Here is a 55,993-nt window from a genome sequence, read left to right as displayed (position 1 = left end):
CGTCGGGCACGTAGAACGTCTTATCTTCCGGCCAGCCGTACGCTCGCTTCGCAAGCGCCACTTCCTCCTCGCCGAGCGCCTCGCCGTGCGCGGCAGCCGTATCCTGCTTGTTCGGCGCGCCCCAAGCGATCACGCTCTTTACGACGATGAGCGTGGGCGCGTCCCGCACCGCCTTCGCCTCGTCCAGCGCGGCATCGAGCGCGGCGGTATCGTTCGCGTCGTCGACGTGCAGCGTATGCCATCCGTACCCGCGAAAACGGATCTCGACGTCGTCGCTGTAGGCGAGATCGGTACGGCCTTCGATCGTGATGCGATTGCTGTCGTAGATCCACGTGAGATTGCCCAACCGCAGATGCCCCGCGAGCGATCCCGCCTCGTGCGATACGCCCTCCATCAGATCGCCGTCGCCGCATAGTGCGTAGACGCGATAGTCGAAGAGCGCCGCATCGTCGCGGTTGAAATGCGCGGCGTACCAACAGGCCGCAATCGCCATCCCGACGCTGTTGCCGAGCCCTTGGCCAAGCGGCCCCGTCGTCGTTTCGACGCCGGTCGTGAGACGGTACTCGGGGTGTCCGGGCGTCTTGCTGTCGAGTTGGCGAAAGCGCTTGATGTCGTCGAGCGACACAGCGGGCTCTCGCGTCGCCCGGCCTTCGTCGTCGACCGCTTTCACCCCCGCGAGATGGAGCGTTGCGTAGAGCAGCATCGACGCGTGGCCGACTGAAAGCACGAAGCGGTCGCGATTCGGCCACAGCGGCTCTTCAGGGTCGAAGCGCAGATGCTTCTGCCACAACTGATAGATGACGGGCGCCAGCGCCATCGGCGTTCCGGGATGGCCCGAATGGGCCTTTTGAACCGCGTCCATCGAGAGCGTGCGAATCGTATCGATGGCGAGTTGATCGAGGGCAAAATCGGGACGCATGCGGGCTCCTGTCCGGTCGGCGTACAACGAACGATAAATGGCGCAACGTCCGTACCCGCACCCGCGCGCGGCCGCCCGCCGAAGGATAGAAAACGGCAATCCATTCAGCGATCTCAGCAGTTTTTGCAAACGACGCGGCGACAACCCGTCAGGGCAGCCGAGCGCGAATTGGAACGGCCGTTGCTCCGATGACGATGTGTTCAACCCAGCGGCCGCGCGGAGCGCGCACGATGCGCGGACAACACCGCGCCCCGAGGCGCCAAGCGCCGTTCGCCGCGCGATAAGGAGGCATCCATGGCCCAACACCCGGCTCATTCGCAAGACCATCGACGGTCGGGGCACCCCTCGCCCGTCGCGATTCAGAAAGCGCTCGCCGGCGTCGACTACCCGACGACGCGCGAGCACCTTGCCGAGACCGCGCGCGCCCATCATGCCGACCAGGATATCGTCGATATGATCGATCGCCTGCCCGACAAGGATTACGACAGCCCCGCCGCCGTATCGAAGGCGATCGGGCAAATGGAATAGCGGGATGCGGGGCGAAGACCGCTCCGGAGACACGGAAACGTTAGGAGAACAGCATGAGCACGACACCCGATCCGATCGGCAGTAAAGGCGAGACGCGTATCGTTGGCAAAGGCAGCGCGGGCGCCGAAGGCCCGGGGCCGTATGTGATGGCGGCCAGCACCCTCGAGGGCGACAAGGTCATGTGCTCGGACGGCAATGAGGTCGGCAAGATCAAGGAGATCATGCTCGACGTCTACACCGGACGCATCGCATATGCAGTCATGTCCGTAGGCGGTTTCCTCGGTATCGGCGACAAACTGCTCGCCATCCCGTGGAACGCGCTGACGCTCGACACCGATCGCAAATGCTTCCAGCTCGGGGTGACGTCCGACACGGTCAAAAACGCACCGGGGTTCGATAAGAATCACTGGCCGGCGATGGCTGACGTGGCATGGGCGAACGAACTCCACGACTATTACGGCAGCGCGCCGTACTGGCGTGGCGCAGCGCAAACCAGAGGCGGCGATGAAGCGGGAGCGCCGCTCGGCGACACGCCGCTCGGCGACGACTTGCCCCACTGACCCGGTGTAAGCCCGAACGACGCCTGGCCGGAGTGCCGCCGGCGTCGCAACGACAACGCTTGCACATAAAAGAAGGGGCGGCTCAGCCGCCCCTTTGCACGCGTCGCGAGCGATGCAAAGCGTTCGAGTCTCAACCGCCGCCTATTCCCTGCAACACTCTGCCTGTCCCCCCGCATACGGTACATGGCTGGCCTTCCACCATTCCCGTGCCGCGGCACACATGACATGGGCTTTCGCCAACTCCTGGCGCATCGGGCGGCCCTTCATCTCCTGGGTTCTGCGGCTCGTTGGATTCTTGCATAAGGTCCTCCGTGAAAGTCGGCGCGAGCGCCTTCAGGGTACTCGGAGCAACCGGCGGACCGGCGACACATCGGTCGCAGACATTGCCGGCACCGGTGCGATTCAGGAGTGAATGGACAATTCAGATGTGCACGTCTTCGGGTTTCTGTCCAAACGAGCGTATAAATCGATTCGCGATCTCTTTTAACCGCGGCATAAAGCCTTTTGAATATGCACTTCAATGTTACGAGAAAATGACCGGGCCGCGGCCCGAGCCGGATTCGAGCGCCAGGAAACCGTTTTCAATCATCGTATTCCTCATAACGTAAGTAGGTCGCGATGGAAACGTGGTCATTCCGTATTGCGAACCGCGCCCATCGGTATTAGTATGTGGCCAACGTCGAATCGCCAATGATGGCTCGCCGGAAAGCGAGAATCCGAAACAATTACCCATCACCCGATCGGCAGAGTGGTTATCGTCTGCAATAAATTCCTTCCCGATGTCTTCGAGGAAGGGCGTGAAACGACTAATTCGTAACATATACACGAGAGGGCCTCATGCATTGGTTGGGCAGCTTGACGGAATATTTGCCGGTTTTCGTCGCCACTTTTCTCCGACTATGTAAATGATGCGCGATCCTCGGGTTGCGCTCAGGTAGTTGTGCCCGCAACTACCTCGATTAAAACAACTGAGGCCTTTGGAAATCAGGAGTTGAGCATGTTGAGTCCTCATGAAATCGCAACGTTGATTCTGGTTCGGGATGCCCCCGACCAGATAGAGGCCGACCGTGCCGAACTCAGCACGTTGCTCGAGCGCGAGCTTGTCGCGCTCGAACGAGCGGAGCGTGGCCTTTCGCGCCCACGCATCACACAGAACGGTAATTCCATTCTGGAAGCCTGCTCGCGCATCCGCTGACGAAGGGGGGTTCACGGTCCGCGCCGGATGCCCCAAAAAACCCACGCTATTCAGCTCACATAGATAGGAGTACTAAGGAAATGACTCGCAAGGTCGCCCTCGTGACGGGAGGGATGGGTGGAATCGGTGAAGCAATCAGCGTCCGGCTGAACGATGCCGGGCATAGGGTGCTCGTCACCTACTCTCCGAGCAACACGAATGCGGACAACTGGCTGTCGAAGATGGAAGCTGAAGGCAAACAGTTCCGCGCCTACGCTGTCGACGTAGCCGACTATGCTTCGTGCGAACGCTGCGCCGCGCAGATCCGCGAGGAAGTCGGGGCGGTCGACATATTGGTCAACAACGCCGGCATTACGCGCGACGCGAGCTTCAAGAAGCTCGACAAGAGCGCTTGGGACGCCGTGCTGCGTACCAACCTCGACTCCGTGTTCAACATGACGAAGCAATGGTACGAAGGCATGACGGCGCGCGGTTGGGGACGAATCATCAACATTTCGTCCGTGATCGGCTCCAAGGGCGGCTTCGGGCAGTCGAACTATGCGGCCGCGAAAGCTGGCATGCACGGCTTCACGAAATCGCTGGCGCTCGAGCTCGCACGCAAGGGCGTGACCGTCAACACCGTCTCGCCCGGCTTCATCGCCACGCGCATGGTCATGGCCGTGCCCGAGGAAGTGCTCAAAACGAAGATCCTCCCGGAAATACCGGTCGGACGGCTCGGCAAACCCGAGGAAGTCGCGGCGCTCATCGCCTACCTCTGCTCCGACGAAGCAGGCTTCGTCACCGGAGCCAACATTGCGATCAACGGCGGGCAGCATCTGCAGTGATCGAAGCCGGCTGGCGGCCCGTCGTTCGACGAGCCGCGGCCGCGCAACTGGAAATGGAGCGGTAGGAGGAGACAGCGCAGCGAGAACTCCACGGACGATCGCGCCCTGGGCCGTTCACACCAATTCGAGGCCCTAACTTTCCGCCCCCGTTCGTCATGCCCGTGCGTCGCGCATCGGGCGCGGCCGAACGGAATTCGCCGCGCGCTGCCTGAGTCGCATCAGACAGCGCGCGGCTTTTTTACGCCCCCTGCTCTGGCCCATTCTTGCAGTGCTCCGCGCATTTGGGCTCGGGCACCGTTTTTGCAGCAGGCGTCGAAGGCTGACGGCATCATCGCCCGCGTGCGCGCTCGGCAACGATGTCCACGGCCCGGAGACTCGGAGCCGCAGCCCTTCCAACGCATCGGGATGACTGCCTATGTCTCTTTCCGTCGCGCGACGCCTCGCCATCGCCGTCTTTCTGCTTGCCGGCGTCTGTCATGGCGCCGAGCCGATCCAGACGTTCGACGTGCCGCGAAGCGCCGTTCGTTCCCCGCCGGCCGCGCAAGGCAATCCGCACGCGGAGCCCTCCCCCGTCGAGCCGGTGCCGCCATCCGACCTGTATGGCGATCTCTATCGCGCCGTCGAACTCGGCGGCGTCTTTCCAGACAGCAAAACCTTCGCCGATATGATCCCGAACGCGCCGCCGCCGCAGATCGTTTCGGACTACCAAGCATCCCGTGGCCAGCCCGGCTTCGATCTACGGGGCTTCGTCGATAGTCATTTCAGCGGGCCGCCGCGTTCCGACAGCAACTATGTATCCGATCCCAATCAGAACGTCGTCGAGCATATCGATACGCTGTGGAATGTTTTACGGCGCGGGCCCGACGCCGTCGTGAGCCGCTGGTCGTCGCTGCTGCCGCTGCCCAAGCCCTACCTCGTTCCGGGCGGGCGCTTCGACGAGGTCTACTACTGGGATTCGTATTTCATCATGCTTGGGCTCGAACAAAGCGGGCGCCACGATCTCGCCGTCGACGAGCTCGACGACTTCGCGACGCTGATCGATCGCTACGGCCACATTCCGAACGGCAACCGGACTTACTACCTGAGCCGCTCACAACCGCCCTTTTTCGCGCAGATGGTCGGCCTCATCGCGAACGAGGACGGCGATAAGGTTTATCTGCGCTATCTGCCCGAATTGAAAGCCGAATACACGTATTGGATGGATGGCTCCGATACGCTCGCGCCTGGGCACGCGTTTCGCCACCTCGTGAGGCTACCGGACGGCACGCTGCTGAACCGATACTGGGACGATCGCGACACGCCGCGCGACGAGTCGTATCGCGAAGACGTCGCAACGGCGCAGCGAGTACCGCAGCGAAACGCGGGCGACCTTTGGCGCAACTTGCGCGCGGGCGGAGAAACGGGATGGGATTTCAGCTCGCGCTGGTTCGCCGACGATCGGACGCTATCCTCGATCGACGTTACGTCTCTTATTCCGGTCGATCTCAACGCACTGCTCTACGGGCTCGAGACGACGCTCGCCAAGGCGTACCGCGTGAGGGGCGATGCGGCGCACGCCGAAAATATGCAAACACGCGCACGCTCGCGCGCCGATGCCATCCGTCGGGTGCTGTGGGATCCCAAGCTTCAGGCGTTCGGCGACTACAACTTCGTCGAGCGCACGCTCACTCATCGGCTCACCGCCGCCACGGTCTATCCGCTGTTCGCCGGCGTGGCGACGCGCGATCAGGCGCGCAAGGTCGCCAGTGCCGTCAGGCGCGGTCTGCTGAGACCGGGCGGGATGGCCACGACGCAAGCGCGCACCGGCCAGCAATGGGACGAGCCCGACGGCTGGGCTCCGCTGCAATACCTCGCCGTCACGGGCCTGCGTCGCTATGGCGAGAGCGACCTCGCGCGCGAGATCGCGACACGCTGGATCCGGACCACCGTCGAGTACTACGTCCGTACGGGCAAGCTGGTGGAGAAATACGACATTGACACGCGCTCGAGCGCAGTGTCGGCGGGCGGTGGCGAGTATCCGCTGCAGGACGGGTTCGGCTGGACCAACGGCACCTTGCGCGTGCTGATCGCGCTTTATCCGGATGCAGTCGATGTCAAGGCGGCGCGCCCCGCGGCGGCTTCAGCCTCCTTCGCTGGGGCTGCCCCGGCCAAGCCGCCACCGCCGCAAAAATGACCGATCGTCAGGACTGCTTTAGATCCGGAGGCATCTTTCCTTCGCGTTCCCCTTCGTATTCGCGTTCGGACTCCTCCCCCGCCCCATAGGGAGTCTCGATCCGGTCTGGCCGAATATCGGCATCGTCCGTCAGGGTCGAATCGCCGTCGGCCGATGACCGCTCGCCGGTCCCCCTGCTGTCCGTGTCGCTCGAAAGCTCGCTTTCACCTGTCTCGAGAGCATGCTCGTCCAGTTCGGTGTCGCGATCGAAATCGTGCCGCTTCGCGCCCGCTATGTCGCTGCCCGAATCCGAGGTGTCGCTCGGCCCGAGCGCGCCCGTGTCGCGACCCTCGTCGGACGGTTCCGGCAGAGCGTTGTCGGGATCCAATGTGCTGCCCATGGCGTCATCTCCTCGTTGAACTGATGAACGAATGTGAACTATCGAGGACTGTTCATCCCCACCATCATTGCCAGCAACGTGCGCGCCTATCTGCGGCGGACGGTTGCGCGAGTCGGGCCCTCGCCGACCTCGCGTGGGCCGCTGGGCCGCGTGGGCACGCCCGATGCGCCACACTCCTTGAGTGTCTATGTCGAAGGAGTGCCTATGAATCCGCATGCAGGTCGATCGCAAGACGAGCGCGTCTCCGCGCGCAAACAAAAAAAACTGCCTTCGCTGGAGCAGCCCGGCGGGCGGATGGCCGCCGACCAGACCGAGGCGGATCCGACGCATAGCTGCGGCGAGCTCTCGGAGAAGGGAAAGGAAGTCTGGCGCAAAGGTTCCGGCCTCGACGGCGGCGGCAAAAGCGAATAGCCGCCGACTGTCGCATCGGAACGCCCATTGCCGGAACAACAGGCAGCATCAATCGGAGATCAGTCATGCGTAGTCAAAGAATGTCCGGAAACACTACTGACCCGCGCGCGGCGGGCGCACGCATCGTCGGTAAAGGCAGCGAAACGGCGGAAGGGCCCGGCCCCGACGTCATGGCTGCGAGTACGCTGGACGGCGACCGGATCCTCAGCACGGACGGCGATGAAGTGGGCAAGGTGAAAGACATCATGCTCGACGTTCAGACGGGACGCATCGCTTACGTCGTCATGTCGTCGGGCGGCTTTCTCGGTATCGGTGACAAGCTGCTCGCCATTCCGTGGAGCGCACTGACGCTCGACACGACGCGCAAGTGCTTTTTGCTCGCGCTGTCGTCCGAACGCGTCAAGAACGCGCCAGGATTCGACCGAGACCACTGGCCGGCCATGGCGGACCGCTCCTGGGCCACGTCGCTTCACGAGTACTACGGCCGCGAGCCCTATTGGCGCAGCCTCGGCGCCGACGACGAGTATGAGCGGGGCGTCGGCACAGCTGCGGAGGATCTCGATCCCGACGCGCCCGAATCGGGCGGCGTCAAGCTGTAGGAACTTGTAGGAACGATTCCCCCTCAGCCCGGCGATGCGCCGCTCGTTGCTTCGGGGCGGCGCGCGGGGGCGTTGCTTCCTGGGCCGGGACGCTTCGCGCGCTCGCGCGAAGTGTCCCCGCCGGTGCCGCTACTGGCCGGCGGGACCGCCGTTGTTGCCGAGGCCGCCGTCGATGCTCCCGCCGTGCCTACCCCGCCCTCGGTTCCGGGTTTTCGCGCGGACTCGTCGGTGACGACCCCTTGAGCGAACGCGCTGCTGCACAGCGCCGCGAATGCCCCGGCGGCGACCGTTCGTGCAAAGCGAGCAAAAGACTTCATTCGATGTCTCCATCATCCATCCGTCGCCGCGCAAATGCATGTGCCGAGATGCGCAGCGTCCTTCGTGCACCAGGTCACGGCGTTCACTTGTGCAGGACGTGCCGCAAGACTCGGACTTCGCGTGGCGTGACCGGCTCCGCCTCGTTGCCCCAGGCACTGCGCACGAAAGTCAGCACGCGCGCCATTTCCGTATCGGTGAGCTTGCCGGCGAACGACGGCATTCGTTCGGGCTTCGGGCCGCCATCGGTTTGGGCCGCGCGCCCGCCTTCCATGAGCAGCCGCATCAATGAAGTCGTTTCGGGTGCGATGACTGTCGGGTTGCCCGCGAGACGTGGGTATTTGCCCGCCTCTCCCCGTCCATCTTCCTTGTGGCAGCGCGCACAGAATGCGCTGTAGATGCCGGCGCCGGGCACCTCGATCGCGCCTGTGCGCAGGACGTCTACAGTACGATCGCTCTTCTCTTGATCGCTATTCGCTTGGCCACTCTTCGCGCGAGGCGGCAAAGTCTTGAGATAGGCGGCGATGGCATGGCGGTCCGCATCGCTCATGTATTGCCCGCTGTCCTCGATCACCTCGACCATGCTGCCGAACGCCGCGAGGCCGCCGCCATGACCGTATCTCAGGAATTGGGCGATATCGTCCGCCGAGAACCGGCCGAGCCCCGAGCCGGGGTCTCCTGTCAGATTCGGCGCAAACCAATGATCGAGCGTGCCGCCCGTGAGATAGAGCGGATCGCCGTCGCTGAGCCCGCGCTCCTGATAAGCCGGGCCCCGCGGCGTATGGCAAGCGCCGCAATGGCCGAGCCCCTGCACGAGATAAGCGCCGCGATTCCATTGCACACCGCGGTCCTCGCGCGGCGAGAACCGTTCGTGCGAAGCGAAGAACTCGTCCCAGAACACGAGCGCCCAGCGCTGGTTGAACGGGAACGGCAGATCTGTCTTGGGGGCTGGTCTCGCCACCGGCTTCACGCCGTGCATGAAATACGCGTAAAGCGCATGCATGTCGTCGTCGCTGATCTTCGCGAACGACGGATAAGGCATCGCCGGATAGAGCCGCTTGCCGCCGGGCGCGACGCCCTCGCGCACGGCCCGCTCGAAGTCGCCATAGCTATAGCGGCCGATGCCGTAGATCGGATCGGGCGTAATGTTGCTCGTCCAGATCGTTCCGAATGGCGAGCCCATCGGCAGTCCGCCCGCGAACGGATCGGTCTTCTTGCCGCCGTTCCTCGCCGGCGCCGCCGTATGACATCCGGCGCAATCGCCAAGCTTCGCGAGGTAGGCGCCGCGCTCGATCAGCGCTGGGGAGACATCCCCTCCGGCGCCGGATGGCTGCGAATGCGCCGGCGTAACGCGGATGAAGAAAACGGCCAGCGCGGCGAATGCGATCAGGAGAACGAACGCTGCTCCGGCATGACGCCGCGCCGACAAGACGAACCGTGCAAACAAGATCAACCTCCGGTCCCCCGCGCGTCCACCGTCAGCCGCACGAGGAAATCAACCCCGTCGCGATGTCGGTGGCGACCAGCGCGAAGAGGAATACGACGCTCGACAGGAATCCCACGCGCGCGACGAACGTCTCGCCGTTCGGGCGGCTACCCTGCTGGCCGCCCTTCTCGCCCGGCGATTTCGCCGCGAGCAGGCGCCAGTAACGCCAGCAGAAATAGGTCCCGGCGATACCGACGAGGAGTGCGGCCGCGCTTACGCCGATGACGGCACGCAACGCGGCGTCCGCATACGAGGCTCGCATCGGCGCATCGTAGGGAAAGCAGCTTTGCGCGACGAGCGCTTCAGCGATGGCGACCTGCATCGTCCATGCGGCCGGCGCCGCGAGCACCGCGACGAACACTCGCCAGGGCGATATCGATTCGGCATTGCTTGTCATTTCCATGAGTCTTTCCACTTTTGTCGCACGCTGCGCGTGCAAAATCGTTATCTGATCCAGTACGGCGTCAGGTAGATCGTCGTGAAGATGAAGAGCCACACCACATCGACGAAGTGCCAATAGAGCCCACCGATCGTCAATGCGGCGTGACGATGCGCTTCGAAGTAGCCGAGTGCGGTCCACGTGCAGAGCAAGATCAGCACGACGAGGCCCACGAGCACGTGGGCCAGGTGAAACCCGGTGATCGTAAAATACAGCGAGCCGTAGAGATTCGAAGTGAGGCCGTACGGATGCGCATGCCACTCGTGGAGCTGAATTCCCACGAAGATGACGCCGAGCACGATAGCGACGATCATCGATATGACGGCGGACCGCACACGCCCGCGCTTGACGAACCGCTCGCAAAGCCAGACGAAGCCGCTGCTCGATAGAAGAATCAGCGTATTGATCGAGCCGAGCGGAAGCTTCGGGAGCCCTTCAGGCGGCCAATGCCGCGTGTTCTGCACGGCGAGGTAAAAGTACGAAAAGATCAGATAGCCGAAGAGCGATCCTTCGGTCACGATCAGCATGAGGCAAGCGAGCCAGCCGGCTGCCCGTTCGCCGGCACTGCCGACGGGAACGGTGTTGCCGGGCTGGAGCAAGACGGCCGATTGCGCATCGCTGGCCATGATCAACCTCCCGAAGCCGGTTCCGGCTCGCGCTGGATCAAGGCGCGCTCCGGCCAGAGCCAGACGATCAGCGATATGGCGCAGGCGGCAAGCATCAGCCCTGTAAAGACCCAGGCACGAAAGGCGAGACCGGTGAAAAACAGCGCCCCGAACAGGGCGAGGAAGAATGGCGTGTAAGAGTCCTCGGGCATCTTCAGAATGACGTACGGCTCGGCTTCGAGGGCGGTCGTTCCGAGCGCCTCTCTTCCACGGTCGAGCAGATAGCCCTCGGTGATCCGCGAGCGCGGTCCGTCTTCGCTCTCGCCTTCGATACGCCCCTCCCAAAGCGGATGGCGGCTTGCGATGATCGGCAGCACGGCGAAGTTGTACGGCGGCGGCGGCGAGGACGTCGCCCATTCGAGTGAATGACCGTCCCAGGGGTTGTTGCCCGCGATCGGCCCGTGCTTGCGGCTGTAAAACACGTCGACGAGAAAGAGCAGCACGCCCGCGGCGAAAACGAATGACCCGATCGTGGTGAGCAAGTTCACCGTGTTCCAGCCCATGTTCGGCGCGTAGGTGTAGATCCGCCTCGGCATGCCGAGCAGCCCTGCGATATGCATCGGGAAAAAGCCGAGATTGAAGCCGATGAACATGAGCCAGAACACGATGCGCCCGAGCCGCTCGCTCATCATTCGCCCCGTGAACTTCGGGAACCAGAAGTAGATCGCGCCTACAACGGGAAACACGTTGATGCCGATCAGCACGTAATGCAGATGCGCGACGACGAAGTATGTGTCGGTCAGTTGCCAGTCGAGCGGAACGGCCGCCGTCATGACGCCCGACACGCCGCCGATCACGAAAAGCAGCACGAAACCGGCGAAGAAGAAGAACGGGACACGAAACACGGGCCGGCCGGTCCAGATCGTCGCCACCCAGGCGAACGTCGCGACCGCGCTCGGTATCGTAATGATCATGCTTGCCGATCCGAAGAAGGACAGCGCGAGCGGCGGCAGTCCTGTCGCGAACATATGGTGGATCCACACGACGAAGCCGATCACCATCGTGGCCACCGTGGAAATCGCAACCGGCCCGTAGCCGACGAGCGGGCGCCGGCAGAACACGGGCAGCGCGTCGGAGACGATGCCCATCGCGGGCAGCACGACCACATATACCCATGGATGCGCGAAGATCCAGAACATGTGCTGCCAGAGCAGCGCGTGGCCACCGGCGGTCACATCGAAGAAATGAGTGCCGATGCGGCGATCGAGCCAGAGCATGAAGAATGCGAGGCTGACGGAAGGCACGGCGAACAAATTGGCGCCCGAGATCGTCAACGTGCCCCACACGAGCACCGGTATCCGATCGAGCGACATGCCTGCCGCGCGCATTCTCAACAGCGTGACGATGAAGTTCACCGCACCGACGGTCGTCGAGATGCCGAGCAGGACCATGCCGAGCGCATAGACATCGATGTTGGGCCCGACATCGTAAGCGAGCCCCGAAAGCGGCACGTAGTTGAACCATCCCGCATCGGCGCCGAGTCCGAGCGGAAAGCTCGCATACAGAAAAATGCCGGCAAAGACATAGACCCAATACGAAAACGCGTTGAGCCTCGGCAAAGCCATGTCGCGCGCGCCGAAGACGAGCGGCCAAAGATAGTTCGAGAACCCCGAGAGCACAGGCAGCGCATAGAGGAAGATCATCGTCAGCCCGTGCATCGTGAAAAGCTGGTTGTATGCTTCGGGCGTCAGCAGCGTCTCGTTCGGCCCCGCCAGCTGAATTCTCATCACGAGCGCTTCGAGCCCGCCGATCAGCAGAAAGACGAACGAGGTGACGAGATAGCGAAGGCCGATCTCCTTATGATCGACTGTCGAAAACCATCCCCGCCAGCCGGGCCGCGTCTCCCACATCTCGCGAAGGCGCGCCTCGCCTTCGGCATCGATGGTTCCGCGCACGAGCGGCCGCGATAGCCGCAACGAGTTCTGCGATTCGCCGGGAAGGGACGATGACGATGCGGGCGTATCGGACATCGACAAGCTCCTTTGTTATTGCAGTGTGGCGAGATAGGCGGATAAGGCAGTGGCATCGGACGCCGACAACGGCATCGAAGGCATCAACGAATCGCGCTTCAATTGCTGCGCGTGCTCGATCCAGTCGAGCCGGTTTTCCGGCGTATTGGTGAGCTGGCCCGCCGCGATGAGGCGCCGCGACGCGAGATGAGTGAGGTCGGGCCCTTGCATGCCGGCTGCTCCGCCTCCGCGCACGCTATGACAACCCGCGCAACGATCGTTGAAAATGCGCTTGCCGGCGATCGCGTCGGGCGCCGCCGGCGCCGCGGCGCCCTGCGCCTGCGAACGGCGCCATGCATCGAACTGCGCGGCCGGCTCCGCCACGACTTCGAACGCCATATGCGCATGCTGCGCGCCGCAAAACTGCGAACATTGCCCGCGATAGATGCCCGGCGCATCGGCTTCAATCCACTGCTCGTTGATCTGGCCGGGAATCGTCTCGGTTTTGCCCGCGAGTTGCGGCACCCAGAAAGCGTGAATCACATCGGCGCTGCGCAGTTTCACTTGTACCGGCACGCCGACGGGAATATGAATCTCGTTCGCTGTCGCGAAGCTCTGCGAAGGATTGTCCGGGTCCGGGTATTCGACCTTCCACCACCAGTCGTACGCCGTGACGTCGATCGTCAGTCCGGGCTCGCGGTGCGGAGACGCCACCGATTCGAGCGTCACCATCGTATAAATGAGCGCCGCGAACAGCGCGACGGTCGATATTCCCGTTCCGACATAGATCCACCGTACACCGACCGATTCCGCCCCGACGCGGTCGGTCCGCGCGCCCGGCCGCCTGCGCGCGATCGCTCCCACGAGCAGGACGGTGATGATGATGACGACCGCCGAGACCAACGCGATGAGAGCCCACTCCAGCTGCTGCGTCGGCTCGCTCGCCGGTCCCGCCGCATGGGCGAGATACTCGAGCGGCGCCGTTTTCATTGTCCGCTGGAAGAATCGTCGTCCCGCTGCTTGCCGGGCGTGCTACCGGGCGCTCCGTCGTCTTCGCTCGGCTTGCCCTCGCCGTTCGCCTCGCGCCCGGATTCGATTCGCGTGGCACCCCCGACTGCCGTCGGATCGCTGGCCGGGAACGTATCCTCGACACCTCGGTCGATGCGCTCTTCCTCGCGCTGTTCGTCATGCTCATCGGTATGACGTTGATCCTGCGCTTGCCGGACTTCCTTGTCTTTGTCGCCCATGATGCTCTGCCTTTCGTTGATGCATCGAACGTCCCGCGAGCCGCAAGGCTTATGCCTGATTCAGGCCGAGCAACCGCTGCGCGGGCACTCCCGTCGCCGTGTAAAAGCTTCTCTGGATTTCCCTGGCCAGCGCACGCTTGCGCGCGGCCGAACCCCTTGCGAGTGCCTCGCGCACGGCACATGCCAGTGCACCTGCCGGGCATGGCCATTGCGGACGTTCGTGCACGTTTGTTTATCCATTCTTTCGTCAACCCATTGCCGCCTTGACCCCATGAACGAAGGAGAAGAATCCTCCAAGCAAGCAGGCCATCAAGAAGACGCGGGCAAAAGCGAACGCCGCTCGAACGGCGACGACCGCCCTGATCGGAAAGAGTCGGAAGGCACAGGAAACGGACGTAAGCCGCGCAAAAAGCTGCCGCTCGTCATTCTGGCGGTCGCCGTCGTCGCAATCGGAATCGGTGCGTTCTTCTGGTGGTTCTCCACACGCAACCAGGAATCGACCGATGATGCCTATACCGACGGCAACGCGATAGCAATCGCGCCGAAGGTCTCCGGCTACGTCGTCAGCCTTGCGATCAACGACAACGTCTACGTCCACAAGGGCGACTTGCTTCTTGTCATCGACAAGCGCGACTACCAGGCACGCGTCGACGAAGCGCGAGCCCAGCTCGGCCTCGCCGATGCCCAATTACATGCGGCCGAAGTGCAGCTCGACATCGCACGCGTGCAGTACCCGGCCGCCTATCGGCAGGCTGAGGCGGAAACGGAATCGGCTCGCGCGGACCTGCGGCAAGCCGAGAAGGACTATGCGCGCGAGCACGGCGTCGATCTGCGCGCCACCACGCAGCAAAACATCGACGCGGCCGACGCGCGCGCCGCGACCGCGCGCGCCAACGTCCGGCAAGCCGACGCACGGCTCGCCACGGCGGCGCTCGTGCCCGATCAGATCCGCCAGGCGACCGTCGCCGTCGAGGAGCGCCGCGAGTCCGTCTCTCAGGCCCATGCGCAGCTGGCTCAGGCCGAGCTCAACCTCGGCTGGTGCGAAATTCGCGCGCCGGCCGACGGCTGGGTCACCCGTCGCAACGTGCAGCTCGGCAGCTATCTGCAGGCCGGCACGACGTTCTTTTCGCTCGTGACGCCGCCCGTCTGGGTCGTAGCAAATTACAAGGAATCGCAGCTCGATCGGATGCGCCCGGGCGACAAAGTCAAGATCGACGTGGACGCCTACCCGAGCCTCGAACTGCATGGCCATGTGGACAGCGTCCAGCAGGGCAGCGGCTCGCGCTTTTCCGCCTTCCCCGCCGAAAACGCGACGGGCAACTTCGTGAAGATCGTCCAACGGGTGCCGGTGAAAATCGTCATCGACAGCGGAATGCCGAAGGATCATCCGTTGCCCTTCGGCCTCTCGGTCGAGCCGACCGTCTATTTCAAGTGACCGATATGACCCAAGCGACGAGTTGACGAAATGCCGACCGAGCAGTGGCGCCCCTCAGCGAACCCGTGGCTCATCGCCGTCGTCGTCACATTGGCGGCGTTCATGGAGATCCTCGACACGACGATCGTCAACGTCGCGTTGCCGCACATCGCGGGGACGATGTCGTCGAGCTACGACCAGGCAACATGGACGCTGACTTCGTATCTCGTCGCGAACGGCATCGTGCTGCCGATCTCGGCGTTCCTCGCGCGGCTCATCGGCCGCAAACGCTACTTCATGCTCTGCATCGTCTCGTTCACCGTCTGCTCGTTTCTCTGCGGCATCGCGACGAATTTAGGAGAACTTATCGTATTTCGCGTCCTGCAAGGGTTCTTCGGCGGCGGCTTGCAACCGAATCAGCAGTCGATCATTCTCGATACGTTCCCCCCCGCCCAGCGAAACCGCGCGTTTTCGATTTCGGCCGTGGCGATCGTCGTCGCCCCGGTGCTCGGGCCGACGCTCGGCGGCTGGATCACGGATCACTTCACCTGGCGCTGGGTGTTCCTGCTCAACGTGCCCGTCGGCATCGTCGCGACGCTCGGCGTACAGGCGCTCGTCGAGGATCCGCCGTGGGCCCGCAAAAGCGGCGAAAAGCTGTCGATCGACTATATCGGCATCGCGCTTTTGGCCGTGGGCCTCGGCTGTCTTCAGGTCATGCTCGATCGGGGCGAGGACGAAGACTGGTTCGGCTCCGGCTTCATTCGCACGTTCGCGGCGCTGGCGGCAATCGGGATCGTTGGCGCTTCGCTCTGGCTCAGCTATGCGAAGCACCCGGTCGTTCGGCTCGATGTGATGAAAGACCGAAACTTCGCGCTCGGCTGCGCCGCCATGTCAGCGTTCGCGATGATTCTGTACGGCAGCGCGGTGCTGATCCCGCAACTGGCCCAACAGCACCTCGGGTACACGGCGACGTTGGCGGGCCTCGTGCTATCCCCCGGCGCCGTGCTGATCACGATGGAGATCCCGATCGTGAGCCGCCTGATGCCTGTAATCGAAACGCGTTTCATCATCGCTTTCGGCTTCGCGGTGCTGGCGGCCGCGCTCGCGTACACGCACACGCTCGCCCCCGACATCGATTACGAGACGCTCGTCAAAATGCGCCTGGCACAATCCGTCGCCATCGGCTGCCTCTTCGTGCCGATCACGTCGATCGCCTATCTGAGCATACCGCCCGATCTCAACAACGATGCCTCCGCGCTGTTTACGATGTTCCGCAACGTCTTCGGATCGGTGGGTATTTCCGTCTCCACCGCGCTCGTGCGGGAACGGACTCAGGCACGCATGGCGCACTTGTCTCCGCATATGTCGACGCTTTCGCAGAACTTCGTCGATGCGACGCACGAGCGTGCCGCGGCAATCACGAGCTTCATCGGTCAGCCTCCCGCGCTGGCCGCGCAAACGGCCAACGGAATGATGTATCAGACGTATATCGAGCAGGCATCGATGCTCGCCTATATCGACGTGTTCGCGATGCTGACGATCCTGTGCGCCGTCTGCGTGCCCTTCATGTTCTTCTTTTCGCCCGGAAAGGCGGCCGGTGGCGGGGGGCATTGAGCGATGGCGACGACGAAGAGACGCTCCGCACGCTCGTTGCGTTGCCCGCTCGGCCTGCTGCTTACGGTTGCCGCCACGCTGGCCGCGTGCACCGTCGGCCCCGATTTCCGCCCGCCGGACGCGCATGCCCCCGCCGGATGGCACGACCTGCAGCGCAACGAAAAGGCGGCAACGGCGGGGGCGGCGCGGCACGAATCGCCCGTCGTTGTCGATGCCGACCCGGATCCGCGCTGGTGGCATGCGTTTCAGGACCCGATGTTGGACCGGCTGATCGAGCGCGCGCGGGCCGGCAATCTCGACTTGCAGCAAGCGGTCCTGCGTATCGCCGAGGCGCGTATCCAGGTGCAATCGACGGCGGCGCAAGGGCTTCCAAACCTGCGCGCGAGCGCACGCTATCAGCGCGAACAACTCGGGCTCAAAGGGCTTCTCCAAGAGAATGGAGTTTACGACGATGCGGACAGACTCGCGCAGCCGGGTTCGCCTATCGATAAAATCTCCCCGGGTGCCGGTGCCGCCGCCGGTAACGGCCTGAAAAACGCACTCAATAACCTGAGTTCGCCCATCAATCTCTGGCAGGCCGGCTTCGATGCTTCGTGGGAGCTCGACTTTTTCGGCCGCGTGCGCCGGTCGGTCGAATCGGCGCAGGCTCAGGTTCAGGCGGCCGGCGAAAGCCGCAACGACGCGCTGCTTTCGCTCGAGGCCGAGGTGGCCCAAACCTATTTGCAACTGCGCGGGGCGCAAGCGGGATACGACCTCGCGAAGCAACTCGTTGACGATGCTCAGCAAACGCTGCGGCTCACGCAAAGTCAGGCGTCGGTCGGACTCGCGAGCGCGCTCGACGTGAAGCAGGCCGCCGCGCAAGTTGCCGACACCGAAGCACAACTGCCGCCTTACGACGGTCAGATCGTCCAAGCCGAGAACGGGCTCGCGCTGCTCGTGGGCGCACCGCCCGGTTCGCTCGACGCTGAGCTGGAGCGGCACGAAGCGGTCCCGCCGGTACCTCCGAGCGTCTCGATCGGCCTTCCCGCGACGCTTGCGCGGCGCAGACCGGATATTCGCCAGGCGGAGGCGCAACTGCATGCGGCAACGGCGAACGTCGGCGTGGCCGTCGCGCAGTTCTTTCCCGACATTTCGCTGACGGGACAAATCGGCACGCGTGCGCAGTACTCGTCCGACCTCGCCCGCTGGTCCCATCTTTTTTATTCGTTCGGGCCCGCCATTTCGCTGCCGATTTTTTCGGGCGGCACGCTACGCGCGAATCTAAGACTCAGCAACGCGCGGGAAGCCGAGGCGGCGCTCGACTATCGCAAGACGGTGCTCGTCGCGCTGCGCGACGTCGACAATGCGCTCGCCGTCTACCGCAGTGATCTGGCTCACCGCGACGCACTCGGGCGTAGCGTCGATGCCGACCAATCGGCATTCGATCTCGCGCGCGAACGCTATGCGAAGGGGTTCAGCACGTTCATTCAGGTCCTCGATGCTCAAACTCGCCTTGCGCAGGCTAAGCAGCAATACGTGCAGGCTACGACCCAAGTCGCGACCGATCTCGTCGCGCTCTACAAAGCGCTGGGCGGCGGATGGCAGCAAACATGACGAATGGGGCCGGCATGCGGCATGCCGCTTGCTGATTGGTTCACGTTCGTAAGCATTCCCTTCGCAGAACCACGATGAACGCACATCAGGATTCGCCCGCCAACTCAGCACCCGGCGCCACGCCGATCAAAGACGCTTCCGACGACTTTCACGCCGCGACGGATACCACCCCTATCGCGGCCGTGCGCGCGCGGCCCTATAAAATTCCGACCGACCTGCCGGAAGCGGATGGCACGTTCGAATGGAATGCGACGACGATCGTCGTCGTCGAAATCGATGCGGGCGGCTGCACCGGGCTCGGCTATACCTATACCGATGCCAGCGCGGCGAGCCTCATCGTCGATACGCTCGCTCCTGAACTCCTGCATGCGGACGCGAGGCGCATCCGCGCGCTTTCACTGAAACTCTGGCGGCGCGTGCGCAACCTCGGCCGCTCCGGGCTCGCGGCGACCGGCATCTCGGCCATCGACTGTGCGCTCTGGGACCTCAATGCACGGCTCGTCGAGGTCCCGCTCGTGCGCCTGCTGGGCGGCAGGGCGCGCGAATGCGTGCCGATCTACGGGAGCGGCGGCTTCACGAGCTATACCGACGCACAACTGCGCGAGCAATTCGTGCGATGGGTCGAGAACGACGGCTGCCGGGCGGTGAAGATGAAGGTCGGCAGCGATCCCGCGCGGGATCCGCAACGCGTGAAAGCGGCGCGCGACGCCATCGGCGAGCGCGAGCTTTTCGTCGATGCAAATGGCGCGCTCACCGTCAAGCAAGCACTCGACTGTGCCGAGCGTTTCGCGCAGCACGGGGTTTCCTGGTTCGAAGAACCTGTCTCATCGGACGACCTCGCCGGACTCAATGCGGTGCGGTGCGCAGCACCGGCGTCGATGGATATCGCGGCCGGCGAATATGGTTATACGGCCGATGATTTTCGTCACATGCTCGAAGCTGAAGCGGTCGACGTCATGCAGGCGGATTTGACTCGCTGCGGCGGCGTGACGGGTTTTCTGCAAGCGGCTGACCTTTGCGATGCCTGGCACATCCCGCTTTCCGCGCATTGCGCGCCGGCGTTGCATCTGCACGTTGCCGCGGCGGCGCCGCGCCTGCGTCACCAGGAATGGTTCCACGACCACGTTCGCATTGAATCGATGCTGTTCGACGGCGCGCCGCGTCCACGGGACGGCGCGATCGTGCCCGATCTGTCACGCCCCGGCTGCGGTCTGGAGCTCAAGCGCCGCGACGCCGAGCGCTATGCGATATGAGCGCGCGGACGTCACGATGAGCCGATCATACGACGGACTGCTCACGGCGCTGGGCATTGCAGCGGGCATAGCAGGCGGAATCGCCGCGGCGAGGGCATTCACGAAACCGGCGCGCCGCGATGCCCCCGCGCTGCGGCGCTCCAAAGCGGTCGCGCCGGCAATCATCGAGCACGCTCGAGCGCGCCCATCAGCGGAAATGGCCACGCATATCGCCGCGGCGCGCGCTTTCAACCGCAGCTCAGCGCTGCTCGCGTGGTCGGCGCTCACCGATTCCGCCATCGAGCACTACCGCGGCTCGTATATCAATCCGGGCATGTTCGTGCCGCTTGCAGCGGGTGCACTGTCGCTGATCGCGGGCATCCACGGCGGCGCCGACCGCCTCGAGAGCACCCACAGCCTGCGCCGCGCGGTGTACATGGCCGCGGCGGGCGTGGGCATCGCCGGCACGGGCTTTCACCTCTACAACGTGCTGAAACGGCCGGGGGGTTGGAGCTGGCACAACCTCTTTTACGGGGCGCCGCTCGGCGCGCCAATGGCGCTGTTTTTATCGGGCACGCTCGGCGCGGTCGGCGAGAGGCTGCGCGACGAGCCCGCCGACGCTCCCTGCCTCTTCGGGATGCCGGCCGGCAAGGCGCTCGCACTGCTGACGGCCGCGGGACTCGCCGGCACCGTCGGCGAAGTCGGCCTCCTGCATTTCCGCGGCGCATTTCAGCACCGCGCCATGTATGCGCCCGTCTCCGTGCCGCCGGTTGCGGCCGCGTTGCTTCTGCGCGCGGCGCTCGCCACACCGCGCGAGCGCTGGTGGACACGTCTATGGCTGCGCGTCACGGCCGCGCTCGGCGCGATCGGCGTTGCGTTCCACACACGCGGTGTCGCGCGGCAACAAGGCGGCTGGCGCAACTGGTCGCAGAACGTGCTGAACGGGCCGCCGCTACCGGCGCCGCCGAGCTTCACCGCCCTTGCCACGGCCGGCCTCGCGGCATTGCGATTGCGCGAGACGGAGTTGCATGAAAGGGGAGGCCGCCAACCATGAACGAACCCGCTCGGTCGCGCTATCCGGGCTACGACGTGCTGGCGAAGCGCGATACGCCCTCGTGGGACGACGCTACGCGCGCCGTCATCGAGAAACGTCTCGCGCAACCGAATGCGCCGCGCTTTTGCACCGACACCGAATGGCGAGCGCTTTGCGCACTCGCGGCCGCCATCGTGCCGCAATCGCTCGACGAGTCCGTCGACGCCGAACATCGACGCTTCGCGCCGCCGCGCATCCCGGTGGCAGGGCTCGTCGATACGAAGCTCGCCGACGATGCCCGCGACGGCTACCGCGACGCGCGCCTGCCGCCGCTGCGAGAAGCCTGGCGAACCGGTCTCGCCGCGATCGATGAGGAAAGCCGCGCACGTCATCACGCGGCTTTCGCGGACCTGAGCGAAGAGGCCCAACTCGATCTGCTTTCCCGCATGCAGCGCGGCGAACTCGATCATCCGTCGTGGCGGGGCATGCCGTGCGACGTTTTTTTCAGTCTTCGTCTGCTGCACGACATCGGCTCCGCCTACTACTCGCATCCTCACGCCTGGAGCGAGATCGGCTTCGGCGGCCCGGCCAATCCGCGCGGGTATGTCCGCATGCAGGCCAATCGGCGCGACCCTTGGGAAGCCGTCGAAGCGCGCCCGGGCCGCGAGGCGCAAGCTGCAAAGGGGAACGCCCGTGCTCGATGACGCGATGCATACGCCGCGCGGCAAGAATGGCCGCGCGCCCGACGTCTTTACGATCGGCGGCTGGGTGCCGATGCGCGAGTACCCCGTCGACGAGCCTGTCGATTTCGCGATTATCGGCACCGGTGCGGGCGGCGGAACGCTCGCTTGCCGGCTCGCCGAGCAAGGCTTTTCGGTCGTGGCTTTCGATGCTGGCGCATGGTGGCGCCCGCTCGAGGAATTCGCGTCGGACGAGACGCACCAAGCGAAGCTTTACTGGACCGATGACCGCATTTGCGACGGCGACTGGCCGCTGAAGCTCGGCAGCAACAACAGCGGACGCGCGGTAGGCGGCAGCATGGTGCACTTCGCGATGGTCTCGCTGCGCTTTCGCCCCGAATGGTTCAAGTCGCGCAGCATGCTCGGCTATGGCGCGGACTGGCCCGTCGATTGGCGCGAAATGTGGCGCTATTACAGCTACGTCGAGGATGCGCTGAAGATATCCGGGCCCGTGCGCTATCCGTGGGGACCCGCAAGGCCCCGCTACCCCTACCGTGCGCACGAGCTCAATGAAGCGGCACTCGTCCTTGCGCGCGGCGCCGAAGCGCTCGGCATCCGTTGGTGCCCGACGCCGCTCGCAACGCTCTCCGCTCCACGCGGCCGCGCCCATCCCTGCGTCTATCGCGGATTCTGCGTGACCGGCTGCTCGACGAATGCGAAGCAAAGCGCGCTCGTTACGTGGATACCGCGCGCGGTTCGGGCCGGCGCGGAAATCCGCGACCTTGCCATGGTGGGCCGCATCGATGTCGATTCGAATGATCGCTGCACGGGAATCGAATATTTCCGCGAGGGTCGCTGGCAATTTCAGCGCGCTCGCAACGTTGTCGTTGCCGGCTACGCGATCGAAACGCCGCGCCTCTTGCTGATGTCCGCGACGTCGCGCTTTCCCGAAGGACTCGCGAACCGATCGTCAGGCCTCGTCGGCAAGAACCTGATGGTGCAGGCTAACCAGGCGGCGTGGGGGATCATGAACGAAGAGGTGCGCTGGTACAAGGGACCGCCTTCGCTCGCGATGACCGAGCACTGGAACTACACCGATGAAGGCAAGGACTTTTTCGGCGGCTATTGCTATATGAGCCAGGGCCCGTTGCCGAATGCTTGGGTTGCCGTGCAAAACGGACGTGGCCTTTGGGGGCAGACACTCCATGATGAGATGGCGAAGTACAACCATCAGGCGGGGCTCAAGATGGTCGGCGAAACGATGCCGCAGGAGACGAATCGGGTCACGCTCGCGGACGAAAAGGATTCGCTCGGCCTTCCGATCGCGCGCGTGACGCATTCATTCTGCGACAACGACAAGCGACTCATCGGTCACGCGCTCGACTTCATGGGCAAAGCGTTAGCGGCCGCCGGGGCTCGCGAAATATGGCTTCAAACCGACGACACGTGCCATTTGAACGGCACGGCACGCATGGGCGACGATCCACGCACCAGCGTCGTCAACGCCGATTGCCGAAGCTGGGATATTCCCAACCTCTGGATTTGCGATGGCTCGGTGTTCCCGACCGTGGGGGGCGTGAACCCTTCGTTGACCATTCAGGCAATCGCCTGCAGAACGGCGGACCGTATCGCAGCGATGCGCGCACGTGGTGAATTGTAAAGGCCTGATGGATAGGGCCGTCCTTGGCATGCCCGTTGCGACATATCAAAGGAGTGCACAAGTCCATTGTGGGGGAACCATCGTGCAAAATGCAGAGCAAAACCCGACCCAAGCGCAACAAAATGAAATAGCCGCAAAGAGTCCCGCCAAGACGCCGGCGGCCGGCACCGAGACGCCCGATGCCAAGACGCAGGCGCGCGAGTTCGGCAAAACGAAAGTTTCCACGTCGCCCCAGTCTGTCGCCGCGAAGAATCCGGCGCCTTTACCGCCGATCGAACATGGAACGTCGGGGGATGAGAGCGGCGACCCGGTCGAACGCGCAAACGCGCGGATCGCGTCCGTAGACAATAAGGGCATGGCAGCGTCCGGCAACACCGTGGATACCGACGGCAAGGGCCTCGAGGCCCGGCGTGAGGAATCTCAGTGGCAGGACAACATCGTCTACTCGAACGCGACGACCGAGAACTCCGTGCCGATACCGGACGAAGGTCTCGTCACCCTCGATACACGCGCCGGCGGCACGATGCCTGTGATCTCGACGCGGGAAGGGTGGCGCATCGAGCGGCGCGGCATCGTCGATATCGACAGCGTCAACGGCGCGCGCGGCGAGCAAGTGTTTTCGCTCGAGCGCGTGGAAGAAGGCGAAGGCGACGAGAAAAAGTAGCAAGCGTGAGGTGAAGACGGCGAAGTCTTAGTCTCAGCCGTTCTTCACCGATCCCGTCCTGCCTCGATCGTCATTCGTGCCCATACCCGGCATGGCCGCGCGCCTTTCCTCTGAACACCCAGTACGACCAGACCACATACATGATGAGGATCGGCAACACGAACGCCGTGCCGATCATGAGAAACTCGTGCGTGACGGTCGACGATGCCGCGTCCCATAGCGTCATCGAGGGCGGCGCAATGTAGGGCCAAAGGCTGATCACGAGCCCCGTGAACGAAACGAAGAAGAGTCCCACCGAGCAGACGAAAGGCAGCACTTCGCGCTTGCCGCGCGCGCCCCAGACGAGCAGCGCGGCGAGCGCCACCGTCACGATCGGCACCGGCGAGAAGAATGCAATGTTGGGCCAGCTGAACCAACGCGCCTCGATGCGAGCGCTCATCAACGGCGTCCAGAGGCTCACCGCTGCAATAAAGATGAAGACGAGCACCATGACGCGCTGCGCGACGTGGCGCGCCCACTGCTGCAAATCATGCTCGGTCTTCATGATGAGCCAGGTGGCGCCTTGGAGTGTGTAGCCGGCGATGAGCCCAAGGCCCGTGAAAATCGGAAACGGCCTGACCCAATTCCAGCTCGTCCCGATGTATTGACCGTTCGCTTGCGGAAATCCCTCGACGAACATACCGAGCACCACGCCTTGCGCAAAGGTGGCAATCAGCGAACCGATGCAGAAGGCGACGTTCCACAGCGCCTTGTTCGCTTCGGGCACCCCGCGAAACTCGAACGCCACGCCGCGAAAGACGAGGCCGAGCAACATGATGAGTACCGGGAAGTAGACGGCCGGCACGACGATCGCGAATGCGCCTGGGAACGCGGCGAGCAACGCCGTGCCGCCGAGCACGAGCCAAGTCTCGTTGAAATCCCAGACGGGAGACACGGATTCGATCATGAGGTCGCGATCCGCCTCTGACTTGCGTAGCAAGAATAGAATGCCCACGCCGAGATCGAAGCCGTCGAGCAGGATATACATCAGCACGCCGAAGCCGAGAATGGCCGCCCAAAGCGGTACGAGGTCAAGCGGATGCATCGTCGCCTCCCGTGCCAGGGACGGACGCGGCTTCGTTGCGCGTCGAATCGGACGAACCTCGCACGGCCGACAGCGGCCTCGCCGCGCGCTTCTCGGGCTTGATTGCGGGCGGCTCCTCGGGTAGGGTCGGGCCGATGTGGACGAGCCGCTTCATCAAGACGAGCCCGGAGCCGAAAATCACGATGTAGCAGATGACATAAAGCGCAAGCGACAGCGCGACATCGCCGGTTGTGAGCGACGGCGTCACTGAATCGGCGGTTCGCATCAATCCATAAACCGTCCAGGGCTGACGGCCCGCCTCGGTGGTCGTCCATCCGGCGATCACCGCGATGAATCCGATCGGCATGGCGGTGCGCGCGAGCGCGAGCCACGTCCGATTCGCGTAGAGCTTTCGTCCGCGCCAGAGCGCCAGGCCCCACCCCACCACGACCAGCATCAATACCGCTATCAGCACCATGATATGAAAGGCGAAGAAGACGATCGGCACCACAGGCCGGTCTTCGCGCGGCCAGTCCTTCAAGCCGTGCACGAGCCCGTTCGGATCATGTGTCAGATAGATGCTGCCAAGCACGGGAACGGAGATTTCGAAGTGGTTGGTCTCTTTCTCGTCGTCGGGAATCGAGAATAGATTGGCCGGTATGCGCCGGCCCGTGTCCCATAGGCCTTCCATCGCGGCGATTTTCACAGGTTGATACTTGAGCGTGTTGAGGCCGTGCGCATCGCCTAACGCGATTTGCAACGGAACCATCACAGTCAGAAAAAAGAGCGCCATGTTGACCATGACGCGACTCTCTTCCGGAGCACGCCGCTTGAGCAGATAGTGCGCCCCCGTGCCCAATATGACGAAGGCCGTCGTCACGAGGAACGCAGTCACGGTATGAGCGAGCCGATAAGGGAACGACGGCGTGAAGATCACGGCGAGCATGCTGTCGGGCACGAACTTGCCGTCGACCATGTGAAAGCCGCGTGGCGTTTGCATCCAGCTATTGACGGCCAGAATCCAAAAGGAAGACATGAGCGTGCCGAGCGCGACGAAGATCGCCGAGAACGCATGTGCCCACTGCGGCACGAGCTTGCGGCCGAACAACAACACGCCGAGGAACGCGGATTCGAGAAAAAACGCCGTCAGCACCTCGTAAGTCATCTGCGCGCCGATGGCACTCGACGCCGCGGCCGAGAAGCGACTCCAGTTCGTTCCGAACTGAAACGGCATGACGATTCCCGATACCACGCCCATGCCGAACGACACGGCAAAGATGCGAAGCCAGAAGACCGAGAGCCGGCGATAGACATCGCGTCCGGTCGCCCACCACAGCACTTCCAGCGTCGCGATGTAACAAGAAAGGCCGACGGTGAATGCGGGCAAAAGGATATGTAGCGCGATGACCCAGGCGAACTGCAGACGGGAAAGGACAAGTGCGCTCATGACAAGGGGACCGTTGTAACAACGAAAGGGAAAGCACGAGGCGGGTTGCAGCAAAGGCAATGCCGCTTGCGCGCACGCGCCGGCTCCGGCAATGAAACGGCGGCTACGCGCAGCGCACACAGCTTCATCGATAGAAGGTATGCGCGGCATGCGTCATGCAAGAGAACGCGAAGACGGATGCAAAAAGACGCGGACGCCGCGGGCTTGACGCATCCGTCGAGGAGAAGTTCGACTTCAAGGAGACTTGCCATGCCGCACTCCCCCTTGCCGAAAGTCGTCGTCGTGACCGGCGCGAGCGCCGGCGTCGGCCGTGCCGCGGCGCTCGCCTTCGCACGTGAGGGCGCCGATGTCGCGCTGATCGCTCGCGACGCGCACGCGCTCGAGGACACCGCCCAGGCTGCACGCGCACTGGGGGTCAAGGCGCTGCCGATTGCAATCGACGTGAGCCAGGCCGATGCCGTGGATGCAGCGGCGGAGCAAGTCGAAGACTCGCTCGGCCCGATCGATGTCTGGGTCAACAACGCAATGGTAACCGTATTCTCGCCGGTCGCACGCATCGCGCCGGCCGAGTTCGAGCGTGTAACGGACGTGACCTATCTCGGCTACGTCTGGGGGACGATGGCGGCACTGAAGCGGATGACCACGCGCAATCGCGGGGTCATCGTCCAGGTTGGCTCGGCGCTCGCCTATCGAGCCATCCCCCTACAATCGGCTTACTGCGGCGCCAAGTTCGCCATTCGCGGCTTTACCGATGCCCTGCGATGTGAATTGGAGCATGAGAAAAGCGGCATACACGTGACAATGGTGCAGATGCCGGCGTTGAACACGCCGCAGTTCGACTGGGCCCTATGTCGCACGCCGGGCGCCCCGCGGCCCGTCGCGCCCGTCTATCAGCCCGAGGTCGCGGCGCGCGCGATCGTCTGGGCCGCGCTGCACCGGCGCCGCGAAATGTTCGTCGGGCTTTCTTCCATCAAGGCTATCCTCGCGACGAAGGTCGCGCCCGGTCTACTCGATCGCTATCTCGCGCGAAAGGCTTACGCGGCGCAGGAGCGCGACACACCGCCCGCGCCCGGGCGGCCGGTCGATCTGTGGCAGCCGGTCCACGGCGCGCACCGCATACGCGGTCGCTTCGATGCGGAGGCAAAAGAGACGTGCGCGTCGCTGCAACTGGACATGCATCGCGGCGCGATCGGAACGGCGCTCGGCCTCGCACTCGTGGCACTCATGGCGAGGCGTTGGGCGACGCGTCGTGCTTAGCGTCCGCATCGTCCATTAGATTGCCGGCGAGCAGCACACGACTCGCCCTCGGCGGAGTCCGACGCCCTGGGCCGGCCCCTGCTCATGGAAGCCGGCCGATCGGGCTTGTCGTTCTCATCTCACGATCGTCGGTCATCACTCCTTTTTGCCCGGCAGCACGGAAGCCATCACTTGCTTGGCGGTATCGGCGATGATGTGGCGCTCTTGCGGGTCGCCGTGCATGAGCGTTCGAGCGAAGTGACGCGCCTGCTGCAGCGTAACGTGAGGCGGTAGCGGCGGAACCTCGGGATCGGTCTTCACTTCGAGCACCACTGGCTGACGCGCGGCCAACGCCTCGTCCCAAGCCGACGCGATTCCCTCCGCGCTATCGACGTAGATGCCCTTCAAGCCGATCAACTCGGCGAAGCGGTGAAACGGCACGTTCGGAATATCCTGAGAAGCTTCGAACTTCGGATCGCCCTCCATCACGCGTTGCTCCCACGTCACCTGATTGAGGTCTTCGTTGTTGAGCACCATGCAGATCCAACGCGGATCGGCCCAGCGCTTCCAGTATTTGGCGACGGTGATGAGCTCGGCCATGTTGTTCATCTGCATGGCCCCGTCACCGACCATCGCAATGACGGGCCGGCCTTGGTGCGCGAACTTCGCGGCGATTGCGTAGGGCACCGCGGCGCCCATCGACGCGAGACCGCCTGAAAGCGAGCACATCATGCCGCGCTGTATCTTTAGATCGCGCGCATACCAGTTCGCGCACGAACCCGAATCGCTCGTCAGAATCACGTCATGCGGCAAGCGCGGAGAGAGCGTCGTAAACGGCAATTGCGGATTGACGCCGACCTTCGCCGCCTGGTGCGCGCGCTTGTCGAGCGTCTTCCACCATTCGTCGGTCCAGCCGACTATGCGTTTGCGCCAGCTATCGTCGGTCTTCTGATCGAGCAGCGGCAGCAACGCACGCAGCGTTTCAGCTGTGTCTCCGACGAGGTTCACTTCCATCGGATAGCGCAAGCTCAGCATGCCAGGGTCGATGTCGATCTGTACGCCACGCGCTTCGCCTTCCTTCGGCAGGAACTCGGAGTAAGGGAAGCCGGATCCGATCATGAAGAACGTGTCGCAGCTCGTCATGAGCTCCCAGCTCGGCTTCGTGCCGAGCAAGCCAATGGATCCCGTCACCCATGGGTACTCGTCGGGAACCACGGCCTTGCCGAGCAGCGCCTTGGCGACGCCGGCGCCGAGCTTCTCGGCAACCGCGATGACCTCGTCGGTCGCATGCAGCGCGCCGGCGCCGACGAGAATGGCGACGCGACTGCCGGCGTTGAGCACATCGGCGGCGCGCGCGAGCTCAGCGGGCTGCGGCACGACACGCGGACGAGCATAGCCCACGCCCGAATGCGCCGTGCCGTGCTTGCGCGGCGGCGGTGAAAATTCGAGCTCCTGCAAATCGTTCGGCAGCACGATGGCGGTGACGCGGCGTTCGCCGAGCGCGATGCGCACCGCCCGGTCCACCATATGCCGCACCTGCATGGGAACGCTTGCCTGCTGCACGTACGAGCCCGCGACATCCTTCAGCATGGAGGCGATATCGATCTCCTGCTGATAGTGCGCGCCGAGCCCGGCGCGCGCCTGCTGTCCGCAGATGGCAAGCACCGGCATATGGTCGAGCCGCGCATCGTAGAGCCCCGTGACCAGGTGAGCCGCGCCCGGGCCCGAGGTCGCGATGCAGACGCCGAGCTCGCCCGTAAACTTCGCATGGGCGCTTGCCATGAACGCCGCCATTTCCTCGTGGCGCGCCTGAATGAACTCGATCTTTCCTTCCGCTCGGTTGAGCGCGCCGAACACCCCGTTGATGCCGTCTCCGGGGAAGCCGTACATCCTGCGCACGCCCCATTGATGCAGTCTTTCAACGATGAAATCGCCTACCGTTTGCGCCATCTGTGCCTCCACATTGCGATGAGCCCTAGCAATGCAAGGCGCGCAAGGAGCGAGCCTGAACCGCGAAACGCGCGTGCGCGGCGACGGTCCGTCGGTCCCTGCGTCACAGCAGCCCGCCGAAGGCTAGGATTCCATTCCCAGCCTGTCCCTCATCTCGCGCGTGATGCGCTGCTTGACGCGCGCATAGTCTTTCCACGGATCTTCCTTCAGCGCGTCGAGCCGCTCATGGACGTTCGCGACGTTCCATTGCGCGCCACCCGTCGTCTGTTCGACCTCGTCCCAGCCGAGCGGCACCGATACCCCCATTCCGGCCCTTGCGCGCGGCGAAAACGCGACGACGGTGCTCGAGCCGCGGTTGTTGCGCAGATAGTCGATGAAGATCCGGCGACGCCGGTTCTGCGCGCCCATCTTCGCGCTGAATCGATCGGGCAACGTCGATGCCATATGCTGCGCCGCGGCCTGCGCGAACGCCTTCACTTCATCCCAGCCGGCCTGTTTGGCGATCGGCACGACGACGTGAAACCCCTTGCCGCCGCTCGTCTTGCACCAGGACCGAAGACCGAGTTCCTCGAGCAGCGATCGCGTCAGCAGCGCCGCTTCTATCATGCGGTCCCAACCGAGCGCGGGATCGGGATCGAGATCGAAAACGATCCGGTCGGGCTTCTCGAGATTGGACGCCACGCCATTCCAGGTATGAAGCTCGACGGTCCCCATCTGCGCCACGCCGATCAGCGCCTGCAGGTTGTCGATCGTCAAGAGCGGCGGATGTCCCGGATCGAGCCCTTCGTGCTGCGTGACGAACGGAATTTCGAGCCGGCTCGTGTGCTTCTGGAAGAAGAGCTCCCCATCGATGCCCTCTGGCGCCCGCACGAGCGCGAGCGGACGGTCCTTCAGATGCGGAAGGATCCATTGCGCAACCGATTCGAAGTAATGGACGAGGTCGATCTTGCGAGTATCCGTCGATTTGTCCATGACTCGATCGGGATGCGAGATCCGCACGCCGGCAATCGTTTCTTCGGCTGCGGCCTTTTTGCGCGCGCCGCCGCCGCCCTCTGCCTTGCGGCGAGTCGATGCAGCCTTGCGCCCGGACGGCTCCGGCGACGCCTCGTCGTTCGTGGCTTGACCGCTCATATTGTCCCCTTTGCGCGGGCTTTCCTGCACGATGTCGTGCGCGGGCTTGTCGCTGCGCAAGCTGATGAACGAGGCTTGGCGTACGATTCCCTCGCTCGTCCATTCCGAGAAATTGCACTCGGCCACGAGTTCGGGCCGCACCCAATGAACGCGGGTGCGGCTGCGCTCACGCGGTACTTCAGCGAACGGCATCTTCTTGGCCTCGCGCGCGTCGAGCTCCTTCTTCACCGCGGCAAGCGTGGAGGTGTCGAACCCGGTGCCGACGCGTCCGGCATATTTCAGGTTCCCCTGTTTGTCGTAAACACCGAGCAGCAACGCACCGAAGCCCGAACGGCTTCCCGACGGCTCGCTATATCCGCCGATGACGAACTCTTGCCGACGGCGGCAGCGCAGCTTCACCCAACTGCCGCTGCGCCTCGATACATAGTGACTGTCGCGCTGCTTGCCGATGATCCCTTCGAGTCCCATATCGCAGGCGCTCTGCAGCATGTCGCCGGCATCGAGCGCGAAGTCTTCGGAGAAGCGGACGGTATCGCTCTCGACGCTTTCCATCAACGCGCGCAGCAGTGCCCGCCGCTGCACGAGCGGGACCTTGCGCAAGTCATACCCGTTGAGATAAGGCAGGTCGAAAAGAAAGAACGAGATCTGCTGAGGTTGTCTCGCATCGAACGCATTCTGCAATGCCTGAAAATTCGGCACGCCGCGCTCGTCGAGGACAGTGGCCTCCCCATCGATCCACGCCGTATCGACGCCGATCGCGGCCAGCGCTTCGGACTGCTTACCGAATTTCGCCGTCCAGTCGAGTCCATTGCGCGTGAAGATCCGCACTGGCTTTTTCTTGTCGCGCCGATCGATGCGCGCAAGAGTCCGGTAGCCGTCGAACTTAATCTCGTAAGTCCAGTCGTCGCCGTGCGGAGGCGAATCGACCAGCGTGGCGAGCTGGGGCTTCAACTCGGAGGGCAACGGCGCCTTGACGGCCCCTTCGATCGCCGGATTCTGCGCGAGCTCGCGCAGCGAATCGGTGCTGCGCGTCGCGACGATGTCGGGGCGAGAGCTGCTCGCCCCGCCCGCATGGGGTGCTTTAGCGGGCACCGCCAGCTGCCCGGAAGCGCCTCGCGCGGCGCGGGTGGTCACGGCCTTTCCGTCATGCGCCGCGCGCGCACGCGGCTGCCCCAAAACGCTGCCGGGGCGCTCGGCAACGACGTCGAACTCCGCCTCGCCACGCGCTTCTTCGTCGCGCTCTTTGATCAGTAGCCATTGCTCCTTGTCGCCGCTGCCTCGCATGCCGCTCCTCACGAGGGCCCAGCCGCCGTGGAGCTTCTTGCCGTCCAGCCAGAATTTCAGCTTGCCGGCTTCATAGTCCTTGCGCGCTTGCTCCACACCGCCGACGGGCTCCCATGTACCGCGATCCCAGACGATCACGGTACCGGCGCCGTAGTTGCCCTGCGGTATCTCACCTTCGAACGAGCCGTATTCGAGCGGGTGATCTTCGACATGGACCGCGAGCCGCTTCACCGACGGGTCGAGACTCGGCCCCTTGGGGATCGCCCACGATCGCAGCGTGCCATCCAGTTCCAGCCGAAAATCGTAATGCAGGCGCCTCGCGTGGTGCTCCTGGATCACGTAAGAAAGTGCGCCGGGGGCATGCTTCGGTGCGGAATCCCCTCGGCCGCGCCGCGCGGCGCGCGCGCCGGATGGCTCCGGCGTGTCGTCGAAGCGCCGCTTTTTCCGGTAGGTTTCGAGTTTGTCCGACATCGTCGCCGCTCCGCTCGTTCGATTGGCTTACCCGCGCTCAGGCAGCATGCTTGCCCTTGCCGCGCCCGAGGCTGCGCTTGAGCAGTTCCGACAAATCGACGACGTCGGCCGTGGCGCGCGTGCGTGCCGGCGCCTTGGCACCCTCGCTGATCTCGCTGGTCTTACCCTCGCGCACCTTTTTGTCGACGAGGGCCAGGATGTCCTCTCGAAACGTGTCGTGGTACTCGGAGGGATTCCATGTTTCGGTCATGTCCTCGATGAGCTTTTTCGCCATGTCGATCTCACGCTCGGATACGCCCGCCGTCTTGGCGTCTTCCGGCGGCACCGAGAGATCGTCGATGGGCAGAACCTCGCCTCCCCACCGCAGCGTGTTCAACGCGAGGATGGGCCCCGCTGGAATCAGCGCGGCCAGATGCTGCTTGTTGTGCAGCACCACATTGGCGATGCCGATCTTCCCCGTTTGCGCGAGTGCTTCGCGCAACAGCGCATAGGCCTTCTTGCCCTGGCGCTCGGGCACCAGGTAATAAGGGGTGTCCAGATAGAGAAAGGAGACCGTATAGGCCTCGACGAACGAAAGAATATCGATCGTCTGCGTCGATTCAGGGCTCGCCGCGCGGATTTCCTCGTCGGCAAGTAACACGTAGTGGCCCTTCTCGTACTCGAAGCCACGCACGATGTTCTCGCGCTTCACCTCTTTTCCAGTGCGCTTATTGATCTGCTTATAGCCGACCGGGTCGGCTGTTTCCTTGTCGATCAGATTGAAGCTCGTGCGCTCGGGGCGCGTTGCGGGATGCAATTGCACCGGCACGTTGACGAGGCCGAAACTGATCGCCCCTTTCCAGATAATGCGTGACATGGCGGCTCCTTCTCATCGGTACCTGTTCACGCAACAGGCAACTGAAGGTTAATGCATCAAATGCGCCAACGCATGGAACGGTTGAGCACCCACCATTCGATCGACGGGTCCGGCGATGGGCCGGCCGCTTTCACCTGCGCGGCCGGCCGTGCCCCGAACGTCATCGGAAGACACCAATCAACAGCGTCGCGAGGAAAATGACGAGGAAAATGAAGAACAGTATCTTCGCGATCTCGGCGGCGCCGGCGGCAATGCCCGTAAAGCCGAACACGGCGGCGATGAGCGCGACGATGAAAAAGATGACGGCGTATCGAAGCATGTCTTCCTCCTGGGTTGAAGTGCGGCGCGCCAGTAGCGTTGCTGCTTCATGGGCGGCGCAACCGACTGGCGGCATTCTCGGCAGCAACGACAATCAGGTCTGCAAGGCTCGTGCCCATCGGATTCACGGCACGCGCCGCCACTCGGCGGCCAATCTGTCGCGGCCTCGCGCCCGCTCCATCGGGCGAAAGCATCTACCGATTCGCGCGCGGCTCTTGCCGAGGGGCGGGGGCGGGGGCGGGGCCGGCGCCGCTGCCCGCCGCGTCGATCGGCTCGACGTCCTTCGTCGGATCGAAATCGGCCCAACGGCCGTCCTGCCAGCGCCCGTGTGCGCGTTCGATCTCGAGGCTTCCGGCCTCGCGAAGCACGCGCGCCGCTGTCTGCTGATTGTCCGGATTCACGTGTACGGCGAGCAGCACGCCCGAATCGCGCGACTCGTGAGGCACCGCATGATCGGGCACCTTTCCGCCACCCGCCGTATGCGTCATCGCACCAATCAGCGAACCGACATAGGCGCCGATCCCGGCCGCCACGGCAAGCACCAGAAACGGCGCGGACATCACGCCGAACAGCGCGACCCCGATGATGGCGCCCAACACGCCGCCGATCAGCCCGCCCTTGCCCGCACCGACGGAGGCATGCGCGGCCTGCGGGTCGGCATACTCGTCGCCGCCGACCGGATACCGCGCATGCTGGCCGCGCGGGTTGACGAAGAAGAGCGTGACGTCCTCTTCGATGAAGCCGTTCTCGAAGATGCGCCGGGCCGCCGCTTGCGCGTCGGCGAACGTCGTGAACCGGCCAGCCACGATCAGCGACATGACATGTCCTCCTGCTCTTTGCTCGTCGATTTCAAACCGCAGCCAGGAAGCGCCGGGCGGGCATTAGTTCGTTCAACCCGCGTGTCCTCGCTGCTCCAGGGACTCTATGATCTTCCTGTTGAACGCGGGAATGTCGGAGGGCTTGCGGCTCGTGATGAGATTGTCGTCCTGGACGACTTCTTCATCGACCCAGCTCGCCCCCGCGTTCCGCAAGTCGTCTTGCAAGCTCGGCCAACTCGTCATCGTATGGCCCTTCACGATGCCGGCCGAAATGGGCAACCAGCCGCCGTGGCAAATCACGGCAACCGTCTTATGCGCGGCATCGATCTCGCGCACGAACGCTTGCGCTTCGGGTATCGTGCGCATCGCGTCGCCGTTGACCACGCCGCCCGGCAGCACGACCGCGTCGTAGTCGTCCGGTCGCACCTGGTCGAACGTCGCGTCGACGGTCACCATGCCGCCACGGTCCGTATGGCGAAAGCCCTGGATCTGGCCGGGCTTTTTCGATATCACATGTACCATCGCGCCGGCTTCCGTCAACGCCCGCTTCGGCTCGACGAGTTCCGCTTCCTCGAAACCGTCCGTCGCCAGGATCGCGATCTTGCACCCTTCCAACTTCTTAGTCATGAGTCGAACTCCTCGAACAAGTGACGAAATACTGAATCATTCTCGTCCTCCGAACCGAGTCAGCAAGCGTGGTGCCCAGCCTGGCGCCCCGCACAGCCTCTGCCTCGTTCGTCATTTCGCCTTGCGCTCCGCCGGCAATCCGGCGAGCAGATCGGCCATATCGTCGGCATGCTCCTCTTCCTGCGCGAGGATCGTTTCCATCACGCGGCGCGACGTCGGATCCTTGTCGCCGAGATACTCGACGATCTCTCGATAGCTATCGATCGCCACGCGCTCGGCCACGAGATCTTCCTTGATCATGTCGGCGAGCGACGTGCCTTCGACGTATTCAGCATGGCTGCGCGTCAGCAGCCCATCCGGCGAGAAGTTGGGCTCGCCGCCCAATTGCACGATTCGTTCCGCGAGCAAATCGGAATGCTCCAGCTCCTCGTTCGCGTGCTCCAGGAATTCGTCGGCGACGCTCTTCGAATCGATGCCCTTGGCCATGAAATAGTGGCGCCGATAGCGGAGCGTGCAGACGATCTCGGTAGCCAACGCATCGTTGAGCAGCTTCACGACGGTGTCGCGGTCCGCCTTGTAGCCTGCCGTCACCGCGCCCTCGTCGATATGCTCGCGGGCCCGCTTGCGAATCTCCTTGACGTCGGTCAAGAACGGTTGTTGATTAGCCATGATCCCTCCATCGGTTTGCATACGGAAAGTGAAAGTGAAACACCGGCAGCGTCGGGGGCGGCACGCTCGTGCGACGCACCATCAATGGGTCCAGGCATCTAACGTGCCAGTTCGCGCGAATGAGCGAGGCGCCGGTACGGCGGACGCGGGCATGGACGTTGCGTCGATGATTCCATTCATTGCTACACCCACTCATTCATTCCGTTTGTCAGAAAGGGACACCGATGACTCGCAGCTCCACCCCGCACGCGTCGACGCGCCATCGCTCGGGCCGGCCCCCGCGCCAACGCCATGAGCAGGCCAGTGCGGGCAAGAACAAGGAGTCGACTAAAAGCGGCGGCAAGCCACGTCGCTGGTCGCACGAGGTCATGCAAAAGAGCGACGCGCTCGATCTCGAGCCGGGCATCTTCAAATCGGGCAGCGCCGACGAGATCGCACAATCGCTCAAGCGCTCGTCGCTCGCGAGCCACAGGCGCCGGGGCACGCCGTTTCAGTCGGCCATGTCGATGCTGAATTTCTACGTCAATCGCGCGGGGAGAAACTTGCCGAAGTCTCAGCGCAAAGTGCTCGAACACGCCAAGGGCAAGTTGCGCGAAGCGTTCGGCCGTCCCAAGTAACGCGCGGCCCGCGCGACTTACCGCATGCACGAAGCCATCTGGTTCCTCGTCGTCGGCGGGATGTGCGTCGCGATGGGCGTCGCGAGCTCGTTCGTCAAGCGATTGCCGCTGACGGGCGCGATGCTCTATATGGCCGCGGGGTTCGCCCTCGGCCCCGCCGGGGCCGGCATGCTCTCGCTCGATATCGTCCGCGATGCGCATCTCGTGCGCGTGCTCAGCGAAATCGCACTGCTTGCGTCGCTGTTCGCCATCGGCTTGCGGCTGCGGCTGCCGCTGTCCGATAGACTTTGGACGCTCCCGCTACGTCTCGGTCTGCTCGGCATGGCGATCACGATCCCGATGATCGTCATCGCCGGCGTATGGGTCCTCGGTCTGCCGTGGCCGCTGGCCCTGCTTCTGGCGGCAATGCTGTCGCCCACCGACCCGGTGCTCGCTCACGATGTGCAGGTGCACGACGCGAACGATCTCGATACCGTCCGGTTCGCGCTATCGGGCGAGGGCGGCCTCAACGACGGAATCGCTCAGCCCTTCACCATCATCGCACTGATGCTCTGCGCGGGCTCGCTCGCCCATCCAAGCGGGGGACAGGTGTTGGCGCTCGCCGGCGAAACGCTCTGGGGGCTCTTGGGCGGCATCGCGATCGGCGGCATTTTCGGCTTCGCCACGACGCATGCGGTGACTTGGCTGCGCACGAAGCACTCGCAAGCGCTTGGCCTCGAGGGATTTTTTGCGCTGGGGTTGATCGAATTATCGTACGGGGCCGCGCAGCTCGCGCATGCCTTCGGGTTCCTCGCGGCATTCGCGGCCGGCGTGGCCATGCGCCGAGTCGAGCATCGGGCGACGGGCGAACGAACGCCGCAAGCCGCGATCGGGTCGATCGATCCGGCCGACGTGGCCGCCACCGCCGCCCACCCCGAAAGCGCGCACGCTTACATGGCCGAGACGGTGCTCCGCTTCACGGTCGAAGTGGAGCGCCTGGTCGAGATGGCCATGATGATCGTCGTGGGCAGTTTGCTCGCGACGCTGAACGGATCGCTTTTGACCTGGCGCAACGTCGCGCTCTTCCTCGTATTGTTCCTCGTGGTGCGGCCCGTCACGGTCGAGTTGTCGCTGCTCGGATCTCACGCTTCGCGCAAAGAGCGCGGACTGATGAGCTGGTTCGGGATCCGCGGCGTAGGCACCGTCTACTATCTCGCCGATGCGCTCGAGAAGAACCAAAGCAGCGATGTCAAAGCGCTCGCCCCGATCGCGCTCGCCATCGTGACGGCATCGGTGCTCGTGCACGGCGTGTCGGCCACACCGCTGATGCGGCGGTATCGCCGTTACCGCATGCACAAGGAAGAGGTGAAGCGCGACTGAACGTCGAGCGCAGACATTCGATCATTCATTCACGGGCGCGGTCGGATCCGCCGACGTGCCGTAGGGCGGCGGTGCCTTCGGGTCGCTCGTCGTTTCGTCGATCACGCGTTCCACGTCCGCCGTTTTCGCAAGCTCGGCCAGGAACGCCTGTTTGTCGAAGCCCGGAGTCACGCACCCTTGAACGACGATGAAACGGCGCTGCAGCGTGAGCCACAGCGTCGTGCCGTCCTTCCAGTGCGTGGAACGCTCGATGAAGGAAAGCCGCCTTTTGACCGAATCGGCGATTTCCTTGTCGTAAAGATAGCTGTTGGGCAGCCGGCATCGCCCTTCCCACCAACAGCTGTTGCCGCGCTCGATGCGGTAGTGACTCTGGGCAAGCCACTCCGCCTCAGTCTCGAGCGGCCCGAGCGGCGCCGGACAACGGCCAAGCGCGTGCGAAATCTGAAAGAAAGGATCGCCCCCGCGATTGACTCGCGGGTCTCCGGCTCGTGCGCAACCGCACGCAAGCAGCGACAGCAGCGCAAACGTGAACCCGACGCGGCGGCGGCTCTTCGGCGTTGTTGGACTCATCGGTGTCGGCCCCCGGAACGGCGAGTCGCGCGAGCGGCTAGTTAGAAGCCTCACGATTCGCAGCCTCACGATTCGCGCTACTCGATCCCGCCCGATTTGATCACGCTCGTCGCGCTTTTGGCAACCGGGCTCAATGGTGATCGGCGCGCCCCTGGGTCGCGAACTCGAGGACGCGCAGGATCAGCTCTGGCGTCAGCGGCTTGGCGCAATGCGCGTCGAAGCCGGCTTCGCGAGCACGACGTCGGTCGTGTGAGGACGCATAGCCGCTGCACGCGATGAGGACGATTTCCGCCGTGGCCGGATCGGCGCGCAACCGGCGCGCGAGTTCCAGCCCGTCGAGCCCTGGCATCGCGATGTCGAGCAATGCGGCAAACGGCTGCCATTCTCGCGCGATCGCGCATGCGTCGAGCGGGTCGCTCGTCGCCCGGCATTCGAAGCCGTCCGCATCGAGCAAAAGTTGCAACGCCTCGGCCGCATCGCGGTAGTCGTCGACGACCAGCACGCGACGATGATCGGCCATCGCCGGCCGGAACGTCCGCCACAATACGACGTCTTGATTGGCTTCGCCGTCAGAAGAGTCGTTCAACTGGAGCTCCACGGTGCAGGGTCTGTGAGGCACGGGTATATTGCAATGCAAAATACGAACCCGCCTGATCCGGAACCGAAACGGCATGCGCATTGCTGTCGGTTCTGGCACGATTGATGTCGGAACCGAAGGGCCGATTTCAGCGACCCGGTAATCCCAGCAAAATCGAAGAAGGAAAGCTCATGCCGACCTCAACCACGGTAGCGCGCGTCGCCCTCGCCGGCCTGCTCGGCGCAACACTGGCGCCGGCGCACGCGCAGACGCCCTCGCCCCTCGCTCAATGGCAGTACTCGGCTGGCATCACCCTGGAGCAGATGTTCGAGCCGAATCTTCCGAAGTGGCGCATCAGAATCGGGCCATCCGTGAGTTTCCAGCCGCGTTATGACGGCGCGGACAGCTACGTCGTGGTCACCGGCCCAACTATCGACATTCGCTACCGCGACCTCTTTTTTCTCTCGACCGGAGAGGGCCTCGGCGTCAACGTGCTGAGGGGGCCGAACTGGCGTGCCGGCATCGCGATTTCCTACGATCTGGGCAGACGCGCGGCCGACGACATCGATCATTTGCACGGCATGGACAACATCAATCCGGCGCCATCCGCTCACTTGTTCGGCGAATATGTCGTGTCGAAATCGTTTCCGCTCGTCTTGCGGGCGGATTTGCGGCGCGACATCGGCGGCGACAACGGATGGGTGGGCGACCTCGGCGCCTATCTTCCGATGCCCGGCAGCTCCGAGAAATTCACGTGGTTCGCGGGCCCGACCGTCGAGTTCGCCGACGGCCGCTACATGAACAGTTGGTTCGGCGTCAATGCCGCGCAATCGGCGCGCTCAGGCTACGCGCCGTACCATGCGTCCGCGGGCGTCAAGTCCGCGGGCCTCGGCGTCGCGGCGACCTGGATGCCGGCCAAGCACTGGTATGTCACCGGCAACGCGGCCTTCCAGCAACTGTTCGGATCGGCCGCGCGCAGTCCGCTGACGCAGAAGGCGGGGGAAACGGCCCTCGACTTCTCGGTCGAATATGAATTCTGACGGTTGATGTAGGCGGTATCCGACAACGCCTCACGAAATCGCACAGCAATCGCGTCCGCCGCCGATTTCAATTCATGGCGCTTTGCACCACACTGGGCGCCATGAATTCGCCTCCGCCCATCTCCGTCGTCAAAGTGCTCCTTGTCGAGGACTATGCGCCCATCCGTGCGCAAATCGAGCAATGGGTGCTGACGATCCCGGGCGCGACAATCGTCGGCACCGCCGACAATCCCGAGGATGCGCTCAATTTGATCGGTGCGACCCAACCCGATGTAGTCGTCGTCGATCTGCAGCTCAAGTCTGGCACGAGCGGTCTCACTGTTCTCGAGTCGCTGCATGAGCGTGCGCCGTCCGCGGTCGCGGTGGTATTGAGCAACCTCGTTTATCCGCAGATACGGCAGGCTTGTTTCGATCTCGGCGCACGTTACGTGCTCGATAAAGCGGGAGAAGCGTTTCGCCTGCGCGAAGCGATTCTCGAGATCGCGGCCGGAAAGCGCCCGACGTAGCCGGGAAGTCCCCCGGGCAAGCTATTTGCACGTTCGCGGCGAACGACGCGCAACGAACGGAGCTTGCAGATGGCAGACGGGAGCGATGCACCGGTTGGCGAACGGCGGCGACTTGGCGGCTGGCTGCCGCAAGCCGAAGATCAGGTCAGCGCATTCAGGGAGGACCTGGCCCGCCGCGCGCGCGACCGAGCACGCGACGCACCTCGGGCCGAGGTGGTGCGAGATCTCGCGACGCTGATCCAGAACGACGCGGTATTGCGGATGAATCTCGTCCGCGCCATCGACGATGCCATCGCGGCAGGCTACCGGCCCGGCTACTCGACGATCGACGAACTCATCGCCATCATCGATTACCTGATGACGTACGCGCCGCCGTTCAGCGACTCGAGCCTCGTCCATTGTCCGCTCAACGCCGTGCTCGAGTGGCCGATGTGCATGCCGAGCGGCTACGCGTTCTTTCGCGATCCGGCGCTCAACCTGCAACTGAAACGTGTCCTCAACGCATGGTGCGGCTTCCTGTGCGGGCCTCATTCGCGCATGCATCTGCACGAGCGCCCGCCGGACGGCTGGTTCAGCCGGGAAGCCACCGAGAAAGTCGGCATCGATCAATTTGTATGCAGCCCTGATCAACCTCACTGGGGTTTCGCCTCATGGAACGCGTTTTTCACGCGTCAGTTCAAATCGGGCGCGCGGCCGGTCGCGAGCCCGGACGACGAGAAGCTCATCGTCAGCGCCTGCGAGGCGTCGCCTTACGCGATCAGCGGCGGGGCGAACATCCATGATCGCTTTTGGATCAAATCGCAGCCGTATTCGCTGCAGGAAATGTTCACCCCGAGCCAACGCGAACTCGCGCAGCGCTTCGCGGGAGGCTCGGTCTACCAGGCGTTTCTGAGCGCATACAACTACCATCGCTGGCACGCGCCCGTCAGCGGCACCATTACGAAGGCATACCTCGTCGACGGCAGCTACTATTCCGCGCTCGAAGCGGAAGGCCCGGACCCGAACGGCCTCAACGATTCGCAAGGCTATACGACGTCGATCGCCACGCGTGCCGTCATCGTCATCGATTGCGACGTCCCCGAGATCGGGGAAGTCGGTTGCGTCTTCATCGGTATGGCGGAGGTATCGTCGTGCATCATCGACGTCATGCCGGGCCAACATGTCCGCAAGGGCGATGAACTCGGCTTCTTCCAATACGGCGGCTCGACATATTGCCTCGTCTTCAAGGCGGACGTCATCGAGCGCTTCCTCGTCACGCCGCACTCCGGCGGCAAGGCGAAGCCGGTCCACGTGAACGCGCCGGTCGCGCAGGCACGATAGCGCGCCGCGAGAGCCGTTTCGTGGGTACAGCGAACCGGGAAGGCCGCGGCCCCGCCGTTCTCCGCCACAATCCATAGATCATTGGCAATTGCAGCGTAGATCGCGCACAATCTGATCCGATGCGGCCGGCAATCGTTTCCTACAAGCGCCGGCTCCCGATTTCGTCGAAGCCGTCGCGGCGTACCGCCGAGACCCATTCGCGCTACGCCCGATCGCATGCTTGCTGCCGGTTCTTCGCCGTCGCCCGCCGCACCGCCGCCCGGCCGCGCTCGGGAGGGCATGTCCGCCTATCGTGGCGCGTGGCTCGCTGCGCTCGCAACCGCCGCGGTCGTCCTCGTCATCACCGCCGTTGCCGCTTCGCTCGTTCGTGCGCGCCTGCTCGATGCGGCGCAGGAACGCTTCGTGACGCTGTCCGCGCACGTCACGGCCGACCTGCGGCGGGAGCTCGTCATTTGCACCGAAGCGATGCGCGGCGCGAGTGGCTTCATTGCATCGCAACAATCACTCGCGGGCGCCCCTCCTTCGGCCGATGCGTGGGATCGCTACATCGCCCGGCTCGCGCTCGAGGACGCACAGCCGTGCCTGCGCACACTCGGCTTCGCCCAGGCGTCGGGCGATGCGTTCGCCGCCCCGCCAGAAACGCCGATCGCGCGGCTCTCGCTCCTCTGGCCCCTGCACGCCAGCGCCGGCGCGGACGGCATCGGCACGGATCCCGAAACGCGCAATGCGCTGCTGCGCGCGGCCAATACCGCGCAGATCGCGCTGGCCGTGCGCCCGGCGCACGATGAAGAGTCGTCGTCCGACGTCCCGCGCCCCCGCGTCGACGCATTCTTCCCCGTCTATCGCGACGCGCCGCCTCCATCGCAGCCAGCCGAGCGGCGCGCCTCGCTGGCCGGCTTCATCGTCGCGCGGCTCGATACCGAGTACCTTTTCGCGAGCGTGGCCGCGCGCACGCCGCGCACGGGCTTGGAAGTCGTGGCAGGCTCGCCGTCGCGGGTTCTCTATCCACCCGCGGAGACGCCCGCCAACTTGCCGCTGCCGACAGCTTTTTTTCGCCGCACCGACGTGTTGCGATTCGGCGGCGAGACGTTCGCGCTCACTTATGCGACGCGCGACCCGTCGCTGACCGCGGCCGCCGAGTTCGGCACAAACGCATTCGTCGGGTCGGGTTGTGCCGCGGCGCTCGCGGCGGGCGCGGGGGTACTGCTGTTCGGGCGCCGCCGCGTCGCGCCGTTCTCTGACGCCGGCGCGCGCGCGAGGCGCTCGAGCTCGACGCCGAACGAAGCGCGGCTCATGGCCATCGTTCGGTCGTCGCCGGAAGCCATCATCACCATCGACGAGGCGCAGCGAATCGTTCTCTTCAATCCGATGGCCGAACAGCTTTTCCGCTGCGCGGCGACGGAGGCGATCGGCGGGCCGATCGAGCGCTTCATCCCCGAGCGCTTTCGTGAAGCGCACAAAGCGCATATCGAGCAATTTGGAGCGACGGCGGCGGGCGATCGACGAATGGGCCCGCACCGTGTTTTGACCGGCTTGCGCGCCGACGGCGAGGAGTTTCCCATCGAGGCGTCGATCACGCAGTTCGCCGATGGCGAGGGGCGCAGATTCTATACGGTCATGCTGCACGATGCGACGGCGCGCATCGAAGCCGAAAACGAGCTCAAGCGATCGCGCGAGGCGCTACGCAAGCTTTCGGCGAACCTGCAAACCGTCCGCGAGGACGAAAAGACGCGCATCGCCCGGGAGCTGCACGACGATCTCGGGCAACAGCTCACCGCGTTGAAAATGGATCTCTCCTCGGCGCAGCAAACGCTCGAGGGCACGCCCGGCGTCGCACCATCCGCTCTCGCTCAGCTGCAGAGCATGCGCCGGCTCATCGATTCCACGGTCGCGTCTGCCCGTCGCATTGCCGCCGATTTGCGGCCGGTCATGCTCGACGATCTCGGACTGCGCCCTGCGATCGAATGGTTGATCAACGATTTCACGACACGCTACGGTATCGAGGTCGAACGCCGGATCGAGCCGGCCGCCGTCGACTTTTCGCGCGAGGGCGCCACGGCGCTCTTCCGCATCGTCCAAGAAGCGCTAACCAACGTCGCGCTGCATGCGGAAGCGAAGCATGTCAGCGTCGCCCTTGCCGTCGAAAGCGGCCGATGCTTATTGCGGGTGGCGGACGACGGGCGCGGCGCAACGACGGAGGAAGTCGAAGGACGCGCGGGGAATTCGTTTGGACTCCTTGGCATTCGGGAACGGGTTCACTTATTGGGCGGCACGGTATCTATCGACACGGCCGCCGATCGCGGTTTCATCCTCACCGTCATGCTGCCGCTTGCGGCAATACAACAGGAAGAGGCCTTGCCATGACCAAAGTGCTATTGGCTGACGACCACACGCTCGTGCGCGATGGTCTGCGGCACATTCTGCAAGGCACGAGCGGCTTCGAGGTCGCCGGGGAAGCCCACGACGGACCGAGCACGGTCGCGCTCGTGCGAGGCACGCCGGCGGACGTGCTCGTGCTCGATCTTTCGATGCCGGGACCGCGCAACGGCGTCGAGCTCCTCAAGCAGATCAAGGACGAGATCCCCACATTACGGATTCTCGTCCTCACGATGCACGCCGAACAGCAATATGCGGTGCGCGCGTTCAAAGCGGGGGCATCGGGATATCTGACCAAGGAAAGCGCGAGCACGGAGCTCGTCTCCGCCGTAACGAAAGTCGCGGCGGGCGGCGTGTACGTCAGCCTGTCGATGGCCGAGCGGCTTGCTCAAAGCCTCAATGAGCCGACCGATATGGCGCCGCATCAGCGGTTGTCCGATCGCGAGTTCGAAGTGTTCCGGCGCATCGCCTCCGGCCAGACAATTACCGAAATCGCGAACGAGCTTTGCGTGAGCGCCAAAACGGTAAGTACATACAAAACGCGGATTCTCGAGAAAATGCAGATGCCGCACGAGGCGGCGCTGGTCCGCTACGCGATCCAGCATAAGCTCTTCGACGACGGCGAGCAGGTCTAGATCCGAAGCGGTGCGTCACTTGTCCAGGCCAAGACCGCCCGGAGCCGAGCTTTTGCGGGCTGTAGGAAACGCCCTACAAGGCGTTTCCTCAACGCCTACACAATCTTCGTGTGCGGTCCGATATTCATGAAGCCGGGCGGTGACGATACTCAGCGCATGAATTCACCCATCTCGTCCCTGCTGAGAGTTTTCGTCGTCGAGGATTCGACGCTCGTCCGCAAGCGCCTTGCCGCCCGCATCGAACCGCCGGCCGGCGAGGCGCTCGTCGTGGGCGAAGCGGAAGACGTCGAAACGGCACTGCGTGGCATCGAGGCCAGCGGACCTGAGGTCGTCATCGTCGACTTGCGGCTCACGGATTGCCACGGCATCGACCTGCTCCATGCGCTGCGCGACCGGACCGATTCGATCGTCACCATCGTGCTCACGAACTACGCGACCCCTGTGTTCCGCAAGGCGAGCTTCTCGGCGGGCGCCGATTATTTCTTCGATAAAACAACCGAATTCGATCTCGCGATGGAGACGATCGCCCGCCTTGCGCGCGAAAAGCACGAAGGAGCGGCCGGTTAGGCTCGAATGCAATACGCGGCGGCCGTCGGCACAGGCTGCCCGGAACGAATGCAGTAGGCCGCCGCTCCCGATGGCCCAACCGCTTGCCTGATGCAATACGCGGCTGAGGACATATCCGTCGTCTGCTTGATGCAATAGGCCGCTGCCGACATATCCGCGGTTTGCCTGATGCAATACGCCGCCGACGACACATCCACCGCTTGCTTGATGCAGTATGCCGCCGAGGAAGCATCCGCCGCTTGCTTGATGCAATACGCCGCCGAGGACGCATCTGCCGCTTCTTTGATGCAATATGCCGCCGACGACGCATCCGCCGTTTGTCGAATGCAATATGCCGCCGACTGCACATCCGCCGTTTGCCTGATGCAATACGCCGCCGACGACGCATCCGCCGTTTGTCGAATGCAATATGCCGCCGACGCGCCGTTCTCCCCGGCGCGAATGCAATAGGCGGCCATCGCGCCTTCCGCGGATCGAATGCAATACGCCGGTGCTTCGGCGGCCGTACCGAATTCACGCATGAAAAGCGCATGGCTGCTGCGCGCCGCGTCGGCAAGACGCGCTTCGTCTTGCGGGCCGTCGATCCCGATATACGGGTCGTGATGCACCATATAGCCGAAGATCCGCTCACAATCGGCGCCATAGCGCTGTGTATCGAGGATATGCATATGCCAGAATTCGTCGACGGCCTCGCTCGGAACGACCGGCGCGTCCGGATATTTGGCGATGATCTTCAAAAATTGCCGATAACCCGCCTCGGCACGCGCGACGTCGTGCTCCGTCACCGCCCCACGATGCTTGTGGAGCAGCTTCGATTTGATCCTCTCGAAGTCCAGTTCCTCGATGGCACTCCACATGGCCGCTGTGTCGTTTTTTCTTTCCTGCATGGTCCGTCTCCGTCTCAGCTATGAATCGAACGCCCGGAGCCTAAACTCCGCACGTCCGTGCAATGGGGCAGCGACGCGGCGCCGCGCCCCGGTTGAACCGGTCGATCGAGGAAGATCCTCATATCGCCGGCGGATAAGGGGCGGCTGAAAAAATACCCCTGTACCTCGTCGCATCCCTCCTTGCGAAGGAAGTCGATATGCGACTGCGTTTCGGCGCCTTCGGCAATGACCGTCAGCCCGAGGCTGTGTCCCAGTGCGATCACAGCGCTCGTGATCTGTGCATCGCTATGGCTTTCGGGCAGATGCCGGATGAACGAGCGATCGATCTTCACGATGTCGATCGGGAATCGGTTCAAGTACGCGAGCGACGAGTAACCGGTGCCGAAGTCGTCGATCGAAAGGCGCACGCCCGTCTTCTTGATCGCGGAGAGCAAGTGGACCGCCTGCTCGGGCTGGCGCATGATCACGCTCTCGGTCAGCTCGAGCTCGAGCACGTGGCCCGGCAGCCGCGCGTCTTCGAGTGCTTCGAGAATGGTCTCGCGCAGGCGCGTATCGGCGAACTGGCGGGCCGAAAGATTGACGGCCACGTGAATGTCGCCGAGCCCGCCCGCTCGCCATTCCGCCGCCTGGCGGCACGCCTCGCGCAGCACCCATGCGCCGATCGATACGATGTCTCCGGTCTCTTCGGCGAGCGGAATGAAATCGGCCGGCATGACGAGTCCCAGCTTCGGACTGTTCCACCGAATGAGCGCTTCCGCGCCGGTGCAGTGATTCGTGCGCAAATCGACGCGTGGCTGATAGAACAGCGTGAACTCGTGGTTCTCGACGGCCTGCCGCAGGCAAGACTCCATTTCGACGCGCTGCTGCAGCGACATGCTCATTTGGCGCGCGTACATCTGGAATGTGTTCTTGCCTCGCTGTTTCGCGCCGTACATCGCGAGATCGGCGTTCTTCAGCAGCGTCTGCGCATCGCTGCCATCCTGCGGGAACGAACTCACGCCGATGCTTGCAGTCGCCTGCAACTGCATCCCGCATACGGAGAACGGGTCCGACAGCGCGGCCTGAATGACGTCGATGGTCTTACGCAAGTTCGCCGCATCATCGCCACGGTCCTCGAGGAGCACGATGAATTCGTCGCCGCCGAGGCGCGCGATCATATTGGCTTCCGGCACGCGCTCGCCGAGGCGTTCGGCGACGGCGCGCAGCATCTGATCGCCGATGTTGTGGCCTAGCGAGTCGTTGATGTCCTTGAAGCGGTCGAGGTCGATAAAGAGCACGTGAAGCGCCGTCTTTTCCGCATGCGCGCGCGACAGTGAATCCTCGAGGTGCGACTTGAACATCAACCTGTTCGGCAATCCCGTGAGCGCGTCGTGGTTGGCGAGAAATTGCAGATTGCTTTCGGCCATGCGGCGTTGCAGGAAATGGCTCATCTGGCTTGCGATGGAGCTTGCCATCGCAAGCGCCTGAGGCTCGACGTGGCGCCGTTCGCGCGAATAGAATTCCGCCACGCCGAGCAGTTCCTTGCCCGTATGCAGCGCAAACGAGAACGTCGTGACAATTCCGGACGCGGGAAGCCGCGGCGAAGCGGCACGTGAGGTGGACCAGCGCGGAGCGATGGGCGCGTCGTCGATCGGCGGCTTGAGGCTCTGCGCACGCAGACGCTGTTCGAGCGCGGCGACGGATGTCGAGTACACGGGACGAAGCAACTGCTGACGGCCCGCCTGGGCCGGCCAGAACCCGCCCGCGTCCCAATTCATGCCGCTCGTCAATAGCGTGACGAGCCCGGCGAATACGTCCGTGTCGTTCGTGGCGGTGGCGAGTTGAAGCGTGAACGCATGCTCCAGCTCGCGGGCACGGTCGATCGATTTCTGCTTCGTCACCTCGAGCGCGGTGCCGCGCAGCCAACCGCTGCCTGGCTCACCGCACGCATGACCGATGATGCGCAGCCACCCACGCCTGCCGCGTAACGAGCGGTAGCGGCATTCGAGCTCGAACGGCTCTCGCGTCTCGAGTGTCCGCTTGAGATGACTCAGTAGCGCGGGGCGATCGGCGCATTCGATGGCCCGCGCCAGCATCTTCACGGTGGGTGACCCTCGCCCAAGACCGACGAGGCGCGCCATCTCGTTCGAAACATGCGCGGCGCCGTTGCCTAGATTGACGCGCCAGTCTCCCAAATGCGCGATCCGTTGCGCTTCGGCTCGCGCCCTTTCGCTTTCACGCAAACCGACCGTCATGTCATCGGCCACTTTGAGCGCACGCGATCGCGAGGTGGACAGCGCATACGCGAGACTCGCCAACAGCAGACTAATGACCAGCCCGGATAGCAGGGCGACGTTTGGCAGATAGCGCTGCGAGCCCATCAACGCCGCAGGCTGCGCTGAAAATACGATGACCCAGCGCCGCCCCGCGAATTGCTGCGTGGTGCTGCGTGTGAACGGCGGGCTCGTCGATGCGCCGGGAACGACTGCACGCCGCCCGCCATTGCCGTTGCGCCTATCGGAATCGAGGTGATTGACGCCTCCGCTCGCCGCGGCAGCAGAGCTTACCGATACGCCGCCGACGCTGTCATAGAGCATCCGAGCATCCGAAGGTGCGAACTGGCGGCCGTAGACGCTCCCAGCGTCGTAGATGCGGTATCTGAGCGCGAGTAACGTCTCAGCGCTCAAGAGCCCAGCCATCATGTCGTTCACTCTGATGCCGGCACCGACCGACCCGACATAGGCGCGGCGACGCTCGTCCACCGTTGCCGTCGGCATCCCTCTGCGATAGACGGGCAGACGCATCGCGAGACCAACGTACTCGGCGCCGCGCTCCGCGTAGATCAATCGACCGCTGCTGACCGCTTCACCCGTATCGCGCAATGTTTGCAAAGCGTTGCCGCGGTCCGGCAACGCATCGAGATCGACCCCGAGCGACGCCGTGTTACGCCCGAGCGGCTCGACGTAAGTCAGTATTTCGTGCATCGCGCGCTGAGCGCGCGGATGCACGCTAAATTCGACTCCCGCGCTTTGCAACGCCGGATCGATACGCTGTCGCGCGACAAATGCGTCCAGATCGGTATCGCGCAGATAGAACGCGCAATTGAGCGTCTGAAAGCCCGGATATCGGCCCGGCAAATCGAGCCCGGACACGAAGTCGCGGAATTCGCTTCTTTTCACCTCGTCATCGGCGCTCATCAATGCACGCATCGTCACGAGCACGTCCGAATACAGTCGAACACGTGTCGCGATCTGATGCTCGACGTTTCGCGAATCGTTTTCGAAACGAAGCCGCGCCTCACGCTCGACGAATCCGCCAAGCAGCGAATAAACTGTCAACGTCGCGGCAAGACCGAGCAGCAGCGCGGCCAATGCCAGCCCACCCCCATAGTATTGGCCGAGCAAACGCCGAATTAGATCGATTCTCGCGCACACTACAGTCTCCACGCGATGCCATCGCGCCGCGAAGCGACGGCCGGAATCGGCCGTCATAAAAGTGGGCACCGAGCCAAATCGCTCGACACCGCGCATCAACCGCTCGTTTGCCCAGGAAACCATTTCGGCCCATCATTTGAAAATCCGGCATGGAAAAACCGGTTTCAGCAAAAATAATCGCGCATATTTTCTAAAACAAAAACCCCCTCGACTCGCCGCACTTGCTGCGCTGGAGAGCTCAGAAAAACCTCAATCCGTATGTTATGAGGATAACGTTTTGGCGTGCCCTTTCAACCTAGCAAAACCCTATCAACACAAACCCCAAAATATCGTATGAATCGGATCCGAAAGTTAACCTAGATCAAAAAAGTCGCGGATATCCAATTCGACAGCCGTGCCACAACGTCGCTAAAACGCGTGTCTCATCCCCAGCGTAACGACCGTCTGGCTGTTCGACGACGAGGCGGGCACCCCGAACAGTTCGGCCCGCACCCCGGAGCTCGCGTGCAAATAGACCGCGTTAAGATAAATGTCCGTTCGCTTCGAGAGCAAATAGTCGGCGCCGCCCACGAACTGGTTCCATCCTTTGCCTGCCAGTGTAGAACGCGCATAGCTTCCCGCAAGCGAGAGCGCGTAACTGATCGAATATCTGACACCGCCCTCGCCCGTTCGCAACGTTTCGCTTGCACCGTTTTTGCGCAAATCGACCATCGTATAGAGCGCGTGAAACAGGGCCGGCCCGAGTTGATAACTGGCGCCGATGCCCGATCCCGTCAACTTGTCGAACGTCTGAAAACGTGGCAGCAATCCTTGCGAGGACGTTCCGACGAGCGGCGCCCCGAGCACCGTCGTGCCGATTCCGAATACCGCCGTATAGTCGTGAATTTCGGTATAAGCCGCGCCGGCTCTGAATGCGCCCATGACATAGGACGCGCCAAAACCGGCCGCGCTATGCGAGGAAAAATTACCGGGCTGGCCGCCGAATGCGTAGAGTGCGCCGAGCTGAAATCCGGCAAATTGGGGCGTGACATATCGGACGGCGTTATCGATGCGCTCGGCGCCTAGTCGATCGAGATCGCCGAGATGAAACGCGAAGACGGAAGGCGTCAACGTTCCCGACGAAAAAACCGTCAGGTTCGTTGTCATAAAATCGTACTGCCGGCCGAGTGTCAACGTGCCGAAGCGGTCGCTTGCGATACCCACGAACGCCTGCCGGCCGAATTCGAGTCCGCCTTGTGAAAATCGGCCATCATTGAGAGTGAAACCGTTTTCCAGCCGGAATATCGCGCGGTTCCCGCCTCCGAGTTCTTCCGAACCGCGTAAGCCCCAGCGGTCCGACTGCGCGACACCGCTTGTCTGAAACCAGCTATGGGCACCGGCTATGTTCGTGGCATAAGCGACACCGCCATCGACAATGCCGTAAATCTGAAGCAAATCCTCGGCGTGAGCAGAGGTTGTCAACGCGCAAAGCATGGCACAGATCGTCCACTGCTTCATGACCGACCCCCAAGTCGTGCTGTTGTTCGTTTTCGAGCGGCGCCATTGCAGCCGGACGTCACGCACGCCTGGCCTCAAGCATAGGCGATTCTCGTCCGTGGTGAAATTGACGAAAGTCAAAAAAAAAGCCTGTGTCACGCATCAGCAGAAATTACTTCCCGCTCACACGCTTACGCTATGGACGGCTTTTCGCAAAGGAAATCGAGGAAGGTTCTGACTTTCGACGACAAATATTTTCGATTCTGGTAGACGCCATATAGCTGGGTGCCGAAGAGCCGATAGTCGTGTATCAGCACCTCCAGGCGGCCCGCCTCGACGTCGCGCGCGACGAGGCACTTAGGCAAGAACGCGACGCCCGTGCCTTCGAGGGCGGCGAGTCTCAGCAGCGATTCGTTGTTGCTTTGGAGGACCGGCTCGAATTTGACCGATTCGACGCCGTCAGGACCCTCCACGTCGAAGCCGTTGCCGCCCGGCAGCAGCGAATACGAGAGCACCGCGTGATCGCCGAGCTCCGTGGCGCGCGTGGGCCTTCCGGCCCGGCGCAGATACTCGGGGGCCGCAACGACATGGAAGGTAACCGGCGCGATCGGCCGCGCAATGAGCGTCTGGCTCAATGAGACCGGGTTCGTCGCACGCAGCGCCAGATCGATGCCCTCCTCGACCAGATTCACGAACCGCCCGGACAGGTCGACGTCGAGCCGCACGCCGGGGTAACGTTGGCGATACTCGTTCAGAACGCCGATGAAGCCCGGATTCGCCATCCAGACCGGCGCGCTGACGCGCAACATGCCGCGCGGCGCGGCGCTTGCCTTCGTTACGGCCGATTCGATGTCCTCGAGATCGTCGAGCATTTGCCGCGCATGCTCGAAATAGACCGCGCCCGGCTCGGTGAGGCTCAGGTGCCGGCTCGTCCGATTGAGCAGCAGCGTGCCGAGGCGCTGCTCGAGATGCATGACGTGCTTGCTGGCCATCGCCGGCGACATGTCGAGCCTGCGGGCCGCGGCGGCAAAGCTCTTCAGCTCGACCGCGAGACGAAACACCTGCATGCTCGTGAGGGTATCCATCCGATCATCAACCAGGAGTAAATGATGGATCAATCATAGCCGAGTTGATCCATCATTCTGGCGACCGTATCGTTTGCCCTGGCTTCGACGGCATGCCTTTCATTCGGTGTCCTTATTGTTTTTCTGCTCGCACTCGATTCGGTGCCGTCGTCTTTCTCGAACAGCATTGCCTCAATCGTCGGTATCGCCATGATCAACCCAAAGACCGCACCGTTCGCCTCGCTGCTATTGCGCGTGAGCCTCGGCATCCTCTTTCTCGCACACGTCGGCCTGAAGCTGTTCGTGTTCTCGATCCCCGGTTTCGTCGGCTTCTTCGCATCGCTGGGCTTGCCCGCGTTTGCGGCTTACTTGACGATCGTGCTCGAGGTCGTCGGCGGCATCGCCTTGATTCTCGGTATTTATGCATCGTGGATCGCGCTGCCCCTCGCGGCTGAAATGCTCGGCACCATCGCGATGGTGCACGGCGCGAATGGGTGGCTCTTCACGAACAAGGGCGGCGGATGGGAGTATCCGGCGTTCTGGGCTGTTGCGCTCGTCGTGCTGTTCCTGCTCGGCGATGGGGCTTATGCGCTGCGGCCGGCTCCGAGCAAGGGGTAGTTGCCGGCGGGCTGTGTTTCAGCTCCGCGTCAAGACGCCCCAATCGTCCTTCTCAGCGCCGCAAAGAACATTTCGGATTGCAGCCGCTCGCCTTGCATTTGGCGCGCGACTCGTTCCGCCACATCGGCAGTCGCGGGCTTGAGCCCGACCCCTGTCGATAGCGCGAGCACTTGCGCCGCACACGCGCGCTCCAGATAGTAGAGATCGTCGAACGCGTGATCGATCCGGTCTCCGCAGACGACGACGCCGTGATTGGCGAGAAATGCGATATCCCGGCCCGCCAACGCATGCGCAATGCGCTCGCCTTCGGATTCATCGAGCGCGAGGCCGTTGTACGCGCGGTCCAGCACCACACGGCCGTGAAAACGCATCGCGTTCTGTGACAACGTCGTGTCGAGCCCGCAATTCGTCGTGAGCGTCAGGGCCGTTGCGTACGGCATATGCGTATGTAACACGCAGGTTTTCTTCGCGAGGCGGTGAATCGCGGCATGGATGAACATTGCCGTCGGCTCCACTTCGTGACGGCCGGCGACGACGCTGCCAGCGGAATCCACGATGACGATATCGTCCGCGGCGACCTCGCTCCACATCAACCCGCGCGGATTCAGCAGGAACAACCCGTCGTCGCTTGGCAGTGCGACACTGAAGTGATTGCAGACGCCCTCATCCAGACCGAAGTGCGCGGCCGCGCACAAAGCGAGCGCGAGATCGTCTCGCAAAGCTTCGACGATGCGATCGTGAAAGAGGTCCTCCCTGCCGGTCGGTTTGGTGCTCGAGCGCGACGCATCGGTCATTTCGCATCTCCAGGTCTACGAGAGTCATTCTCGTGGATGGTATCGCGGATCAGGCGGACTCAGTCCAAGCCCATTTGCGAGCGGCCCAAGGCAGTCAGGTCTTCGGCCGTTGCGCGACCGACGAAGTCGGTTTCGAAATGGTCAGCCGGAAAGTCGGGCGGACTCTTCCCTTCGAGGAAGCTCGGCAATTGGCGCTCGAGGTATGCGTCGTTTTTCGCGCACGACGGCAGAGAAGCGATGTACATCACATTGCTGTAGCCTTTGCCGCGATGCGCATCTTCGACGGCATGGATGACGTCGCTGTGCCAGAAGACGGTGTCGCCCGCCTGCATCGGGGGAATGGACGAGAGGGCGCGAAACAACGGAGCGTGATACGCCTCCTTGATGGAGAGCGCCCGGCCCGGCATTGCGCCACACAGGTCGTCATCGGCGACGTCGTCTTGCAGCGCGCGCATGAGAATGTAGACCATCGAGTTGGCGATAGGCACCAGTTGAAGCGTGCCGTCGCCAGGGCCTTGCGGAGTGAGTGCCGTCCATCCTTGGAAAGTGCGGAACATCGAGCAGACCGCCGGCGAAGGAATCTCCTCGACCTCGGTTCGCCATGCCGCGTCGAACGGGTCATAGTTGCGCCAGTTGCCGGAGAACACGTGCCGGTAGACCTTGCGGAAATTCGGCTCGATCCAGCGCTCGACCGAACCGCCGTCGCAATGCGCGGAGAGCCCGAGCGATTCCGAGCCCGGCGGCCGGCGGCGTAACCGGTCGGCGTATACGGGAACATGATTCGGGTCGAAGTGAACGCGGCCTTCACTTTCCGCCTTCCATAACCTGTTCAGGAACACGCGCGCCAGAGTGAGTGCCTCGGACTGGCGTGCCATCACTTGCGGTTTCGACCAATACACGCCGTAAATCTGCGGCTTGCTCGACGCCAGCTGACCGAAATACCTGTCCTCTGCCCGGTTGAGCAGTTTCGCATCGAGATTGTTTCGCTCGACGTATTGGGCGATGTCGTCGTCCCACTGCTCGACGAGCGAGCGGTCGAAGACATTGCGAATGACACAGGCGCCCCGCGCCTTGACAAGCGCGATCTCGTCCGCGGTTACGCGATTGTGAACGATGTCGTCGAACCCGATTTCGGGAATGACGGCTTCGCCTTTGTCGCGAAGTTTCGCAATGCGCTCGGCCTCATCGATGATCGCCGCCTCGATGTCTGCGAAGACTGCTTTAAAGTTGGGTAACTGCTCGCGCAGTTCGCGCTTCGCCCGCCTGATTGCAGCCGAGAGGTCGTTGATTTGCAGGGCCATGGCATCGTCTCCATATCGTGATTGCTGACCCGAGAAGCGTACGACGGCGATGCCTCCGATAGTGATACGATCGGGCCAATCATTTTGCAATTCCGGACAGCAACTGCGCAGAACCGGGCTTCATGCCGAGAGCCCGCTCGCCGCGCTGAAGGGCGGGATTTCAAACCGAGGCTAGTTTTACGATGAAAGCCGCTTACGAGCACGTTCAATTCGGCGAGAGCTGTTCCGTCAGGGTTTACCACCGGCGTCTGACGCGAATTCCGTTCGAGTGGCATCACCACCCGGAGTACGAGCTGACCCTGACGATGAACAGCCGTGGGAAGCGTTACATAGGCGATTCCGTCGCAGCCTACGGCGATGACGACCTGGTGCTGGTTCCACCGGATCTCCCACATACGTGGTCGTCGAATCGCTCTATCGATCCGGCCGAGCCGCAAGTCGCCATCGTCGTATGGTTTGACGGCTCATGGGTGCGGCGACTGGCTGATTTGTGCGCGGAATACGCAGACCTGCGCAACCTGCTGCGACGAGCCGCATGCGGCTTGGTCTTCCCCGAAGGTGCCGGTACCCGGATGCGCACGCAACTCGATCGGCTGCTTTCCACCAATGCCCGAGAAAGGCTGGCGGCAGTGCTGGATATCCTCGTCTGGTTGTCAGACTTGCCCGCCGAACCTCTGGCGTCGCCGGGCGCTTTCGAAACACGCGTCGGTGCTGTCCGCGGTTACGAGCCGGAACAGCTCAACCGGGTCCTTTCATTGATCGACACCCAGTTCGCGCAGCCATTGAAACTCTCGGCACTTGCGAAGGCGGCGGGATTGTCCGAACGCACGCTGACGAGGCACTTCGCGCGGCACTTGGGCGAAAGCGTCGGGCAGTACATCGCCCGAGTCCGAATCGGTCACGCCTGCCGCATGTTGACGGATACGGAGATGCCCATATCCGTTGTCGCCGCTCGATCGGGTTTTCACAACGTAGCCAACTTCAACAGGCAGTTCAAAGCGACGAAGGAGATGACACCCGCGGCATACCGGCAGCAGTTCAAAGGCTCGCGGTTCGATTCATCACCGCCACTTACGGAGCGCTCGCCATCTCTCGAAGTCAAGCGGAAGGCGGCAAGCAGTACTCGGTCTAACGCAAAAGCGCTCGCGTCATGATGCGCTGTCTGATGCGAGCCAGCGGGCCTGACATCGCTCCGACTGTCGCCCATGGCGCGCTATGCAGTGCAACGGCGAACGGGCTCTTCAGCGGGGTTGAGATTGCTGGCACTCTGTTTGGAACCAATAGTCGACCAGGCGCTGTGCCGCCTGTAGATCGTCCGGGTAGTACGGATCGTCATACCAGGGCGATGGGTCGTAGCCGGCTTTCCTCAGCGCAGTGAGTTCGCTATGGTGTTGCGCCATTGTAGGCGGCGCGTTGGTCTTCAG

At 63.4% G+C, this 55,993-nt stretch carries 53 protein-coding genes and 1 pseudogene (2 of these 54 cut by a window edge); 26 read left to right on the top strand and 28 right to left on the bottom strand.

The genetic code is table 11. The annotated features are described in order from the left end of the window. On the bottom strand, window positions 1-919 hold the start of the coding sequence (gene tkt, locus AB4Y31_RS22070; RefSeq protein WP_368675781.1) for a transketolase. Its footprint begins 1,175 nt before the window's first position; the window shows 919 of its 2,094 coding nt (coding positions 1-919); its start codon is at window positions 917-919; the stop codon falls past the left edge of the window. 294 nt (window positions 920-1,213) lie between these two features. On the opposite strand from tkt, the gene AB4Y31_RS22065 reads away from it, so the two are divergent. The 5 genes from AB4Y31_RS22065 to treF all read left to right on the top strand — a co-directional run bounded on the left by AB4Y31_RS22065 (window position 1,214) and on the right by treF (window position 6,199). Then, window positions 1,214-1,447, top strand: coding sequence for a DUF2795 domain-containing protein (locus AB4Y31_RS22065; RefSeq protein WP_018443946.1), 234 nt, complete (start codon window positions 1,214-1,216; stop codon window positions 1,445-1,447). 53 nt (window positions 1,448-1,500) lie between these two features. Then, a complete protein-coding gene (locus AB4Y31_RS22060) occupies window positions 1,501-2,007 on the top strand; it encodes a PRC-barrel domain-containing protein (RefSeq protein WP_368675780.1) in 507 nt (168 codons plus the stop codon). A gap of 997 nt (window positions 2,008-3,004) precedes the next feature. Continuing rightward, on the top strand, window positions 3,005-3,202 hold the full coding sequence (locus tag AB4Y31_RS22055) for a hypothetical protein (RefSeq protein ID WP_368675779.1): 198 nt from the start codon (window positions 3,005-3,007) through the stop codon (window positions 3,200-3,202). Window positions 3,203-3,282: 80 nt separating this feature from the next. Then, entirely contained in the window at window positions 3,283-4,026 is a 744-nt protein-coding gene (phbB, locus tag AB4Y31_RS22050) for an acetoacetyl-CoA reductase (RefSeq protein ID WP_368675778.1), read from the top strand. Between the two features lie 415 nt (window positions 4,027-4,441). After that, window positions 4,442-6,199, top strand: coding sequence for an alpha,alpha-trehalase TreF (gene treF, locus AB4Y31_RS22045; protein ID WP_368675777.1), 1,758 nt, complete (start codon window positions 4,442-4,444; stop codon window positions 6,197-6,199). Between the two features lie 7 nt (window positions 6,200-6,206). Here the strand turns inward: treF and AB4Y31_RS22040 are convergent, their stop codons facing one another. Next, complete coding sequence (locus AB4Y31_RS22040; RefSeq protein ID WP_368675776.1) at window positions 6,207-6,578, bottom strand: chemotaxis protein; 372 nt, start codon at window positions 6,576-6,578, stop codon at window positions 6,207-6,209. Between the two features lie 204 nt (window positions 6,579-6,782). On the opposite strand from AB4Y31_RS22040, the gene AB4Y31_RS22035 reads away from it, so the two are divergent. Next, window positions 6,783-6,989, top strand: a complete 207-nt coding sequence (locus tag AB4Y31_RS22035; RefSeq protein ID WP_018443940.1) for a hypothetical protein — start codon at window positions 6,783-6,785, stop codon at window positions 6,987-6,989. Window positions 6,990-7,069: 80 nt separating this feature from the next. Next, window positions 7,070-7,588 carry a PRC-barrel domain-containing protein gene (locus tag AB4Y31_RS22030; protein WP_368675948.1) on the top strand — a complete coding sequence of 173 codons (519 nt, stop codon included), beginning with the start codon at window positions 7,070-7,072 and terminating at the stop codon, window positions 7,586-7,588. A gap of 23 nt (window positions 7,589-7,611) precedes the next feature. Here AB4Y31_RS22030 and AB4Y31_RS22025 read toward each other — a convergent pair whose 3' ends face one another. The 7 genes from AB4Y31_RS22025 to AB4Y31_RS21995 form a co-directional block, all read right to left on the bottom strand. After that, window positions 7,612-7,905, bottom strand: coding sequence for a hypothetical protein (locus tag AB4Y31_RS22025; protein ID WP_368675775.1), 294 nt, complete (start codon window positions 7,903-7,905; stop codon window positions 7,612-7,614). Between the two features lie 83 nt (window positions 7,906-7,988). Then, on the bottom strand, window positions 7,989-9,356 hold the full coding sequence (locus AB4Y31_RS22020; RefSeq protein ID WP_368675774.1) for a cytochrome c: 1,368 nt from the start codon (window positions 9,354-9,356) through the stop codon (window positions 7,989-7,991). Window positions 9,357-9,381: 25 nt separating this feature from the next. Further along, window positions 9,382-9,792 (bottom strand): hypothetical protein, encoded by a 411-nt coding sequence (locus AB4Y31_RS22015; RefSeq protein WP_368675773.1) that lies wholly within the window; start codon window positions 9,790-9,792, stop codon window positions 9,382-9,384. A 41-nt stretch (window positions 9,793-9,833) separates the two neighbouring features. Further along, window positions 9,834-10,454, bottom strand: a complete 621-nt coding sequence (locus tag AB4Y31_RS22010; protein WP_368675772.1) for a heme-copper oxidase subunit III — start codon at window positions 10,452-10,454, stop codon at window positions 9,834-9,836. 2 nt (window positions 10,455-10,456) lie between these two features. After that, on the bottom strand, window positions 10,457-12,463 hold the full coding sequence (ctaD, locus tag AB4Y31_RS22005; protein WP_368675771.1) for a cytochrome c oxidase subunit I: 2,007 nt from the start codon (window positions 12,461-12,463) through the stop codon (window positions 10,457-10,459). A gap of 15 nt (window positions 12,464-12,478) precedes the next feature. Beyond that, entirely contained in the window at window positions 12,479-13,432 is a 954-nt protein-coding gene (gene coxB / locus AB4Y31_RS22000; protein ID WP_018443933.1) for a cytochrome c oxidase subunit II, read from the bottom strand. Continuing rightward, window positions 13,429-13,689, bottom strand: coding sequence for a hypothetical protein (locus AB4Y31_RS21995; protein ID WP_368675770.1), 261 nt, complete (start codon window positions 13,687-13,689; stop codon window positions 13,429-13,431). The genes coxB and AB4Y31_RS21995 overlap by 4 nt, the downstream gene beginning before the upstream one ends. Window positions 13,690-13,960: 271 nt before the next feature. Between AB4Y31_RS21995 and AB4Y31_RS21990 the strand changes: the two genes are divergently transcribed. The 8 genes from AB4Y31_RS21990 to AB4Y31_RS21955 all read left to right on the top strand — a co-directional run bounded on the left by AB4Y31_RS21990 (window position 13,961) and on the right by AB4Y31_RS21955 (window position 23,579). After that, window positions 13,961-15,124, top strand: a complete 1,164-nt coding sequence (locus tag AB4Y31_RS21990) for an HlyD family secretion protein (protein ID WP_368675769.1) — start codon at window positions 13,961-13,963, stop codon at window positions 15,122-15,124. Between the two features lie 30 nt (window positions 15,125-15,154). Continuing rightward, window positions 15,155-16,717, top strand: a complete 1,563-nt coding sequence (locus AB4Y31_RS21985) for a DHA2 family efflux MFS transporter permease subunit (protein ID WP_368675768.1) — start codon at window positions 15,155-15,157, stop codon at window positions 16,715-16,717. A gap of 3 nt (window positions 16,718-16,720) precedes the next feature. Then, window positions 16,721-18,310, top strand: a complete 1,590-nt coding sequence (locus AB4Y31_RS21980) for an efflux transporter outer membrane subunit (protein ID WP_368675767.1) — start codon at window positions 16,721-16,723, stop codon at window positions 18,308-18,310. 74 nt (window positions 18,311-18,384) lie between these two features. Beyond that, window positions 18,385-19,563, top strand: coding sequence for an enolase C-terminal domain-like protein (locus AB4Y31_RS21975; protein ID WP_368675766.1), 1,179 nt, complete (start codon window positions 18,385-18,387; stop codon window positions 19,561-19,563). A gap of 16 nt (window positions 19,564-19,579) precedes the next feature. After that, on the top strand, window positions 19,580-20,596 hold the full coding sequence (locus tag AB4Y31_RS21970; RefSeq protein ID WP_368675765.1) for a hypothetical protein: 1,017 nt from the start codon (window positions 19,580-19,582) through the stop codon (window positions 20,594-20,596). Next, window positions 20,593-21,279: a gluconate 2-dehydrogenase subunit 3 family protein gene (locus tag AB4Y31_RS21965; protein WP_368675764.1), complete on the top strand. Its 687-nt coding sequence runs from the start codon at window positions 20,593-20,595 to the stop codon at window positions 21,277-21,279. The genes AB4Y31_RS21970 and AB4Y31_RS21965 overlap by 4 nt, the downstream gene beginning before the upstream one ends. Beyond that, entirely contained in the window at window positions 21,269-22,915 is a 1,647-nt protein-coding gene (locus AB4Y31_RS21960; protein ID WP_368675763.1) for a GMC family oxidoreductase, read from the top strand. The genes AB4Y31_RS21965 and AB4Y31_RS21960 overlap by 11 nt, the downstream gene beginning before the upstream one ends. A gap of 82 nt (window positions 22,916-22,997) precedes the next feature. Further along, a complete protein-coding gene (locus AB4Y31_RS21955) occupies window positions 22,998-23,579 on the top strand; it encodes a DUF3005 domain-containing protein (protein ID WP_018443924.1) in 582 nt (193 codons plus the stop codon). A 70-nt stretch (window positions 23,580-23,649) separates the two neighbouring features. Here AB4Y31_RS21955 and cydB read toward each other — a convergent pair whose 3' ends face one another. Further along, complete coding sequence (gene cydB / locus AB4Y31_RS21950; protein ID WP_368675762.1) at window positions 23,650-24,663, bottom strand: cytochrome d ubiquinol oxidase subunit II; 1,014 nt, start codon at window positions 24,661-24,663, stop codon at window positions 23,650-23,652. Next, window positions 24,650-26,089, bottom strand: a complete 1,440-nt coding sequence (locus tag AB4Y31_RS21945) for a cytochrome ubiquinol oxidase subunit I (protein WP_368675761.1) — start codon at window positions 26,087-26,089, stop codon at window positions 24,650-24,652. The genes cydB and AB4Y31_RS21945 overlap by 14 nt, the downstream gene beginning before the upstream one ends. A gap of 249 nt (window positions 26,090-26,338) precedes the next feature. Here AB4Y31_RS21945 and AB4Y31_RS21940 point away from each other — a divergent pair, with 249 nt between their 5' ends. Next, the gene (locus tag AB4Y31_RS21940) at window positions 26,339-27,346 is read left to right on the top strand and encodes an SDR family oxidoreductase (protein ID WP_368675760.1); all 1,008 of its coding nucleotides are present in this window, start codon (window positions 26,339-26,341) and stop codon (window positions 27,344-27,346) included. Window positions 27,347-27,481: 135 nt separating this feature from the next. Here the strand turns inward: AB4Y31_RS21940 and AB4Y31_RS21935 are convergent, their stop codons facing one another. From AB4Y31_RS21935 to AB4Y31_RS21905, 7 genes and pseudogenes are all read right to left on the bottom strand, one after another. Continuing rightward, window positions 27,482-29,275 (bottom strand): thiamine pyrophosphate-requiring protein, encoded by a 1,794-nt coding sequence (locus AB4Y31_RS21935; protein ID WP_368675759.1) that lies wholly within the window; start codon window positions 29,273-29,275, stop codon window positions 27,482-27,484. Window positions 29,276-29,398: 123 nt separating this feature from the next. Beyond that, window positions 29,399-32,161 carry a DNA ligase D gene (gene ligD, locus AB4Y31_RS21930; RefSeq protein WP_368675758.1) on the bottom strand — a complete coding sequence of 921 codons (2,763 nt, stop codon included), beginning with the start codon at window positions 32,159-32,161 and terminating at the stop codon, window positions 29,399-29,401. A gap of 40 nt (window positions 32,162-32,201) precedes the next feature. Further along, window positions 32,202-33,017 (bottom strand): annotated as a pseudogene (locus tag AB4Y31_RS21925) (Ku protein); the annotation flags it as partial. Between the two features lie 160 nt (window positions 33,018-33,177). After that, complete coding sequence (locus tag AB4Y31_RS21920) at window positions 33,178-33,336, bottom strand: DUF1328 domain-containing protein (RefSeq protein WP_018443916.1); 159 nt, start codon at window positions 33,334-33,336, stop codon at window positions 33,178-33,180. 193 nt (window positions 33,337-33,529) lie between these two features. Next, window positions 33,530-34,153: a hypothetical protein gene (locus tag AB4Y31_RS21915; protein WP_368675757.1), complete on the bottom strand. Its 624-nt coding sequence runs from the start codon at window positions 34,151-34,153 to the stop codon at window positions 33,530-33,532. Between the two features lie 72 nt (window positions 34,154-34,225). Next, window positions 34,226-34,780, bottom strand: a complete 555-nt coding sequence (locus tag AB4Y31_RS21910; RefSeq protein ID WP_018443914.1) for a type 1 glutamine amidotransferase domain-containing protein — start codon at window positions 34,778-34,780, stop codon at window positions 34,226-34,228. 111 nt (window positions 34,781-34,891) lie between these two features. Then, window positions 34,892-35,449 carry a bacterioferritin gene (locus AB4Y31_RS21905; RefSeq protein ID WP_018443913.1) on the bottom strand — a complete coding sequence of 186 codons (558 nt, stop codon included), beginning with the start codon at window positions 35,447-35,449 and terminating at the stop codon, window positions 34,892-34,894. A 224-nt stretch (window positions 35,450-35,673) separates the two neighbouring features. Here AB4Y31_RS21905 and AB4Y31_RS21900 point away from each other — a divergent pair, with 224 nt between their 5' ends. Both AB4Y31_RS21900 and AB4Y31_RS21895 read left to right on the top strand, forming a co-directional pair. Then, window positions 35,674-36,066 carry a DUF3175 domain-containing protein gene (locus AB4Y31_RS21900; RefSeq protein WP_368675756.1) on the top strand — a complete coding sequence of 131 codons (393 nt, stop codon included), beginning with the start codon at window positions 35,674-35,676 and terminating at the stop codon, window positions 36,064-36,066. 24 nt (window positions 36,067-36,090) lie between these two features. Further along, window positions 36,091-37,425, top strand: coding sequence for a cation:proton antiporter (locus AB4Y31_RS21895; protein WP_368675755.1), 1,335 nt, complete (start codon window positions 36,091-36,093; stop codon window positions 37,423-37,425). A gap of 21 nt (window positions 37,426-37,446) precedes the next feature. On the opposite strand, the gene AB4Y31_RS21890 is transcribed toward AB4Y31_RS21895, so the two are convergent. Further along, the gene (locus AB4Y31_RS21890; RefSeq protein WP_368675754.1) at window positions 37,447-37,995 is read right to left on the bottom strand and encodes a BON domain-containing protein; all 549 of its coding nucleotides are present in this window, start codon (window positions 37,993-37,995) and stop codon (window positions 37,447-37,449) included. A 130-nt stretch (window positions 37,996-38,125) separates the two neighbouring features. After that, a complete protein-coding gene (locus tag AB4Y31_RS21885) occupies window positions 38,126-38,581 on the bottom strand; it encodes a response regulator (protein WP_368675753.1) in 456 nt (151 codons plus the stop codon). A gap of 182 nt (window positions 38,582-38,763) precedes the next feature. On the opposite strand from AB4Y31_RS21885, the gene AB4Y31_RS21880 reads away from it, so the two are divergent. The 6 genes from AB4Y31_RS21880 to AB4Y31_RS21855 all read left to right on the top strand — a co-directional run bounded on the left by AB4Y31_RS21880 (window position 38,764) and on the right by AB4Y31_RS21855 (window position 45,016). Further along, complete coding sequence (locus AB4Y31_RS21880) at window positions 38,764-39,612, top strand: MipA/OmpV family protein (RefSeq protein WP_368675752.1); 849 nt, start codon at window positions 38,764-38,766, stop codon at window positions 39,610-39,612. A 74-nt stretch (window positions 39,613-39,686) separates the two neighbouring features. Next, the gene (locus AB4Y31_RS21875; protein WP_368675751.1) at window positions 39,687-40,118 is read left to right on the top strand and encodes a response regulator transcription factor; all 432 of its coding nucleotides are present in this window, start codon (window positions 39,687-39,689) and stop codon (window positions 40,116-40,118) included. A 69-nt stretch (window positions 40,119-40,187) separates the two neighbouring features. Beyond that, window positions 40,188-41,438 (top strand): phosphatidylserine decarboxylase family protein, encoded by a 1,251-nt coding sequence (locus AB4Y31_RS21870; RefSeq protein WP_368675750.1) that lies wholly within the window; start codon window positions 40,188-40,190, stop codon window positions 41,436-41,438. A gap of 279 nt (window positions 41,439-41,717) precedes the next feature. Then, window positions 41,718-43,802 (top strand): PAS domain S-box protein, encoded by a 2,085-nt coding sequence (locus AB4Y31_RS21865; RefSeq protein ID WP_368675749.1) that lies wholly within the window; start codon window positions 41,718-41,720, stop codon window positions 43,800-43,802. After that, window positions 43,799-44,449 (top strand): response regulator transcription factor, encoded by a 651-nt coding sequence (locus AB4Y31_RS21860; RefSeq protein WP_018443903.1) that lies wholly within the window; start codon window positions 43,799-43,801, stop codon window positions 44,447-44,449. The genes AB4Y31_RS21865 and AB4Y31_RS21860 overlap by 4 nt, the downstream gene beginning before the upstream one ends. Before the next feature lie 156 nt (window positions 44,450-44,605). Next, a complete protein-coding gene (locus tag AB4Y31_RS21855; protein WP_026230268.1) occupies window positions 44,606-45,016 on the top strand; it encodes a response regulator in 411 nt (136 codons plus the stop codon). On the opposite strand, the gene AB4Y31_RS21850 is transcribed toward AB4Y31_RS21855, so the two are convergent. From AB4Y31_RS21850 to AB4Y31_RS21830, 5 genes are all read right to left on the bottom strand, one after another. Further along, entirely contained in the window at window positions 45,013-45,903 is an 891-nt protein-coding gene (locus AB4Y31_RS21850) for a hypothetical protein (RefSeq protein WP_368675748.1), read from the bottom strand. The genes AB4Y31_RS21855 and AB4Y31_RS21850 overlap by 4 nt on opposite strands. Before the next feature lie 14 nt (window positions 45,904-45,917). Then, a complete protein-coding gene (locus AB4Y31_RS21845) occupies window positions 45,918-49,439 on the bottom strand; it encodes an EAL domain-containing protein (RefSeq protein WP_368675747.1) in 3,522 nt (1,173 codons plus the stop codon). Between the two features lie 285 nt (window positions 49,440-49,724). After that, the gene (locus AB4Y31_RS21840; protein ID WP_368675746.1) at window positions 49,725-50,813 is read right to left on the bottom strand and encodes a porin; all 1,089 of its coding nucleotides are present in this window, start codon (window positions 50,811-50,813) and stop codon (window positions 49,725-49,727) included. A 170-nt stretch (window positions 50,814-50,983) separates the two neighbouring features. After that, window positions 50,984-51,877 carry a LysR family transcriptional regulator gene (locus AB4Y31_RS21835; protein ID WP_368675745.1) on the bottom strand — a complete coding sequence of 298 codons (894 nt, stop codon included), beginning with the start codon at window positions 51,875-51,877 and terminating at the stop codon, window positions 50,984-50,986. Window positions 51,878-51,906: 29 nt separating this feature from the next. Next, complete coding sequence (locus AB4Y31_RS21830) at window positions 51,907-52,068, bottom strand: hypothetical protein (protein WP_368675744.1); 162 nt, start codon at window positions 52,066-52,068, stop codon at window positions 51,907-51,909. Between AB4Y31_RS21830 and AB4Y31_RS21825 the strand changes: the two genes are divergently transcribed. After that, window positions 52,067-52,474 carry a DoxX family protein gene (locus AB4Y31_RS21825; RefSeq protein ID WP_368675743.1) on the top strand — a complete coding sequence of 136 codons (408 nt, stop codon included), beginning with the start codon at window positions 52,067-52,069 and terminating at the stop codon, window positions 52,472-52,474. The two genes, AB4Y31_RS21830 and AB4Y31_RS21825, sit on opposite strands and share 2 nt — an antisense overlap. A gap of 29 nt (window positions 52,475-52,503) precedes the next feature. Here the strand turns inward: AB4Y31_RS21825 and AB4Y31_RS21820 are convergent, their stop codons facing one another. Next, the gene (locus AB4Y31_RS21820) at window positions 52,504-53,268 is read right to left on the bottom strand and encodes an aldolase (RefSeq protein ID WP_368675742.1); all 765 of its coding nucleotides are present in this window, start codon (window positions 53,266-53,268) and stop codon (window positions 52,504-52,506) included. A gap of 59 nt (window positions 53,269-53,327) precedes the next feature. After that, window positions 53,328-54,569 (bottom strand): DUF1479 domain-containing protein, encoded by a 1,242-nt coding sequence (locus AB4Y31_RS21815; protein WP_368675741.1) that lies wholly within the window; start codon window positions 54,567-54,569, stop codon window positions 53,328-53,330. Between the two features lie 182 nt (window positions 54,570-54,751). Here AB4Y31_RS21815 and AB4Y31_RS21810 point away from each other — a divergent pair, with 182 nt between their 5' ends. Next, window positions 54,752-55,723 (top strand): helix-turn-helix domain-containing protein, encoded by a 972-nt coding sequence (locus AB4Y31_RS21810; protein WP_368675740.1) that lies wholly within the window; start codon window positions 54,752-54,754, stop codon window positions 55,721-55,723. Between the two features lie 87 nt (window positions 55,724-55,810). Here the strand turns inward: AB4Y31_RS21810 and AB4Y31_RS21805 are convergent, their stop codons facing one another. Continuing rightward, on the bottom strand, window positions 55,811-55,993 hold the 3' portion of the coding sequence (locus AB4Y31_RS21805; RefSeq protein WP_368675739.1) for a DUF4148 domain-containing protein. 129 nt of this gene lie beyond the right edge of the window; the window shows 183 of its 312 coding nt (coding positions 130-312); its start codon lies beyond the right edge, outside the window — the gene reads right to left on this strand; it ends in the stop codon at window positions 55,811-55,813.

Origin of the sequence: Trinickia sp. EG282A, from assembly GCF_040965455.1 — a bacterium.
GTDB lineage: Bacteria > Pseudomonadota > Gammaproteobacteria > Burkholderiales > Burkholderiaceae > Trinickia > Trinickia symbiotica.
Note: the sequence above shows the minus strand (reverse complement) of the source record. Positions and strands in the feature narration are given on the sequence as shown.

Excerpts from the sequence above, each read along its gene's own strand:
- AB4Y31_RS21940 (WP_368675760.1), top strand. The coding sequence starts at position 26,339 with ATGCCGCACTCCCCCTTGCCGAAAGTCGTCGTCGTGACCGGCGCGAGC.
- AB4Y31_RS21870 (WP_368675750.1), top strand. The coding sequence starts at position 40,188 with ATGGCAGACGGGAGCGATGCACCGGTTGGCGAACGGCGGCGACTTGGC.
- ligD (WP_368675758.1), bottom strand. The coding sequence starts at position 32,161 with ATGTCGGACAAACTCGAAACCTACCGGAAAAAGCGGCGCTTCGACGAC.
- AB4Y31_RS21970 (WP_368675765.1), top strand. The coding sequence starts at position 19,580 with ATGAGCCGATCATACGACGGACTGCTCACGGCGCTGGGCATTGCAGCG.
- AB4Y31_RS21935 (WP_368675759.1), bottom strand. The coding sequence starts at position 29,275 with ATGGCGCAAACGGTAGGCGATTTCATCGTTGAAAGACTGCATCAATGG.
- AB4Y31_RS22025 (WP_368675775.1), bottom strand. The coding sequence starts at position 7,905 with ATGAAGTCTTTTGCTCGCTTTGCACGAACGGTCGCCGCCGGGGCATTC.
- AB4Y31_RS21910 (WP_018443914.1), bottom strand. The coding sequence starts at position 34,780 with ATGACTAAGAAGTTGGAAGGGTGCAAGATCGCGATCCTGGCGACGGAC.
- AB4Y31_RS22040 (WP_368675776.1), bottom strand. The coding sequence starts at position 6,578 with ATGGGCAGCACATTGGATCCCGACAACGCTCTGCCGGAACCGTCCGAC.
- AB4Y31_RS21985 (WP_368675768.1), top strand. The coding sequence starts at position 15,155 with ATGCCGACCGAGCAGTGGCGCCCCTCAGCGAACCCGTGGCTCATCGCC.
- AB4Y31_RS21915 (WP_368675757.1), bottom strand. The coding sequence starts at position 34,153 with ATGTCGCTGATCGTGGCTGGCCGGTTCACGACGTTCGCCGACGCGCAA.
- AB4Y31_RS21975 (WP_368675766.1), top strand. The coding sequence starts at position 18,385 with ATGAACGCACATCAGGATTCGCCCGCCAACTCAGCACCCGGCGCCACG.
- AB4Y31_RS22065 (WP_018443946.1), top strand. The coding sequence starts at position 1,214 with ATGGCCCAACACCCGGCTCATTCGCAAGACCATCGACGGTCGGGGCAC.
- AB4Y31_RS21890 (WP_368675754.1), bottom strand. The coding sequence starts at position 37,995 with ATGAGTCCAACAACGCCGAAGAGCCGCCGCCGCGTCGGGTTCACGTTT.
- treF (WP_368675777.1), top strand. The coding sequence starts at position 4,442 with ATGTCTCTTTCCGTCGCGCGACGCCTCGCCATCGCCGTCTTTCTGCTT.
- AB4Y31_RS21845 (WP_368675747.1), bottom strand. The coding sequence starts at position 49,439 with ATGGTTTCCTGGGCAAACGAGCGGTTGATGCGCGGTGTCGAGCGATTT.
- AB4Y31_RS21830 (WP_368675744.1), bottom strand. The coding sequence starts at position 52,068 with ATGGCGATACCGACGATTGAGGCAATGCTGTTCGAGAAAGACGACGGC.
- AB4Y31_RS22060 (WP_368675780.1), top strand. The coding sequence starts at position 1,501 with ATGAGCACGACACCCGATCCGATCGGCAGTAAAGGCGAGACGCGTATC.
- cydB (WP_368675762.1), bottom strand. The coding sequence starts at position 24,663 with ATGCATCCGCTTGACCTCGTACCGCTTTGGGCGGCCATTCTCGGCTTC.
- AB4Y31_RS21945 (WP_368675761.1), bottom strand. The coding sequence starts at position 26,089 with ATGAGCGCACTTGTCCTTTCCCGTCTGCAGTTCGCCTGGGTCATCGCG.
- AB4Y31_RS21995 (WP_368675770.1), bottom strand. The coding sequence starts at position 13,689 with ATGGGCGACAAAGACAAGGAAGTCCGGCAAGCGCAGGATCAACGTCAT.
- AB4Y31_RS21815 (WP_368675741.1), bottom strand. The coding sequence starts at position 54,569 with ATGGCCCTGCAAATCAACGACCTCTCGGCTGCAATCAGGCGGGCGAAG.
- AB4Y31_RS21820 (WP_368675742.1), bottom strand. The coding sequence starts at position 53,268 with ATGACCGATGCGTCGCGCTCGAGCACCAAACCGACCGGCAGGGAGGAC.
- AB4Y31_RS22055 (WP_368675779.1), top strand. The coding sequence starts at position 3,005 with ATGTTGAGTCCTCATGAAATCGCAACGTTGATTCTGGTTCGGGATGCC.
- ctaD (WP_368675771.1), bottom strand. The coding sequence starts at position 12,463 with ATGTCCGATACGCCCGCATCGTCATCGTCCCTTCCCGGCGAATCGCAG.
- AB4Y31_RS21855 (WP_026230268.1), top strand. The coding sequence starts at position 44,606 with ATGAATTCACCCATCTCGTCCCTGCTGAGAGTTTTCGTCGTCGAGGAT.
- AB4Y31_RS21865 (WP_368675749.1), top strand. The coding sequence starts at position 41,718 with ATGTCCGCCTATCGTGGCGCGTGGCTCGCTGCGCTCGCAACCGCCGCG.
- AB4Y31_RS21840 (WP_368675746.1), bottom strand. The coding sequence starts at position 50,813 with ATGAAGCAGTGGACGATCTGTGCCATGCTTTGCGCGTTGACAACCTCT.
- AB4Y31_RS21875 (WP_368675751.1), top strand. The coding sequence starts at position 39,687 with ATGGCGCTTTGCACCACACTGGGCGCCATGAATTCGCCTCCGCCCATC.
- AB4Y31_RS21905 (WP_018443913.1), bottom strand. The coding sequence starts at position 35,449 with ATGGCTAATCAACAACCGTTCTTGACCGACGTCAAGGAGATTCGCAAG.
- AB4Y31_RS21900 (WP_368675756.1), top strand. The coding sequence starts at position 35,674 with ATGACTCGCAGCTCCACCCCGCACGCGTCGACGCGCCATCGCTCGGGC.
- AB4Y31_RS21850 (WP_368675748.1), bottom strand. The coding sequence starts at position 45,903 with ATGCAGGAAAGAAAAAACGACACAGCGGCCATGTGGAGTGCCATCGAG.
- AB4Y31_RS21895 (WP_368675755.1), top strand. The coding sequence starts at position 36,091 with ATGCACGAAGCCATCTGGTTCCTCGTCGTCGGCGGGATGTGCGTCGCG.
- AB4Y31_RS21825 (WP_368675743.1), top strand. The coding sequence starts at position 52,067 with ATGATCAACCCAAAGACCGCACCGTTCGCCTCGCTGCTATTGCGCGTG.
- AB4Y31_RS22010 (WP_368675772.1), bottom strand. The coding sequence starts at position 10,454 with ATGGCCAGCGATGCGCAATCGGCCGTCTTGCTCCAGCCCGGCAACACC.
- AB4Y31_RS21990 (WP_368675769.1), top strand. The coding sequence starts at position 13,961 with ATGAACGAAGGAGAAGAATCCTCCAAGCAAGCAGGCCATCAAGAAGAC.
- AB4Y31_RS21920 (WP_018443916.1), bottom strand. The coding sequence starts at position 33,336 with ATGCTTCGATACGCCGTCATCTTTTTCATCGTCGCGCTCATCGCCGCC.
- AB4Y31_RS21965 (WP_368675764.1), top strand. The coding sequence starts at position 20,593 with ATGAACGAACCCGCTCGGTCGCGCTATCCGGGCTACGACGTGCTGGCG.
- phbB (WP_368675778.1), top strand. The coding sequence starts at position 3,283 with ATGACTCGCAAGGTCGCCCTCGTGACGGGAGGGATGGGTGGAATCGGT.
- coxB (WP_018443933.1), bottom strand. The coding sequence starts at position 13,432 with ATGAAAACGGCGCCGCTCGAGTATCTCGCCCATGCGGCGGGACCGGCG.
- AB4Y31_RS21980 (WP_368675767.1), top strand. The coding sequence starts at position 16,721 with ATGGCGACGACGAAGAGACGCTCCGCACGCTCGTTGCGTTGCCCGCTC.
- AB4Y31_RS21835 (WP_368675745.1), bottom strand. The coding sequence starts at position 51,877 with ATGGATACCCTCACGAGCATGCAGGTGTTTCGTCTCGCGGTCGAGCTG.
- AB4Y31_RS22035 (WP_018443940.1), top strand. The coding sequence starts at position 6,783 with ATGAATCCGCATGCAGGTCGATCGCAAGACGAGCGCGTCTCCGCGCGC.
- AB4Y31_RS22015 (WP_368675773.1), bottom strand. The coding sequence starts at position 9,792 with ATGGAAATGACAAGCAATGCCGAATCGATATCGCCCTGGCGAGTGTTC.
- AB4Y31_RS21860 (WP_018443903.1), top strand. The coding sequence starts at position 43,799 with ATGACCAAAGTGCTATTGGCTGACGACCACACGCTCGTGCGCGATGGT.
- AB4Y31_RS22030 (WP_368675948.1), top strand. The coding sequence starts at position 7,070 with ATGTCCGGAAACACTACTGACCCGCGCGCGGCGGGCGCACGCATCGTC.
- AB4Y31_RS21810 (WP_368675740.1), top strand. The coding sequence starts at position 54,752 with ATGAAAGCCGCTTACGAGCACGTTCAATTCGGCGAGAGCTGTTCCGTC.
- AB4Y31_RS21880 (WP_368675752.1), top strand. The coding sequence starts at position 38,764 with ATGCCGACCTCAACCACGGTAGCGCGCGTCGCCCTCGCCGGCCTGCTC.